The sequence below is a fragment of the Micromonospora sp. CPCC 205561 genome, assembly GCF_036906775.1.
Classification (GTDB): Bacteria; Actinomycetota; Actinomycetes; order Mycobacteriales; family Micromonosporaceae; genus Micromonospora.
The window spans coordinates 54362-108830 of sequence record NZ_JBAKHV010000002.1; the positions used below are offsets into that span (position 1 = coordinate 54362).

At 74.1% G+C, this 54469-nt stretch carries 57 protein-coding genes, 1 tRNA gene, 1 pseudogene and 1 riboswitch (2 of these 60 cut by a window edge); of the genes and pseudogenes, 14 read left to right on the forward strand and 45 right to left on the reverse strand.

All coding sequences use genetic code 11. From position 1 onward, the window contains the following. From V6V16_RS02455 to V6V16_RS02495, 9 genes and pseudogenes are all read right to left on the reverse strand, one after another. Nucleotides 1–326, reverse strand: the 5' portion of a protein-coding gene (locus V6V16_RS02455) for an NUDIX hydrolase (RefSeq protein WP_334559092.1). The gene continues 274 nt to the left of window position 1, outside the view; only the first 326 of its 600 coding nucleotides appear in the window; its start codon is at nucleotides 324–326; its stop codon lies off the left edge, out of view. Between the two features lie 440 nt (nucleotides 327–766). Continuing rightward, entirely contained in the window at nucleotides 767–1075 is a 309-nt protein-coding gene (locus V6V16_RS02460; RefSeq protein ID WP_334559094.1) for a hypothetical protein, read from the reverse strand. Between the two features lie 240 nt (nucleotides 1076–1315). Further along, nucleotides 1316–1501: pseudogene (locus V6V16_RS02465) on the reverse strand (IS256 family transposase); the annotation flags it as partial. Nucleotides 1502–2326: 825 nt separating this feature from the next. Next, nucleotides 2327–2402 (reverse strand) — tRNA-Arg (locus V6V16_RS02470). Between the two features lie 326 nt (nucleotides 2403–2728). Continuing rightward, nucleotides 2729–3208 carry an SRPBCC family protein gene (locus V6V16_RS02475; RefSeq protein ID WP_334559095.1) on the reverse strand — a complete coding sequence of 160 codons (480 nt, stop codon included), beginning with the start codon at nucleotides 3206–3208 and terminating at the stop codon, nucleotides 2729–2731. Continuing rightward, the gene (locus tag V6V16_RS02480) at nucleotides 3205–3567 is read right to left on the reverse strand and encodes a metalloregulator ArsR/SmtB family transcription factor (protein WP_334559097.1); all 363 of its coding nucleotides are present in this window, start codon (nucleotides 3565–3567) and stop codon (nucleotides 3205–3207) included. Before V6V16_RS02480 ends, V6V16_RS02475 begins: the two co-directional genes overlap by 4 nt. A 104-nt stretch (nucleotides 3568–3671) precedes the next feature. After that, nucleotides 3672–4775, reverse strand: coding sequence for an SGNH/GDSL hydrolase family protein (locus V6V16_RS02485; protein ID WP_334559099.1), 1104 nt, complete (start codon nucleotides 4773–4775; stop codon nucleotides 3672–3674). A gap of 865 nt (nucleotides 4776–5640) precedes the next feature. After that, entirely contained in the window at nucleotides 5641–5778 is a 138-nt protein-coding gene (locus V6V16_RS02490) for a hypothetical protein (protein ID WP_334559101.1), read from the reverse strand. A gap of 73 nt (nucleotides 5779–5851) precedes the next feature. Further along, nucleotides 5852–6814 (reverse strand): AraC family transcriptional regulator, encoded by a 963-nt coding sequence (locus tag V6V16_RS02495; protein ID WP_334559103.1) that lies wholly within the window; start codon nucleotides 6812–6814, stop codon nucleotides 5852–5854. Nucleotides 6815–7139: 325 nt separating this feature from the next. On the opposite strand from V6V16_RS02495, the gene V6V16_RS02500 reads away from it, so the two are divergent. Next, nucleotides 7140–8669, forward strand: coding sequence for a flavin-containing monooxygenase (locus tag V6V16_RS02500; protein WP_334559105.1), 1530 nt, complete (start codon nucleotides 7140–7142; stop codon nucleotides 8667–8669). A gap of 64 nt (nucleotides 8670–8733) precedes the next feature. On the opposite strand, the gene mnhG is transcribed toward V6V16_RS02500, so the two are convergent. The 9 genes from mnhG to V6V16_RS02545 all read right to left on the reverse strand — a co-directional run bounded on the left by mnhG (nucleotide 8734) and on the right by V6V16_RS02545 (nucleotide 18243). Further along, nucleotides 8734–9099 (reverse strand): monovalent cation/H(+) antiporter subunit G, encoded by a 366-nt coding sequence (gene mnhG / locus V6V16_RS02505; RefSeq protein ID WP_334559107.1) that lies wholly within the window; start codon nucleotides 9097–9099, stop codon nucleotides 8734–8736. Further along, nucleotides 9096–9359, reverse strand: coding sequence for a monovalent cation/H+ antiporter complex subunit F (locus tag V6V16_RS02510; protein WP_334559109.1), 264 nt, complete (start codon nucleotides 9357–9359; stop codon nucleotides 9096–9098). The genes mnhG and V6V16_RS02510 overlap by 4 nt, the downstream gene beginning before the upstream one ends. Continuing rightward, on the reverse strand, nucleotides 9356–9937 hold the full coding sequence (locus tag V6V16_RS02515) for a Na+/H+ antiporter subunit E (RefSeq protein WP_334559398.1): 582 nt from the start codon (nucleotides 9935–9937) through the stop codon (nucleotides 9356–9358). The genes V6V16_RS02510 and V6V16_RS02515 overlap by 4 nt, the downstream gene beginning before the upstream one ends. 62 nt (nucleotides 9938–9999) lie before the next feature. After that, the gene (locus V6V16_RS02520) at nucleotides 10000–11724 is read right to left on the reverse strand and encodes a Na+/H+ antiporter subunit D (protein ID WP_334559110.1); all 1725 of its coding nucleotides are present in this window, start codon (nucleotides 11722–11724) and stop codon (nucleotides 10000–10002) included. Further along, nucleotides 11721–12188: a Na(+)/H(+) antiporter subunit C gene (locus V6V16_RS02525; protein ID WP_334559111.1), complete on the reverse strand. Its 468-nt coding sequence runs from the start codon at nucleotides 12186–12188 to the stop codon at nucleotides 11721–11723. Before V6V16_RS02525 ends, V6V16_RS02520 begins: the two co-directional genes overlap by 4 nt. Beyond that, on the reverse strand, nucleotides 12185–15022 hold the full coding sequence (locus V6V16_RS02530) for a Na+/H+ antiporter subunit A (protein ID WP_334559112.1): 2838 nt from the start codon (nucleotides 15020–15022) through the stop codon (nucleotides 12185–12187). Before V6V16_RS02530 ends, V6V16_RS02525 begins: the two co-directional genes overlap by 4 nt. A gap of 152 nt (nucleotides 15023–15174) precedes the next feature. Further along, the gene (locus V6V16_RS02535) at nucleotides 15175–16782 is read right to left on the reverse strand and encodes an amidohydrolase (protein WP_334559114.1); all 1608 of its coding nucleotides are present in this window, start codon (nucleotides 16780–16782) and stop codon (nucleotides 15175–15177) included. A 131-nt stretch (nucleotides 16783–16913) separates the two neighbouring features. Further along, entirely contained in the window at nucleotides 16914–17717 is an 804-nt protein-coding gene (locus V6V16_RS02540; RefSeq protein WP_334559116.1) for a MerR family transcriptional regulator, read from the reverse strand. Next, the gene (locus V6V16_RS02545; protein WP_334559117.1) at nucleotides 17710–18243 is read right to left on the reverse strand and encodes a hypothetical protein; all 534 of its coding nucleotides are present in this window, start codon (nucleotides 18241–18243) and stop codon (nucleotides 17710–17712) included. Before V6V16_RS02545 ends, V6V16_RS02540 begins: the two co-directional genes overlap by 8 nt. A gap of 275 nt (nucleotides 18244–18518) precedes the next feature. Between V6V16_RS02545 and V6V16_RS02550 the strand changes: the two genes are divergently transcribed. Together V6V16_RS02550 and V6V16_RS02555 are read left to right on the forward strand one after the other, a co-directional pair. Beyond that, nucleotides 18519–19088 carry a sigma-70 family RNA polymerase sigma factor gene (locus tag V6V16_RS02550; RefSeq protein WP_334559118.1) on the forward strand — a complete coding sequence of 190 codons (570 nt, stop codon included), beginning with the start codon at nucleotides 18519–18521 and terminating at the stop codon, nucleotides 19086–19088. Between the two features lie 84 nt (nucleotides 19089–19172). Continuing rightward, complete coding sequence (locus tag V6V16_RS02555) at nucleotides 19173–19928, forward strand: zf-HC2 domain-containing protein (RefSeq protein WP_334559119.1); 756 nt, start codon at nucleotides 19173–19175, stop codon at nucleotides 19926–19928. A gap of 184 nt (nucleotides 19929–20112) precedes the next feature. On the opposite strand, the gene V6V16_RS02560 is transcribed toward V6V16_RS02555, so the two are convergent. From V6V16_RS02560 to V6V16_RS02585, 6 genes are all read right to left on the reverse strand, one after another. Further along, entirely contained in the window at nucleotides 20113–20784 is a 672-nt protein-coding gene (locus V6V16_RS02560) for an ABC transporter ATP-binding protein (RefSeq protein ID WP_334559120.1), read from the reverse strand. Beyond that, nucleotides 20781–21848 (reverse strand): ABC transporter ATP-binding protein, encoded by a 1068-nt coding sequence (locus V6V16_RS02565; RefSeq protein WP_334559122.1) that lies wholly within the window; start codon nucleotides 21846–21848, stop codon nucleotides 20781–20783. The genes V6V16_RS02560 and V6V16_RS02565 overlap by 4 nt, the downstream gene beginning before the upstream one ends. Continuing rightward, nucleotides 21845–22714, reverse strand: coding sequence for an ABC transporter permease (locus V6V16_RS02570; protein ID WP_334559123.1), 870 nt, complete (start codon nucleotides 22712–22714; stop codon nucleotides 21845–21847). The genes V6V16_RS02565 and V6V16_RS02570 overlap by 4 nt, the downstream gene beginning before the upstream one ends. Then, on the reverse strand, nucleotides 22707–23747 hold the full coding sequence (locus V6V16_RS02575) for an ABC transporter permease (protein ID WP_334559124.1): 1041 nt from the start codon (nucleotides 23745–23747) through the stop codon (nucleotides 22707–22709). The genes V6V16_RS02570 and V6V16_RS02575 overlap by 8 nt, the downstream gene beginning before the upstream one ends. Next, complete coding sequence (locus tag V6V16_RS02580; RefSeq protein ID WP_334559125.1) at nucleotides 23744–25330, reverse strand: ABC transporter substrate-binding protein; 1587 nt, start codon at nucleotides 25328–25330, stop codon at nucleotides 23744–23746. The genes V6V16_RS02575 and V6V16_RS02580 overlap by 4 nt, the downstream gene beginning before the upstream one ends. A 257-nt stretch (nucleotides 25331–25587) precedes the next feature. After that, complete coding sequence (locus V6V16_RS02585; protein ID WP_334559126.1) at nucleotides 25588–25992, reverse strand: winged helix-turn-helix transcriptional regulator; 405 nt, start codon at nucleotides 25990–25992, stop codon at nucleotides 25588–25590. Nucleotides 25993–26068: 76 nt separating this feature from the next. On the opposite strand from V6V16_RS02585, the gene V6V16_RS02590 reads away from it, so the two are divergent. Beyond that, nucleotides 26069–27001 carry an NADP-dependent oxidoreductase gene (locus V6V16_RS02590; RefSeq protein WP_334559128.1) on the forward strand — a complete coding sequence of 311 codons (933 nt, stop codon included), beginning with the start codon at nucleotides 26069–26071 and terminating at the stop codon, nucleotides 26999–27001. Nucleotides 27002–27052: 51 nt separating this feature from the next. Here the strand turns inward: V6V16_RS02590 and V6V16_RS02595 are convergent, their stop codons facing one another. The 4 genes from V6V16_RS02595 to V6V16_RS02610 form a co-directional block, all read right to left on the reverse strand. Beyond that, entirely contained in the window at nucleotides 27053–27811 is a 759-nt protein-coding gene (locus V6V16_RS02595) for an SRPBCC family protein (RefSeq protein ID WP_334559129.1), read from the reverse strand. A gap of 1 nt (nucleotide 27812) precedes the next feature. After that, nucleotides 27813–28421 (reverse strand): ArsR/SmtB family transcription factor, encoded by a 609-nt coding sequence (locus tag V6V16_RS02600; RefSeq protein WP_334559130.1) that lies wholly within the window; start codon nucleotides 28419–28421, stop codon nucleotides 27813–27815. A gap of 112 nt (nucleotides 28422–28533) precedes the next feature. After that, a complete protein-coding gene (locus V6V16_RS02605; protein WP_334559132.1) occupies nucleotides 28534–30705 on the reverse strand; it encodes a heavy metal translocating P-type ATPase in 2172 nt (723 codons plus the stop codon). Nucleotides 30706–30904: 199 nt separating this feature from the next. After that, nucleotides 30905–31312: a four-helix bundle copper-binding protein gene (locus V6V16_RS02610; RefSeq protein ID WP_334559134.1), complete on the reverse strand. Its 408-nt coding sequence runs from the start codon at nucleotides 31310–31312 to the stop codon at nucleotides 30905–30907. 159 nt (nucleotides 31313–31471) lie between these two features. Here V6V16_RS02610 and yidD point away from each other — a divergent pair, with 159 nt between their 5' ends. The 4 genes from yidD to V6V16_RS02630 all read left to right on the forward strand — a co-directional run bounded on the left by yidD (nucleotide 31472) and on the right by V6V16_RS02630 (nucleotide 34164). After that, nucleotides 31472–31690, forward strand: coding sequence for a membrane protein insertion efficiency factor YidD (gene yidD, locus V6V16_RS27840; RefSeq protein ID WP_442934017.1), 219 nt, complete (start codon nucleotides 31472–31474; stop codon nucleotides 31688–31690). A gap of 29 nt (nucleotides 31691–31719) precedes the next feature. After that, nucleotides 31720–32175, forward strand: a complete 456-nt coding sequence (locus V6V16_RS02620) for an ATP-binding protein (RefSeq protein ID WP_334559136.1) — start codon at nucleotides 31720–31722, stop codon at nucleotides 32173–32175. Nucleotides 32176–32374: 199 nt separating this feature from the next. Then, complete coding sequence (locus V6V16_RS02625) at nucleotides 32375–33208, forward strand: MEDS domain-containing protein (RefSeq protein ID WP_334559138.1); 834 nt, start codon at nucleotides 32375–32377, stop codon at nucleotides 33206–33208. After that, complete coding sequence (locus V6V16_RS02630; RefSeq protein ID WP_334559139.1) at nucleotides 33205–34164, forward strand: sensor histidine kinase; 960 nt, start codon at nucleotides 33205–33207, stop codon at nucleotides 34162–34164. Before V6V16_RS02625 ends, V6V16_RS02630 begins: the two co-directional genes overlap by 4 nt. Here V6V16_RS02630 and V6V16_RS02635 read toward each other — a convergent pair. Beyond that, nucleotides 34124–34981: a cytochrome c oxidase assembly protein gene (locus V6V16_RS02635; RefSeq protein ID WP_334559140.1), complete on the reverse strand. Its 858-nt coding sequence runs from the start codon at nucleotides 34979–34981 to the stop codon at nucleotides 34124–34126. The two genes, V6V16_RS02630 and V6V16_RS02635, sit on opposite strands and share 41 nt — an antisense overlap. Further along, nucleotides 34978–35460, reverse strand: coding sequence for a DUF2243 domain-containing protein (locus tag V6V16_RS02640; protein ID WP_334559142.1), 483 nt, complete (start codon nucleotides 35458–35460; stop codon nucleotides 34978–34980). The genes V6V16_RS02635 and V6V16_RS02640 overlap by 4 nt, the downstream gene beginning before the upstream one ends. Before the next feature lie 189 nt (nucleotides 35461–35649). Here V6V16_RS02640 and V6V16_RS02645 point away from each other — a divergent pair, with 189 nt between their 5' ends. After that, nucleotides 35650–36888: a DUF2786 domain-containing protein gene (locus V6V16_RS02645; RefSeq protein WP_334559144.1), complete on the forward strand. Its 1239-nt coding sequence runs from the start codon at nucleotides 35650–35652 to the stop codon at nucleotides 36886–36888. Nucleotides 36889–36895: 7 nt separating this feature from the next. Here V6V16_RS02645 and V6V16_RS02650 read toward each other — a convergent pair whose 3' ends face one another. The 5 genes from V6V16_RS02650 to V6V16_RS02670 form a co-directional block, all read right to left on the reverse strand. After that, nucleotides 36896–37393, reverse strand: a complete 498-nt coding sequence (locus V6V16_RS02650; RefSeq protein ID WP_334559145.1) for a hypothetical protein — start codon at nucleotides 37391–37393, stop codon at nucleotides 36896–36898. A gap of 159 nt (nucleotides 37394–37552) precedes the next feature. Then, entirely contained in the window at nucleotides 37553–37726 is a 174-nt protein-coding gene (locus tag V6V16_RS02655; RefSeq protein WP_101413916.1) for a CsbD family protein, read from the reverse strand. 162 nt (nucleotides 37727–37888) lie between these two features. Beyond that, nucleotides 37889–40147: a heavy metal translocating P-type ATPase gene (locus tag V6V16_RS02660; RefSeq protein ID WP_334559148.1), complete on the reverse strand. Its 2259-nt coding sequence runs from the start codon at nucleotides 40145–40147 to the stop codon at nucleotides 37889–37891. An 11-nt stretch (nucleotides 40148–40158) separates the two neighbouring features. Further along, nucleotides 40159–41139 carry a hypothetical protein gene (locus V6V16_RS02665; RefSeq protein ID WP_334559149.1) on the reverse strand — a complete coding sequence of 327 codons (981 nt, stop codon included), beginning with the start codon at nucleotides 41137–41139 and terminating at the stop codon, nucleotides 40159–40161. Between the two features lie 26 nt (nucleotides 41140–41165). Continuing rightward, complete coding sequence (locus V6V16_RS02670) at nucleotides 41166–41375, reverse strand: heavy-metal-associated domain-containing protein (protein ID WP_334559151.1); 210 nt, start codon at nucleotides 41373–41375, stop codon at nucleotides 41166–41168. A 150-nt stretch (nucleotides 41376–41525) separates the two neighbouring features. Here V6V16_RS02670 and V6V16_RS02675 point away from each other — a divergent pair, with 150 nt between their 5' ends. The 3 genes from V6V16_RS02675 to V6V16_RS02685 all read left to right on the forward strand — a co-directional run bounded on the left by V6V16_RS02675 (nucleotide 41526) and on the right by V6V16_RS02685 (nucleotide 44850). After that, nucleotides 41526–41828, forward strand: coding sequence for a metal-sensitive transcriptional regulator (locus V6V16_RS02675; RefSeq protein WP_334559152.1), 303 nt, complete (start codon nucleotides 41526–41528; stop codon nucleotides 41826–41828). A gap of 342 nt (nucleotides 41829–42170) precedes the next feature. Next, on the forward strand, nucleotides 42171–43529 hold the full coding sequence (locus V6V16_RS02680) for a YibE/F family protein (protein ID WP_334559153.1): 1359 nt from the start codon (nucleotides 42171–42173) through the stop codon (nucleotides 43527–43529). A 166-nt stretch (nucleotides 43530–43695) separates the two neighbouring features. Next, nucleotides 43696–43826: riboswitch (cyclic di-AMP (ydaO/yuaA leader) on the forward strand. A 4-nt stretch (nucleotides 43827–43830) separates the two neighbouring features. Further along, the gene (locus tag V6V16_RS02685) at nucleotides 43831–44850 is read left to right on the forward strand and encodes a coiled-coil domain-containing protein (RefSeq protein WP_334559154.1); all 1020 of its coding nucleotides are present in this window, start codon (nucleotides 43831–43833) and stop codon (nucleotides 44848–44850) included. A 146-nt stretch (nucleotides 44851–44996) separates the two neighbouring features. Here the strand turns inward: V6V16_RS02685 and V6V16_RS02690 are convergent, their stop codons facing one another. Continuing rightward, a complete protein-coding gene (locus V6V16_RS02690; protein WP_334559156.1) occupies nucleotides 44997–45728 on the reverse strand; it encodes a carbonic anhydrase in 732 nt (243 codons plus the stop codon). A gap of 219 nt (nucleotides 45729–45947) precedes the next feature. Between V6V16_RS02690 and V6V16_RS02695 the strand changes: the two genes are divergently transcribed. Together V6V16_RS02695 and mycP are read left to right on the forward strand one after the other, a co-directional pair. Next, nucleotides 45948–46274, forward strand: a complete 327-nt coding sequence (locus V6V16_RS02695; RefSeq protein WP_334559158.1) for a helix-turn-helix transcriptional regulator — start codon at nucleotides 45948–45950, stop codon at nucleotides 46272–46274. Nucleotides 46275–46487: 213 nt separating this feature from the next. Further along, nucleotides 46488–47657 carry a type VII secretion-associated serine protease mycosin gene (gene mycP, locus V6V16_RS02700; RefSeq protein ID WP_334559159.1) on the forward strand — a complete coding sequence of 390 codons (1170 nt, stop codon included), beginning with the start codon at nucleotides 46488–46490 and terminating at the stop codon, nucleotides 47655–47657. Between the two features lie 25 nt (nucleotides 47658–47682). On the opposite strand, the gene V6V16_RS02705 is transcribed toward mycP, so the two are convergent. The 9 genes from V6V16_RS02705 to V6V16_RS02745 form a co-directional block, all read right to left on the reverse strand. Then, nucleotides 47683–48672: a BtrH N-terminal domain-containing protein gene (locus V6V16_RS02705; RefSeq protein ID WP_334559160.1), complete on the reverse strand. Its 990-nt coding sequence runs from the start codon at nucleotides 48670–48672 to the stop codon at nucleotides 47683–47685. A gap of 90 nt (nucleotides 48673–48762) precedes the next feature. Then, a complete protein-coding gene (locus tag V6V16_RS02710; protein ID WP_334559161.1) occupies nucleotides 48763–50112 on the reverse strand; it encodes a WXG100 family type VII secretion target in 1350 nt (449 codons plus the stop codon). A 16-nt stretch (nucleotides 50113–50128) separates the two neighbouring features. After that, the gene (locus tag V6V16_RS02715; RefSeq protein ID WP_334559162.1) at nucleotides 50129–50704 is read right to left on the reverse strand and encodes a hypothetical protein; all 576 of its coding nucleotides are present in this window, start codon (nucleotides 50702–50704) and stop codon (nucleotides 50129–50131) included. A gap of 33 nt (nucleotides 50705–50737) precedes the next feature. Continuing rightward, nucleotides 50738–52312 carry a S8 family serine peptidase gene (locus V6V16_RS02720; protein WP_334559163.1) on the reverse strand — a complete coding sequence of 525 codons (1575 nt, stop codon included), beginning with the start codon at nucleotides 52310–52312 and terminating at the stop codon, nucleotides 50738–50740. 82 nt (nucleotides 52313–52394) lie between these two features. Then, entirely contained in the window at nucleotides 52395–52673 is a 279-nt protein-coding gene (locus V6V16_RS02725; RefSeq protein WP_334559164.1) for a WXG100 family type VII secretion target, read from the reverse strand. A 28-nt stretch (nucleotides 52674–52701) separates the two neighbouring features. After that, nucleotides 52702–53010 carry a WXG100 family type VII secretion target gene (locus V6V16_RS02730; RefSeq protein ID WP_121396950.1) on the reverse strand — a complete coding sequence of 103 codons (309 nt, stop codon included), beginning with the start codon at nucleotides 53008–53010 and terminating at the stop codon, nucleotides 52702–52704. A 169-nt stretch (nucleotides 53011–53179) separates the two neighbouring features. Beyond that, the gene (locus tag V6V16_RS02735) at nucleotides 53180–53452 is read right to left on the reverse strand and encodes a hypothetical protein (RefSeq protein ID WP_334559165.1); all 273 of its coding nucleotides are present in this window, start codon (nucleotides 53450–53452) and stop codon (nucleotides 53180–53182) included. Nucleotides 53453–53468: 16 nt separating this feature from the next. Next, nucleotides 53469–54197, reverse strand: coding sequence for a hypothetical protein (locus tag V6V16_RS02740; protein ID WP_334559167.1), 729 nt, complete (start codon nucleotides 54195–54197; stop codon nucleotides 53469–53471). 31 nt (nucleotides 54198–54228) lie between these two features. Continuing rightward, nucleotides 54229–54469 carry the 3' portion of a hypothetical protein gene (locus tag V6V16_RS02745; RefSeq protein WP_334559168.1) on the reverse strand. Its footprint extends 53 nt past the window's final position, so the window shows 241 of its 294 coding nt (coding positions 54–294); its start codon lies off the right edge, out of view; its stop codon occupies nucleotides 54229–54231.

Below are 54469 nucleotides of genomic sequence, written 5' to 3' on the forward strand. Positions count from 1 at the left end.
GCCGCCGAGGCTGCGGCCACCTGCAACTTCTCGCCGGTCTGCGTCAATTCATGGTACTCCTGCAGGGTATCGAAGACCTTTCCGCCGGGAAGCCGTAGATCCGCCCGACCCAGTTCGTGGCGCCATTCCCGAGTAAGAAGGACCTGACCGGCCGGATCGCGAACAATGATCCGGGTGCCCGGGGCGCGGCGGACCCTTTCAAAGGTCTTCGGCACGCCCTTTTCCTGCACGTCCAATTCGGTGACTTCGAAAACTCGTCCTTGATAGGCAACCCGCTCCTCGTGAACCACTTGGAATTCGTGCGGTGCCTTCTCCTTAAACTCCACGCTGGGAGGTTGCGGTTGGGGGACTATCATTGACTTCTCTCCCGTCGCAGTGCCGAATGGATCACGCAGATTCCATCGGTCCTCGTCAGCGACAGCCAGTTTACACGTCGGTGCCCGGCCTGCCGAGGTCCAAGATGCTCCTTATAGATGTCAACCCGCGAGTTGAAGATCGTTTGCTGTGATGAGCTGGTAGAGCTCGCGGGCGACGTTGCGCTTTAGGAAGCGGACGATCTCCTTCTTGGACATGCCTTCCTTGGTGCGTCGCTGCATGTAGTCACGGGTGCGTGGGTCCCATCGCAGCCGGACGAGTACGACGCGGTAGAGCGCGGCGTTGGCCTGTCTGCCGCCGCCGCGGTTGAGCCGGTGCCGGGTGGTCTTGCCCGGAGCTGGCCGAGGTCGGAGCGGCTCCAGAGCATGGCGAACGCGGCTTCGAAAGCGAGTCAGTCGTGGTTCTCGCCAGCGCTGACCAACAGCTGCCCGGCGACGTCGGGTCCGACGCCGTTCGCGGCCAGTAGGGCCGGGTTGATGGCGGCGACCAGTGGTTCGAGTAGTTCGTCAAGGTTGGCGATCTCGGTAGACAGGTGCTGGTGGCGGTGGGCCAGCGAGCGAAGCGCGACGGCGACGGCTGGGATGGCCGCGTCGGCTTGCTCGGGTTGCAGATTCGCGCAGGTGGCGATCAGTTGCGTGATGTTCAGGCCGCGCAACTGGGCGCGCAGTTTGTCGAGGGCGGCGACGATCAGGGCCTTCATCTGCCGTTGAGTCTCGGCGCGCTGGTCGACGGCGCTGCGTCGGGCCACCCGCAGGTTGCGTAGGGCCTCGGCCCGCTCGTCGCGCTGCTGGGGGGTACCGGTGCGTTCGCCTACCAGCGCGGCCCGGGGCGGCCTGGATCGCGTCGATCGGATCGGACTTGCCTAGAATCGGCGGGTCTTACGGTCCGGCTGATCGACCTCGATCACCTGCATCTGCTCGTCACGCAGCAGGCCACCAGTCCCGCGCCGAAGGCGCCGGTGCCCTCGACTGCGCCGCCCATACCCGGCGCCGCAGAGCGCGTCGGCCTCGGCGGACATCGCCGCCTGCGCGAACGTCTTAATTATCGCCTGCAACACGTCCGGCGACGCGCCCTCGATCTGCTGGCGCAGCAGGTCAATAGGGTTCACACTTCCCGAGGCGGCCATCCCGTCCTCTCTTCCTTCTCTGGCTTGGTCGTCTTGGAGGATCGACGCGATGGCCGTCTCTCGTCTACGTAACACGTCCATCAGGGGCAAGTCATACACCACTCTCGTGGACGCAACTCCCGGCTCAGCCGGCCGGCGCTTAACTGGGCACCTGGTCATTTCAAGATCCGGATCCCGAGCGGCTCACCCCAGACCGCTGCGCCGTGCCCGGCTCACCACACACAGCTCTTACGGCGGGAAGACGGTGCCAGCCGGCCCCTCACGCTCGACCACTGCGCAACGATGATAAGAGTTGACGACACACGGTTACCGTACGTCACAACCCAGGGCTTGTCATTGACCACCAAAAGTTGTCGTTTACCTGCGCAAACATGGGCCACGGCTTGTCGACGCCTGTCACCGGCGGTCGCCACTTTGCAGGGGCTTTCGGGGGGTAAACGAGGGGTCTATCCGGCACACTGACGCGACGCACATCGGCGTCGTCACGATGGAGGAGGTAGGCGCGTACGCGGTGGACAGCCCGTGCCGGGCGAAGGCCGCATCCGCCGGCCGGCCGGCGGCAACCGCGCTCAAGGAGGCGGTCGGCGCCCTGCCGCTGCGGCCCACAGTTTGGGGCTAACCAAGCGGCAATCGAGCCGAGCTCCGCCACCACGACCCGCGCCGATCCGGATAGACACGCAGGGACAGCTGCCGACACCCCAGCAGGGAGGCTGCCCTAACCTGGTCGCCCACGCGCGTTACCGGGGGGTTTTCGGGGGACGACTCAAATCCACATAGATGGACGTCTACACCATGGCCGGCTTGTTGCTGGTCAGGACCTCGCGCTGGTGCCCCCGGCAGGATTCGAACCTGCGACACACGGTTTAGGAAACCGATGCTCTATCCCCTGAGCTACGAGGGCGCGAGGGCCTAGTCTAACGACCTGCGGGTTCACCTGGAGCGGCAGGGAGCGACCGACGTTCACCCGCGTCTCCCGGCACCCGTTCGCCCAGCCTACGACCACCCCCGGAGCACACCAACCCCGGTTTGCGACCGGCGGTCGGCCGCAGTGACCCGCGCTGGCACCGGTTCACCCGGGCCGGCATCCGCTCGAGTGCATGCTGAGCATCCCAGCGGTGAACGACTGTCTCTAAGCGACGGCGCCGACGTGTCTCCAGGCACCGGCGCCGATCGCCAGAAGCGGCCGGTGCGTAGGGGGGATAGGCCCCGGCCTGGGTTGAAGCGGCTCTACCGCTGTGCTTCGAAGTGCTCCTTCATCGCGGGGTAGTAGTCGTCGAAGTCCGGCGCCGGCTGGCCGTCGCGGGAGGCTGTCAACGCGTCCAGGTAGTACTCCCAGCCCGGTCCGACCTCGCCGATGCCCTCCGTACCGGTCAGGTGCTGGGTGAACCGAAGCTCGGTCACGTCCGCCCTCTCGACCAGCACCATGTCCAGGTGCCAGCCGCCGTGCTCGTCCACCGCGGAAACCGCTAGCCGACGCGGCGGTTCGCACGCGTCAATGGTCATGTCCAGCCAGGGCTTGCCCTCCTCGTACGCCATCTGGACCTTGATCGTGCGTCCCGGCGCTGCGTCGCCCTGCCACGGGCCGAACCAGCGCGCCGTGCGCGCCGGATCGGTGAGGCTGGCCCAGACGTCAGCCATGGGAGCGCGGAATGTGCGGGTCAGCACAAGGTCGTCGCCGATCAGTCGGCCGGTGGGCGTCGGGCTCATGCGGTCTCCTTCTGGGATGGGTGCCGCCCGGCGGCCGTCTGCCGCTCGCGGCGGGCGCGGTAGACCTCGGTCTCCAGCGCGTCGAGGCGGTGCTGCCAGCCGGACGGGCGCATCAGCCGTCCCAGCCACCCGGCGAGCTCGTCGAGCGGCGCGGCGACCAGTGTGTAGACGCGCCTGCGACCGTCGGCCGTGTCGCGCACCAGGCCGGCCTCGCGTAACACGCGCAGGTGACGGCTGACGGCCGGCCGGCTGATCACGAACCGGTCGGCGATCTGGCCGGCCGAGAGCGGTTCGTCGCGCAGCATCAGCAGGATCTCCCGCCGAACCGGATCGGCGATCGCGGCCGCCACCTTGTCCACGGCTGAAGCGTAACCAATGAGTTACGCTTTAGGCAACATCGCGTCCCTGGATGAGTCGATCTGCCGCGAAGCGATCGGTGCAGAGCAGCCGGCGCGGCTCCCCGTCAACGGAGGACCCGGGCGACCGCCCTCGCCATCGCCCGACCGCCGGCCGCGTTGGGATGCAGGTGGTCGCCGCTGTCGTAGCGGGGATCGAGTTGGTCGGGATCGCCCGGTGCGGCCAGCACGCGATCGAGGTCGACCACCGCGTCGAACTCGCCTGAGGTGCGGATCCAGGTGTTGACCTCGTCCCGCATGACCTCACCCGACGGGGTGAAGTATCCGGCCCCCTTGAACGGCAGCAGGGTCGCGCCGACCATGGTGATCCCCCGGGCCCGTCCCTGCCGGATGAGGCTGCGGTAGCCCGCGATCAACCGCGTGGTGCTCAGCTCGGGATTCGGTGCCCAGCAGGAGTACTCCGACTCACGCAACCCGATGTCGTTGATCCCCAGCAGCACCAGGACCGTGCTCACGCCGGGTTCGTCCAACGCGTCACGTCGCAACCGTGACACGCCCCTGTCCCCGGCGCACAGGGAGTCGTCCAGCAGCCTGTTCCCGCCGATGCCCGCGTTGAGCACCCCGCGCGGCCTCCCCCTCGTCAGGAACGCCTCGGCGAGTTCGTCGGGGAACCGGTCGTTGTCGTCGACCGCGCCGCCGCCCTCGACGATCGAGTCACCGAAAGCCACCACCGAACCCCGCCACGTGCCGACGACATCCACCCCGGCCAGGTAGTACCAAGATTGGGTCGACTCGGTGAACGCGTCGGGCCGGACGTCGCGCCGGTGGTCGCCGGAGGCCCGGTAGGTCGTCGCCGTGGCTCCCAGATGGAACGTTGCCGGCCCGGTCGGCGACGCCACGTACAGCGTCACCGTCAGCGAGTCCAGCGGCGCCGTCCACAGCGGCACGGGATCACTGGCCACCTCACCCCCGACCGGCACGGTGACCGACCGCGCATGCCGGAAAGTGAGGTGCCGCAGCGAACCGCTCCGCACCGCTGCGCCTCCGGCCGACCTGCCTACGGTGACCCCGACGATCGACAGCGGGGTGGCGCCGAACAGGTTCGACAGCCGCACCCGCGCCGCCGCGCCGCCGGTGCTCACCCGCACCACCTGCCGTACGGTGTGGTTGGAGAAGCCCTCCGTCGACCAGTTCGGCTCTTCACTCTCCACGGCACGGACCATCGAAGCCGCCCACGCGCCCCGCCAACCGCCCGCCGCGGCGGCACTGGCTTCGGCGGGTGCGGCCGTCAACAGCAGGCCGAGGGCTGTCAGTCCAGCGACGACTTTCATGAGAACTCCTTCTCGTTCCTGGTCGCGGCCGTCGGTGGGAGCCCGCGGAGGCGTCCGGCACGGGACTGCGAAGGCGTCGTGGTGGGGTCCGGCGGGTGGGGCCGTCCGTCGGTGCCGAGGCGGGCGCTCGGAGCCCGAAGACGATGTGGGAGCCACCGTCGAACCACGCCTGGACCACGATCGGGTGGCCGGCCGACGCGCTGGTGAGCAGGTGCGGGCCGGCAGTGGAGTCCCGCACCGACGCGACGGTGACGACCACCGCCAGCAGCAGACCGAGGGTGTCGGTTCCGACCGGTGTCCACGCCGCAATCAACGAACCAACCCCACCACCGCTACGGCCGGACATGATCAGCCACTACCCGGGCAGATGCCCTCTGAGCTGGGGCGGAAGCGGGTGGAGGCGCGGCACGCGACTGGTTCGAGCATCGGCGAGCCGCAGCGGGCCAGGCGCCGGGTGACACGCCGGTCGTTGTCCCGGCCGTGGTCCGTCGTCGGAAGGACGACGTCGGCGGCGCGTACCGACAGTGGGTCGAGACCGCCGCCGTACCGCTCGCTTCGGGCGAGGCCGCGAAGGGCGCCACACCGATCCGGCCGTCCGGTGGCGCTCGGAGCGGTGCCCCGCTGACCGCTGGCGGGGTCGACTGCCGTGCCGATCCGAAGCCGCTTCAGGTCGCGGCTGCGGCCGGTCGACGGTGCGGCGCCCGGCGAGGCAGGGCCACGTGCCGTGCCCCGACCGCCAAGGGTCTCAGCCGATACCGCCGAGGATCAGCGCCGATACGCCGACGCCGACACCTACCAGCGTCATCCTGCACCCGCCGCACAGCCGCGCCACCGCTCGTCCGCGGTGCCTGCGGGTCTCGTGGTACACGCTGACGTCGTCCATCGGCTCGACGCTCCCCGGGCCCGCGTCGCTGACCGTGGGCGCGGTCCCCGAGCGGTGGGGCCGCGTGCGGCGCTCAGCGACGCAGGGTCTCCGAGGGCGACTCGCCGAAGCGGGACCGGTACTCGCCCGCGAAGCGGCCCAGGTGGGCGAAGCCGTGGTCGACGGCGAGGGTGGTCACGGACGTCCCCGGTGGCGCCGCGCGCAGCGCGCGGTGGACGGCGTCGAGCCGGCGGGCGCGCAGGTACGCCGTCGGGGTCGTCCCCAACTCCCGGCGGAAGGAGTCCTGCAACGTCCGTACGCCCACCCCGAGCGCCTCCGCGACGTCCCCGACCGTCAGCGCCTCCCGGTGGTGGTCGTTGATGAGTTCGCAGGCGCGCCGGACGAGGCGCCCGGGGGCCGGGTGGCCCGCCGGCTCGGCGAGCAGCTCCGTGTAGGTGTGCCGGTGGGTCAGCAGCAGCTTGCCGATGAGCCCCTGCTCGAACCGGCCGGCGATCTGCGGGTGGTCGAGGAGGGAGGCGTCCCTCGGTTGGGACAGTTCGTCGGCGAGGAAGTCCACCCCTCTGGCCCAGGCGGCCGCCGACGGGGTGCGCATGGTCATGCCGACGTCGAAGTGGACCGGGCCGTCCACGGCGCGGCCCAGCAGCCGGGCGAGTTCGCGGTGGACCGTCGGCCGGTCGGCGTAGAAGATCCGGTGCGGGGATCCCTCGGCCCAGTGCATGTCCGAGTCGTCGTACGGGCTGAGGACGGACGCGGTCCCGGGCGTCGAGGTGACGGTGCGGCCGGCGTGCCGGACCTCCGCCTTGCCGGCGCGGGGCATCTGCACGAGGTAGAACGTCTCCAGCGCGCCGGGCTGTATCCGCACCGCCCGGTCGTAGTCGAGGTCGACGACGCCCACGCCGCCCGTGCGGCGGGCCGTCATCCGCAGGTGGACGTGGTGGACGCCCGGCTGCGGCGTCAGGCGGTGCGGGCAGAAGACGCGACCGACCTCGGTGCGGGCGCGCTCGATGTCGTCCGTCCTCACCGTCACGGCAGCCATCGGGCACCTCCTGACCGGCCGGGCGGCTGCGTACCGCTGGTGGCGTCGGACCATCCGCCCGTCGCGGGGACGCCCTGCTGGGCCGAGGGTAGGACGCCGGCCGGGCGGGCGGCAGGCATCTGCCTCGAATCCGACACGCCCGCCACCGGCCCGCCGCCCGATCGGGACGTCACCTCCCCGGTCGCCGGGGCGGATTCCGTCTCCCCGCGCGATGCGGACACCGCCCGCGCCCGGCGGATAGCCGCCGCCCCGCCGCCCTCGTTAGCGTGCGGACGCCGCCGGCACCCGTCGCCGCGGCTTCCACCCGCGGTCACAGGAGGTTGCCATGAGGATCGCCGTCGTCGGTGCCGGTTTCGCCGGTCTGAGCTCAGCGAAGGTGCTGCGGCAGAGTGGCTTCGAGGTCACCGTCTTCGAGAAGGCGCCCGACGTCGGGGGCGTCTGGAGCAGCACCCGGCGGTACCCCGGGCTGCACACCCAGAACGACAAGGGCACCTACCACCTCTCCGACCTTCCCATGCCCGCCGACTATCCGCAGTGGCCGACGGGCGAGCAGGTCCAGCGGTACCTGGAGAGCTACGTGGAGCGGTTCGGCCTCGCCCCCGCCCTGCGCCTCTCCACGGAGGTCGTCTCCGCGCGGCTCGTGGACGACGAGACCGGCTGGCTGGTCGCGTCCCGACCGGCGGGCGGCGACGACCCCGTGTCCTGGGAGCGGTACGACCACCTCGTCGTCGCCAACGGGATCTTCTCCGACCCGCTCGTCCCGTCCTTCGCCGGCCGGGCGGACTTCGAGGCCGCCGGGGGACGCGTCCTGGCCTGCGGCGAGCTCCACGATCTCGAGGCGGCACGGGGCAGGAACGTGCTCGTCGTCGGCTACGGCAAGTCCTCCTGCGACGTGGCGGTCCCGCTGAGCGACGTCGCCGCGTCGACCCATGTGGTCGCCCGACAGCTGCTCTGGAAGATGCCCAGAAAGCTCGGCGGGGCGGTCAACTACAAGTATCTCCTGCTCACCCGGATGGGCGAGGCGCTCTTCCGGTACATCAACCTGAAGGGATTCGAGCGTTTCCTGCACGGTCCGGGCGACGGGTTGCGCCGCCGCATGCTCGACAGCGTCGGGTCGGTCGCGACCCGGCAGCTCAGGCTGCGCGAGCTGGGCCTCGTTCCGCACGGGACCTTCGAGGACATCGCCCGCAGCACCGTCAGCCTCACGACCGACGGCTTCTTCGAGCGGGTCGCCGACAGCCGGATCGACGTCCACCGCGACTGCCAGATCAGCGAACTCCTGGTCGACGACGGCCGGCCGGCCGCCCGCCTCGCCGACGGCACGGTGCTCCCCGCCGACCTGGTCGTCTGCGGCACCGGCTTCCGGCAGCACGTGCCGTTCCTCGACGACGACCTGCGCGCCCGGCTCGAGGACGGCGCCGGCAACTTCATGCTCTACCGCCAGATCCTGCCGGTCGACGTGCCGCGGCTGACCTTCGCCGGCTACAACTCCTCGTTCTTCAGCCCGCTCAGCGCCGAGATGGCGGCGGTCTGGACGGCCGCGTACCTGCGCGGCGGCATCCCGCTGCCGTCCCGGGACCGGATGCGGGAGCACGTGCGGACGCGGCTGGCCTGGATGGCGGAGCGGACCGACGGGCGGCACGCCCGTGGCACGAACGTCATCCCGTTCTCCATGCACAACATCGACGAGGTGCTCGACGACCTCGGGCTCAACCTCGGCCTGCTGGCCCGCGTACGTCAGTGGCTGCTCCCCGTCGACCCGCGCGCCTACCGGAGCGTCACGCCCCGCATGATCACGCAGACCACGGCGACGGCGACCCGCCGTCCGGCCGTCCGCTCCCCCGGCGCGTCGTGACCGGCCCCCGCCGGGGCGCACCGCAGCGGCCCCCGCCGGGCGCGACGCAGCGGCCCGCAACCGGTCAGGACGGGCGGTCGGCGCTGATCCGGTCCAGGTGGGGCGCGAGCTCGTCGGTGATCAGCAGGTCGCGACGGATCTCGTCGTGCGGGTATCCGGCCCGGCCCACCATGTGCGCGGCGACCGGCGCGGTGGCGAGCTGGAAGGCGCCGACGAGCACGAGGGTGGTGATGTCCACCCCCGTACGCAGGCGCAGCGCGCAGCCGAGCAGGACGAGCAGCAGGCCGAGCACCTGGGGCTTGGCCGCCGCGTGCATGCGGGCGAGCAGGTCGGGGAAGCGCACCAGCGCCACCCCGGCGGCGACGCAGAGCAGCGCGCCGGCGATCAGGCAGACCGCGGCGGTGACGTCGAGGACGGCGTCGAGCGTCACTTGTCGTTCTTCCGGGCGGCGAAGCGGGCGACGCTGACCGAGCCGACGAACCCGAGGATCGCGAGGACGACCAGCACGGGCAGGGCGGTGGCGTCGCGGCTGTAGGCGGCCTCGGTGGCGATGGCGGCGACGACGACGGCGAGCAGGACGTCGGTGGCGACGGCACGGTCGAGGATCGACGGCCCGCGGATGATGCGGACGAGGGTGAGCCCGACGGCCACGGCGAGCAGCACGCCGACGGCCACGGCGACGACGGTCATCTGGTTGCCCCTTCCGGGTTGGCCGGCTCCGGTGGGCCGGCGGGGTGGGGTCCGGTCACGCGGCGCAGCTCGTCGGGCGAGCCGATGGCGGCGACGATCCGCGCTTCGAGGTCGAGCACGCCCTGCCGGAAGCGCTCCACCTCGTCCCAGCTGCGTACGCCGATGACGTGCACGTAGAGGGTGCCGGTCGTCCGGTCGGCCTCCAGGATGAGGCTGCCGGGCACCAGGGAGAGCGCCTCGGCGGTCAGCGTGAGGTTGAGGTCGGTGTTGACCCGCAGCGGCACGGCGATGATCGCGCTGAGCGGGGGGTGCCCGAACCGCACCGCCAGCCAGGCGATCTGGGCGGAGGCAACCACGAGGTCCCGCAGGAACCGCACCCAGAACCGGGCGAGCGGCACGGGGCGGATCCGCCCGGCGAAGGTCACCGGCGGCAACGGGAACACCGCCAGCAGCACGACGGAGAGCAGCAGCCCGCTGATCAGGTTGGCCCAGGAGAGGGTGCCCCACAGCAGCACCCAGACGGCGGTCAACCCCGTCACGGCGACGAGCCGGTTGCGCCGGAGCGCGGCGCGGGTCAGCGGCGGGTTCGCCGGCCCGGCCTGCCGCGCCGGGCCGGCCGGGTTGGTCGTCTGGTCGGCCGTCACGGGGCACCGTCCGGAAACACGGCCTCGACGTACGGGGTCCGGCGCAGGAGGTCCTCGGCGACGTCGGTGCTGACGTCGAAGAGCGGCCCGGCCACCACCGTCAGCGCCAGGCCGAGCGCCACCAGGGCGGCGGTCGACCCGATCATCAGCCGGGGCAGCACGACGCCCGACGCCTCGGGGTCCGGCCCCCGGTCCGGCTGCTCGGCGCCGTCGACGCGGGCGGCCACGGCGGTGCCGCCGCCGTGGGCGGCCGGGACGGTGCTCCCCGGGCCCGCGTCGGCGGCCGGGGCGGTGCCGCCGGCGGCGCGGGCGACCTGGGCGGTGCCGCCCGGGCCCGGGCGGGCGGCCCGCGCGGTGTCGCCGGTGGCGGTGCGGGCGGTGTCGCCGACGCCGGGCATGTCCGGGTGCGGGGCGCGCCAGAACGCCAGGTTCCACACGCGGGCGATGGCGTAGAGGGTGAGCAGGCTGGTGAGCAGCCCGCCGACGACGAGCGTCCAGGCCAGCGGGCTCCCGTCGGCCACGCCGGCCTGGACGAGGCCGAGCTTGCCGAGGAAGCCGGAGAAGGGTGGGATGCCAGCGAGGTTGAGCGCCGGCAGGAAGAAGAGCACGGCCAGCAGCGGCGAGAGCCGGGCCAGGCCGCCGAGCCGGTCCAGGGCGGTGCTCCCGCCGCGCCGTTCGACCAGGCCGGCGGCGAGGAAGAGGGTCGTCTGGATGGTGATGTGGTGCACCACGTAGAAGATCGCGGCGGAGAGCCCGAGGGCGGTACTCAGGCCGACGCCGAAGAGCATGTAGCCGATGTGGCTGATGAGCGTGAACGACAGCAGCCGCTTGACGTCGGACTGGGCGACCGCGCCGAGGATGCCCACCACCATGGTCAGCGCGGCCACGACCAGCAGCAGGTCGGCGGTGCGGCCGCCGGGGAAGAGCAGCGTCTCGGTGCGGATGATCGCGTACACGCCGACTTTGGTGAGCAGCCCGGCGAAGACCGCGGTGACCGGGGCCGGCGCGGTCGGGTAGCTGTCCGGCAGCCAGGCCGAGAGCGGGAAGACGGCCGCCTTGATGCCGAAGGCGAGCAGCAGCATCCCCTGCAGCACCAGCCGCAGGTCGTCCGGGAGCGCGTCGAGCCGGTCGACGAGCTGAGCCAGGTTGAGCGTGCCGGTCGCCGCGTAGACCAGGCCGATCGCGACCAGGAAGATCAGCGACGACAGCAGGCTCACCACGACGTACGTGGTGCCGGCCCGGATCCGGGTCTCCGTGCTGCCCAGGGTCAGCAGCACGTAGCTGGCCACCAGCAGGATCTCGAAGCCGACGTAGAGGTTGAACAGGTCGCCGGAGAGGAACGCGTTGCACACGCCGGCGGTCAGCACGAGGTAGGTCGGGTGGTAGACCGACAGCGGGGTCTCCTCGTTGCCGTCCGCCGTGCCCTGCCCGATCGAGTAGACCAGCACGCAGAGCGTGACGGCGGCCGAGACGACGAGCATCAGCGCGGCGAGCTGGTCGGCGACCAGGACGATGCCCAGCGGCGCCACCCAGCCGCCGACCTCGACGACCAGCGGTCCGTCGACGGAGGAGCGGAACAGCAGCGTCGCCGCCACGGCGACGGTGGCGGTGAGCACGGTGAGGCTGACCCAGCGCTGGGCGCGGGGCCGGCCCACGAGCAGCAGCGTCAGGGCCGCGCCGAGCAGCGGCATCACCACCGGCAGGGGTACGAGCCAGGTCATCCGGCCCTCCCCGCGTCCCCGGCCACGCTGGCCGTCCGGTCGCGCGCGGGCGCCCCGGTCGAATCGCCGTCCCCGGTGTCGGTGTCGGCGGTGCCCGGCCCCTCGTCCCGGTCGGCCAGCTCCATGATGCGGCGGTCCTCGACGTCGTCCTGCACCTCGTCGTGCCCGTTGAGGTGCCAGCTGCGGTACGCCAGGGCGAGCAGGAAGGCGGTCATGCCGAGGGTGATGACGATCGCGGTCAGCACCATCGCCTGGGGCAGCGGGTCGCTCATCTCCTCCTCGGCGGTGGTGCCGACGATCGGCGGGCCGCCGGCCCGGCCGCCGGTGAGCAGGAGCAGGTTGGCGCCGTTGCCGAGCAGGATGACGCCCATCAGCACCCGGGTGAGGCTGCGTTCCAGCAGCAGCGTCACGCCGGCGGCGAAGAGCACGCCGACCACGAGGACGTAGGTCAGGTTGGGGTTCACACCAGCTCCTTCACCCGGTCGTCGGTCTCTTCGGTCTCCTGCTGGTCGGTCTCCTGCTGGCGGTCCATCTCCGCGCCCAGGCTGCGCAGGATGTCCAGGATCAGGCCGACCACGATGAGGTACACGCCGACGTCGAAGAAGACCGACGTGACGAAGTGGACGTGCCCCAGGACCGGCACGTGGAGGTCGAGCAGGGCGCTCTGGAGGAACTCCCCGCCGAGCAGCATGGCGGCCACGCCCGTGCCGACGGCGACGAAGAGCCCGGCGCCGAGCACCGCGCCGGCGTCGACCGGGGCGGCCCCGTTGAGCTCGGTACGCCCACCCGCCAGGTAGCGCACGGCCAGCGCGAGCCCGGCGACCAGTCCGGCGGCGAAGCCGCCACCGGGGGCGTTGTGCCCGGAGAAGAGCAGGTAGATCGAGAAGAGCACGATGGCGTGGAACAGCAGCCGGGTGACGACCTGGAGGATGACCGACTGCTGGCGGGTGGTGGCTCCGGTGGTGAGCCAGCGTGGCCGGGCCGACCCGGAGCGGCCGACGCCGGGGATGCCCCGGCGCAGGCCGAGGTCCCGGGAGTGGCGGAAGATGAGGCTGGCGACGCCGGTGGCGGCCACCACCAGAACGGCGATCTCGCCCATGGTGTCCCAGGCGCGGATGTCGACCAGGGTCACGTTGACGATGTTCTTGCCGCCGCCGTAGGAGACGGCCTCGTCGGGGAAGTCGACGGAGATGGGCGTCGCGACGCGCGCTCCCGCCGCGACGTACGCCATGCCGGCGGTGACCACGCCCACGACGACGCCGAGCGCCACCCGGCCGCGCCGGCTGGACCGGATGGGCCGCTCGGAGAACCTGGCCGGCAGGTGGCGCAGGACCAGCACGAACATGACGATCGTGACGGTCTCCACCAGGAACTGGGTCAGGGCCAGGTCCGGGGCGCCGTGCAGGATGAACAGCAGTGCCGTGCCGTAGCCGGCGACGCCGACGAGGATCATCGCGGTCAGCCGACGCAGCGCACGGGCGGCGGCCACGGCGGCGACGATGACCACGGCGGCCGCGACGGCCTGCAACGGGGTGTCCCACAGCTCGAACCGCCGTGGCCAGGGCATCCCGGCCAGCAGCGCCCCGCCCGGCAGGGCGATCATCACCAGCAGGATGACCCCGAGGTAGAACGGGAGCGAGCCGCGCTGGGTCGCGCCCGTCAGCTCCACCGCCAGCCGGTCCACCCCGCCGATGAGCCGGTCGTAGACGGCGGCGCCGTCGAAGGGAAGTCGGACCGACGGGCCCAGCCGGCCCCGGTGCCGCAGGAGGAACAGCCCCACACCGGCGGCGACCGCCAGCGCCGACAGGCCCAGCGCCAGGGTCGGCCCGTGCCACAGCGCGAGGTGGTAGCCGGGCTCGGCGCTCGGATACAGGTCGGCGTACGGGGCGAGGACCTCGTCGACGGCGGGCGCGAGGAGCCCCAACGCCAGGCCGGCGGCCGCGAGCACGGCGGCCGGCGCGAGGATGGGCCACCGGACCGGCCGGGCCTCGGAGTCGGGCAGGCCGGGCTTGCCGGCGAAGGCGCCCCAGACGAAGCGCAGCGTGTACGCCACGGTCAGCGCCGAGCCGAGCACCACGCCGGCGAGCACCGCCAGGTCGGCGGCGCCACCGTGCAGGAACGCCTCGACGGCGGCCTCCTTGGCGACGAAGCCGACCAGCGGCGGAAGGCCGGCCATGGAGGCCGCCGCGAGGCCGGCCACCACGGCGAGCGCCGGCACCCGCCGCCCGAGGCCGCTGAGTTCGCGCAGGTCGCGGGTGCCGGTGCAGTGGTCGATCACGCCGACCACGAGGAAGAGGGTGGACTTGAACAGCGCGTGGGCCAGCACCATCGCCACGCCGGCGAGCGCGGTGTCGCGGGTGCCGGCGCCGAGCACCACCACCAGCAGGCCGAGCTGGCTCACCGTGCCGTAGGCGAGCAGCAGCTTCAGGTCGGTCTGCCGCAGCGCCGCCCAGCCGCCGAGGAACATGGTGAGCAGCCCGCCGGCGAGCAGCACGGGCCGCCACGGCGCGACCCCGGCCACGGCCGGTCCCATCAGCGCGACGAGGAACACCCCGGCCTTGACCATCGCCGCGGCGTGCAGGTAGGCGCTGACGGGGGTGGGCGCGACCATCGCGCCGGGCAGCCAGAAGCTGAAGGGGAAGATCGCCGACTTGCTCAGCGCGCCGAGCAGGATCAGCACCAGGGCCACGGCGAGGTAGCCGCCGCCGGGCAGGTCGGTGGCGATCTCCGACCAGCGGTAGGTGCCGGAGTGCTGCCCGAGCATGACGAACCCGGCGAGCATGGCCAGGCCGCCGAGGGTGGTGACCAGCAGGGCCTGCATGGCGGCCCGCCGGCTGGCCCGCCTGGTGGGGTCGCTGCCGATCAGCAGGTAGGAGAGGACGGTGGTCAGCTCCCAGAACACGTACAGCAGCAGCAGGTCGTCCGAGACCACCAGGCCGAGCATCGCCCCGGCGAAGGCGACGAAGACGGCCGCGAAGCGACCCAGGCCCGGGTCGTCGGAGCGGAAGTAGCGGGCGCTGTAGGCGAGCACCAGCGCCCCGACCCCACCGACGAGCACCACCATCAGCCAGGCCAGGGTGCCCATCCGCAGGGCGAGTTCCAGGTGGAGCCGGGGAACCCAGTCGACCGTCTCGACGACGGGGGTGCCCGAGCGGACCGTCCCGGTCCGGCTCAGGGCCCAGGCGAGGGTCGCGGCGGGGGCCAGGGCCACCAGGTAGAGGGCGCGTCGCCCCCAGAGGCGTATCAGTCCCGGGGCGATCAGGGCTGCGAGCGCATGGATCGCCACCAGAACCAGCACATACCCTCCCCGGAGCTCGACCGTCGGTTAGCCAACCCTAACCGGTAAGGAGCGGAATCGCACCTCGGCCGATACGCGCCCACGGCAGGCCGCCGGATCCGGCCCCGCGCTGGCGCTCGTCCTCGCGCCCGGGTGGCCGCCTCCCCCGCCGGTCAGCGCTGCCAGCGCACCACCCCGCCGACCACGGTGAGCGCCACGGTGAGGTCGCGCAGCTGCGCCGCCTCGACCTCGTACGGGTCCGTGGGCAGCGCGATGAAGTCCGCGAGCATCCCCGGGGTCAGCCGCCCCTTGAGGTGCTCCTCGTAGGAGGCGTACGCGCCGGCCTCGGTGAAGCAGCGCAGCGCCGTGTCGAGATCGAGCCGCTCGTGCGGGTCCACGCCGCCGGGCGGGGTGCCGTCGGGCTGCTGCCGGGTCACCGCGGCGTGGACGCCGAAGAACGGATCCGGGTCCTCGACCGGGGCGTCCGAGCCGAACGCCACCGTCGCGCCGGCGTCCAGCAGGCTGCGCCAGGCGTACGAGGCGAGGTCCCGGCCGGCGAGCATCCTGCTGGTCAGGGGGATGTCGCTGGTGCAGTGGGTGGGCTGCATGGAGGCGGTCACGCCCAGCCGGGCGAGCAGCGGCACGTCCGCCGGGCGCAGGTGCTGGGTGTGCTCGATCCGGTGCCGCAGCCGCCGTACCGCCCCGGCGACGGTCGGGTCGGTGCGCGCCGACTCCTGCCAGCGGGCGTACGATCGCAGCACCATCTGGTTCGCCGCGTCGCCGATGGCGTGCGCCGCGACGGCGATCCCGGCTCCGGCCGCCTTCGCCACCAGCCGCTCGAACTCCTCCGCCGGGGTGACCGCGATGCCGTGGTTGTGCGGCTCCCCGTCGTACGGCTCGGTCATCAGGCAGGTGTGCGAGCCGAGCGCCCCGTCGGTGAAGATCTTGACCGGACCGGTGCTCAGCCAGCGGTCCCCGTCGCCGGTCGCCCAACCCAGGTCGATCACCTCGTCCAGGGCGGTCGACGGGATCGTCTTGTGCACCCGCAGCGGCAGCTCGCCCCGGGCGTACAGGGTCTCGTAGGCGGCCCGGCAGTCCTGCCCGTCGAGGTCGTGGATGCTGGTGAGGCCGACCGAGAGCAGCCGGGGCAGGTGGGTACGCAGCTGCGAGACCAGGTCGCCGGCGAGCGAGGAACGCAGGACGTCGTACGCCGCGTCCCCGGCCGCCTCCCGCAGGATGCCGGTCGGCTCGCCGTCCTCGTCCCGGGCGATCTGCCCGCCGATCGGGTCCGGGGTCGCCGCGTCGATGCCGAGCCGGCGCAGGGCGGCGGAGTTGACCCAGGTGGTGTGCCCGTCGATGCTGGGCAGCACCGCGGGCCGGTCGGGGCAGACGCGGTCCAGGTCGGCCCGGGTGGGCTGCACCGGCCGTTCCCACCTGTGGCAGTCCCAGCGGCCGCCGAAGAGCCAGGCGCCGGCGGGCAGGGCGGCGGCGTGCCGCCCGATCCGCCCCAGCGCCTCGTCGAGGCTGGTGGTGCCGCGCAGGTCCACCTGTTCCAGGCCCCGTACGTAGAGCGCCGAGTGGATGTGGCTGTCGACCAACCCGGGCAGCACGGCCATCCCGTCGAGGTCGACCCGGCGCGCTCCGCCGCCGGCGCGGTCGCGGCACTCGTCCATGCTCCCGACGGCGACGATCCGTTCACCGCGCACCAGCATCGCCTCCGCGCGCGGACGGGCGGGGTCGAGCGTGTGGATCCTGGCGTTCTCGAAAACCGTAGCGGTCATGGGGTGGCCTGTTCCGACGGCGGGGCGGGGGCCAACCATGCTAGTTGGACCGGGTCGTCAGGTTGCTCGCAGCCGGCCGGCGGCTGGCCCCTCCCAGGGCTCACGCGGCGGCGCGGCACCCCACCCGCGCGCTACTGCCAGGTGGCGGTGTCGGGGTCGATGTCGTGGGCGCGCGCGCTGGCGTCGACGCTCCGCCGGAACCACGTGGCGAGGCCGGCGCGGATGCCGTCGTAGTGGGCGGCGAATGCCGGATCGGCCTCGTACATCCGGCCGAGACAGACCTGCATCCGCCTGGTGAGGGGGAAGTACGACGTGAACACCTCGCGATGCCGCTCGACGAGCTCATTCGCCTCGGGGCTGCCGGGGGTGACACCGGCGTCCATGGCGTCGCCGAGGGCACGGTCGAGGTCAGCGACGGCGTCGGCGACGGCCTGCCATTCCTCCGGGCCGCGGGAGGCGGAGCGTTCGGCGTACTGCCGCCATTGCGTCGTGTCCCCGTAGCGCTGACGGGCCTGGGCGGGCCAGTCCGGGTCCCACCGGGGACCGAGGATCGCGGCCTGCTGCTCGACGGTCAGCAGCAGGCCGCGCTCGTGGGCGGCGATCATCCGGTCCAGGCCGACGCTGAGCTGCTGGAGGCGCTCGATCCGTTGGGCGACCTGGGCGCGCTGTGCGCGCAACGCGCCGGGCACGTCCGCGGTCGGGTCGCCCAGGACGGTCCGGATCCCGTCCAGGCCGAGGCCGAGCTCCCGGTAGACCACGATGCGGTGCAGGCGTTCCACGGCGCCGGCGGTGTAGAGCCGGTAGCCGGCGGCCGTGCGCAGCGACGGCCGCAGCAGACCGATCTCGTCCCAGTGGTGCAGCGCCCGGACGGTCACGCCCAGCCGCGACGAGACCTGACCGACGGTCAGGCCCTCGGCGTCAGTGGCATCAGGCATGCTCCGCATTGTCGCCGCCGACGCCGGGTGGGGTGATCCCGATGGCCGCAAGGTCGCGCGCCTCCTGACTGTCCGGATCGAAGGGCTTCGCCGCGGTGAAGACGATCCGTGCCCTCTCCGGGGTGATCACCTCCACGTCGCGGGTGTTCCAGGGAGTGTCCCGTGGGCCGTCGACCGAGTCCGGGCTCACCGCGCGACAGGCCTCGACGGTGGCATCGATCTCGCTGAGCACGCACGCGAAACTGAAGCTCACCGCCGGTGCCTCCGCCGGAACGCCCGCCGCCGAGCGGAGGAGCACGTCCTGGAACGCCCACCTGCGCAGGTGCACGAGGGTGCCGGGGATGGTGAACAGCTCGAAGAACCCGAGCCCGCGGACCCAGAAGTCCACCGACCCCGCCAGGTCGTTCGTGGGGATCGTCACGAAGGCGGGCATCCCGTAGATGCCACGGAACGGTTCCGGCGCGACCGCGTCCAGGCCGGGAGCGGGGACGGGACTGATCTCGAAGGCGTCGTAGTAGTCACTCACGTACCCACCCTCCGGCCTCCCGCGGCGTGAGGGTCAAGCCGGTTGCGTGCAGCCGGTCCTGTCGCCGCGATACGACCGGCGTCGGCGGCCGGGTACGGCCGGCCGCCTCCGGCGGCGGGCGGGGTGCCGACGCCCCCGGCGGCCGCCGCCGCACGGCACGCCCGAAGGTCAGCCCGCGCCGCCTTCCCTGCGGTACGCTGCCGCCCAGTCACTAATACGACCTGTCGTGACTGTCGGCGGGCACCCTCTCCGGCGGCCCGACACGGAGGTGCCGGATGGCCGACGACGACGCGGAGTTGACCGCGTGGGCGCTTGCCGCCGGCCGGGGTGACCGGGCCGCCGCCGCTTCGTTCGTGCGGGCGACCCAGCAGCAGGTCCGTCGCTTCCTCGGCGCGCTGGTCTCGCCCGGCGAGGCCGACGACCTGGCGCAGGAGACCTTCCTGCGGGCGATGCGGTCGCTCCCGTCGTACGCCGGGCGGGCCTCGACGCGCACGTGGCTGCTCGCCATCGCCCGCCGGGTCGCCGCCGACCACGTCCGGACGATGACGTCGCGGCCCCGGACGGTGACGATGCCGGACCGGTACGACGCCCCCGACCCCGCGCGCAGCGGCTTCGACCGGCAGGTGGTGCTGGAACACCTGATCGCGGCGCTGCCGGTGGAACGGCGGGAGGCGTTCGTGGCGACCCAGGTCCTGGGCCTCTCCTACGCCGAGGCGGCGCAGGTGTGCGGCTGCCCGGTGGGCACCATCCGTTCCCGCGTGGCCCGCGCCCGGGAGGAGCTGGTCGCCGCGGTGCGCAGCCGCTCCGAGCCCGGCCCGCGCCGGGACGGCCACGCCATCTGCTGACCCGCTGACGCCGCCGACCTGCGCCAGGGCGCACCCCACCAAAGTGCGCGGAACCAACGACGCCCGCCGGGCGACTACCGGTGCATGGGGTGTGAGCAGTGGCATGAGGTGCTGTCCGCGCAGTTGGACGGGGAGGAGACCGCTGCCGAGCGGACGGCGGTGGCGGCCCACCTGGCTGGCTGCGGCGGCTGCCGGACGTGGTACGAGCGGGCCACCACGGTGACCCGCCGGGCCCGGTTGTCGGTCGCCGTCGGGGGCGCCGATCTCACCGGGGCCGTACTCGGCGCGCTGCCCACGTCGACGCCCGCGCCGCGTCGCCGGTTCCGGCGGACGGCGCTCACCCTGCGGGCGGCGTTGCGGGTGATCGGGGCGCTGCAACTCGCGCTGGGCCTGGCGCAGATCGGCCGCGGCGCGGCGAGCGCACACGCGCACACGGCCGGCGCGCTCGGGTCGGGGCACCTGTGGCACGAGTCGGCGGCGTGGAACGTCGCCGTGGGCGCCGGCTTCCTCTTCGTCGCGGCCCGGCGTACTCCCCCGACCGGGCTGGTGCCGATGCTGAGCGCCTTCGTCGGCGTGCTGGCCCTGCTCTCCGTCAACGACCTGCTGACCGGGCGGGTGGAGACCGCCCGGCTGGTCAGCCACGGCTTCCTGCTCGCGGGCTACCTCGTCGTCGTGGCCCTGTCCCGCCCGCGGCTGCACCCCGGCGACCCGGCGCGGCGTCGCCCGGAGGAGCCCCGGTGGTACCTGCCCGCGGACGAGCCGGCGGAGGCGCCGCGCCTGCGGCTGCTGCGCACGCCGTACCCCGGGTCGGCGAGCGCCTCCGACCGCCGCGCGGCCTGACCGGCACCCGCCGGGGAGACGTCCGGCCCGACCGGCACCCGCCCGCGACGTGGCGGCCGGTCGGCACCCGACCCGGGACCGTGGCGGCCCGACCGGCACCCGCCCGCAGAGGACGGCTGCCCGGCCACCGGATCCCGGCCGCCAGCCGGCTCGCGCCGGCGGTGGCGGTGGCGGTGGCGTCCGATCAGGACGGCGGCGGGGCGGGCAGGTCGACCACGCGGGTGGCCCAGCGGGCCATCAGCGCCGTGTCATGGGTGATGAGCAGGACCCCGGCCGCGTGCTGTCGCTGGTAGTCGGTGATGACGGCCGCGAGGTGCGCCTGGGTCGACGCGTCGAGCATGGCGGTGGCCTCGTCGCAGAGCAGGTAGTCCGGCCGGTGCACGAGGGCCCGGGCGAGGCAGGCGCGTTGCAGCTGCCCGTCGCTGACCGCGTGCGGCCGCCGGGCGAGCAGGTCCGGCGTGAGGCCGACGAGGTCGGCCAGCTCCGCCGCCCGGGCCCGGGCGGCCTCGTCGGCCGTGCCGGTGGCACGCAGCGGCTCGGCGATGATGTCGGCGAGGCCGAGCCGCGGGTCGGTGGCGGCACGGGGGCTCTGGAAGAGGATCGCGACCCGGGTACGCACGGCGGCGGGTAGCCGGTGCCGGGCGCCCGCCAGCCGCTGGCCGTCGAGGGTGACGTGCCCGGCGTCGGGGGTGTGCAGCAGGGCGAGGACCCGGGCGAGGGTGGACTTGCCGCTGCCGGAGGGCCCGCGCAGCCCGACGGTCTCGCCGGGGGCGAGGCGCAGGTCGACGCCGTCGAGGACGCGCCGGTCGCCGTAGCGGACCGCGACCTGGTGGGCGGCGAGCGCGGTGCTGGTCATGCCGGCGCTCCGAGGGTCAGCGGGTGGTGGCAGGCGGCCCGGCCCGGGGCGCGGGGCGGAGGCGGGGGCGGGGTGCGGCAGACGTCGGTGGCGCGGTCGCAGCGCGGGGCGAAGGCGCAGCCGGCGGGGAGGTCGGTGAGCATCGGCGGGTGGCCGGGGATCGGCCGGAAGGCCCGCTCGGGCAGGGCGTCGAGCAGGCCGGCGGTGTAGGGGTGCGCGGGCGTGCCGAACAGCTCGTCGGTGGGCCGGTGTTCGACGATCCGGCTGGCGTACATGACGGCGACGGTGTCGGCGACCCGGCGGGCGGCGGCCAGGTCGTGCGTGATGAGCAGGACGGCCCCACCGGCGTCGCAGCGGCGGCGCAGCAGGTCGAGGGTGTGGTCGACGAGCGGCCGGTCGAGGCCGGTGGTGGGTTCGTCGGCGAGCAGCAGCGGCGGGTCGGGGGCCAGGGCGAGGGCGGTGGCCAGGCGCTGCGCCATGCCGCCGGAGAGCTCGTGGGGGTAGCGGTCGAGGTCAGCGGGGTCGAGACCGACCTCGGCGGCGGTCCGGTCGGCGGCCCCGGGCGCCTCGCGCCGGGACCGGCCGTGGGCACGCAGGGTCTCCTCCAGCAGCCGGCGGCCCGTCCGCACGGGGGTCAACGCGGTGGCGGGGCTCTGCGGCACCAGCCCGACGGCGCGCCCCCGGACCGCGCGGGCGAGGTGCCGCTCGGACGAGCCGATCAGGTCGACCGGCTCCCCGGCGGGCGGGCGCAGGCGGGCGTGGCCGGTGACGGCGGCGTTGCGGGGCAGCAGGCCGAGCAGGGCGTGGGCGAGCACCGACTTGCCGCAGCCGGACTCTCCGACCACGGCCAGCAGCTCGCCCGGGTGCACGGTCAGGCGCAGGTCGGTGACGGCCTGCACCACGGCGTCGCGGAGCTGGAAGCGGACGGTCAGCCCGTCGACCTCCAGCAGGCCGGGCCGCCCGTCGGCGCCGGTGCCGGCCGTCCCGGCGTCGGCGGGCGTGGCGGCGGAGTCGGCCTCGGCGGGCGTGGTGGCGGTGGCGCCGGGTGCGCGGGTCGTGGTCACAGGTTCAGCTCCGCTCGTACGCGCGGGTCGAGGCGGTCGCGCCACCGGCCGGTGAGGGCGGCCAGCGCCAGCGTGACGACGACGAGGAGCAGGCCGGGCACGATGCTGGCCCACCACGCGCCGGTCAGCAGCGACCGCTGCCCATCGTTGATCATGTTGCCGATCGAGGCCAGGTGCGGAGGAAGACCGAGGCCGAGGAAGGAGAGCGCGGTCTCGTGCCAGACGGCGTGCGGCACCATCAGCGTGGTCGCCAGCGCCAGCCGGGGCAGCACGTGCGGCAGCAGGTGCCGGGTGAGCACCCGGGCGCGGCTGGCGCCGCCGGAGACCGCGGCGTCGACGAACGGTCGGGTCCGCAGGCTGAGCAGCTCCGAGCGGACGATGCGGGCGGTGGAGAGCCAGTGCGTCAGCCCGATCGAGACGATCACCGCGCCGAGGCTCGGGCGCAGCATCGCGACGATGAAGATGCCCAGCAGCAGGTGCGGCAGCGCCGCGATGGTGTCGACCACCCGCATCAGCGCGCGGTCGACCCAGCCGCCGACGGTGCCGGCGACCGCCCCGACGAACCCGCCGATCACCGTGGCGACGAGGGCGGCGACCGCGCCGACCAGCAGGGACACCCGCAGGCCGTAGAGGCTGCGGTGGGCCACGTCCCGGCCGAGGTCGTCGGTGCCGGCCGGGTGCGCCCAGGAGGGGCCCAGGCGGGTACGCGCCAGGTCGACCGCGCTCTCGTCGAGCGGCCAGAGCACGGGCGCGAAAAGGCAGGCCAGCACCGCGCCGGCGAGCACGGCCCAGGCGACGGCGGCGCCGGCGCGACCCGTACGCGGCCTCGACCGCCGGACCCGCGCGGGCAGGGTGAGGTCAGCCATCGAGGCGTACCCGGGGATCGGCGGCGGCGTAGGCGAGGTCGGTGGCCAGGTTCGCGGTCAGCACCACGACGGTGGTGGCCAGGGTGGTGGCGGCCAGGAGCGGGAAGTCGCTGCCCAGCGCGGCCTGGACGGTGACCGCCCCGAGGCCCGGCAGCGAGAACACGGTCTCCACCAGGACGGCACCCCCGATGAGTTCGGGCAGGTGGGTGCCGACCAGGGTGAGGAAGGGCAGCAGCGCGGTGCGCAGCGCGTGACCGAAGAGCACGGTGCGGCCGGGCAGCCCCCGCGCCCTGGCGGCGAGGACGTGGTCGTCGCGGAGGCTGTCGGCCACGGCGTCGCGGACGAAGAGCACGAACCACGGCGTCTGGGCGACCGCCAGCACGCCGACCGGCAGGATCAGGTGCCGGGCCACGTCGACGGGATCGGTGCCGGTGGCGGTGATGTCGGTGAGCCCGCCCGCCGGCAGCCAGCCGAGGGTGAGGGCGAAGAGGGCGATCGCGGCCAGCCCGATCCAGAACACCGGCATCGACTGCACCGCGTACGCGGTGGCGCGCAGCCCCCGGTCGAACCAGCCTCCGCGCCGGTACGCGGCCAGCGTGCCCAGCAGCAGGCTGGCCACGAGGACGAGGGCGAGGGCAGCGCCGACCAGCAGCAGGGTCCAGCCGGCGCGGGCGGCGAGCACGGAGGTGACCGGCTCGTGGCGGCTGGTGGACCAACCCAGGTCGCCCTGGAGCAGGTTGCCCACCCAGCGGAGGTACTGCACCGGCAGCGGGTCGTCGACGCCCCAGTTGGCGCGGATCTGCGCCAGGTTCTCCTCGCTGGCGGTGAACGCCGCCGCGCCCGCGTACTGCTGGGCGGGATCGATCGGGGAGGCCGCGCCGAGGGCGAACATGCCGACGCTGGTGGCGGCGAGGATCGGCACGGCCACCAGCAGCCGGCGGCGCACCACGGCGCCGGCCCCCGCGAGCCGGCGGGACCGCCGGGCGGGGGCCTTCACCGGGGGCGGGTCGGCCACCGGGACGGGTGTGGTCACGACTTCCTCGTCCAGGTGTGGATGTTCCACCAGAGGCTGTTGGCCACGTCGTGCTCGTGTGGCTCCACCCGCGGGGTGACCCCGGCGACCGCGTCCTTCACCACGTAGGTGTGCTGGAGATAGGTGAGGAACACCCAGGGCACGTCCGTGACGAGCTGCTTCTGGAGGGTGGCGTACGCGGCCTTGCGGACGGCCGGATCGGCATTGGCGCGGCCGTCCTGCAACGCCTTGTCCACCACCGGGGAGCGGTAGGAGCCGGGGTTGAAGAAGCCCTGGCCGGCGAAGGCGGAGCCGAACAGCTTGTAGGAGACGAAGTCCGGGTCGTACGGGGTGCCGTAGCCCATCACCAGCGCGTCGCTCTTCATCCGGGGGGTGATGGCGTCCCAGGTCAGCCCCTCGGGCGTGATCTTGATGCCGACCTTCTTCGCGTCGGCGGTCACCGCGAGGGCGAGCTCCTTGCGCAGGCTGTCGGTGGCCGGGTACATCAGCGCGAACGCCGCGGGCCGGCCGTCCTTGACGCGGATCCCGTCCGGGCCCGGCCGCCAGCCGGCGGCGTCGAGCGCGGCGGTCGCGGCGGCCGGGTCGGCGCCGGGCCTGCCGACGATCGACGGCTCGGCGAACTCCGAGGTCGGCGGGATCGGCCCGTACGCCGGCTCGCCCGCCCCGCCGAGCAGGCCGGTGACCATCGCCGCGCGGTCCACCGACGCGTTCAGGGCCCGGCGCACCGCGACGTCGGCGGTGACCGGGTTGCCCGCCGGCAGCATCACGCCCCGGTAGTCGGCCGTGGGCACCCGCTCCACCCGGTAGCCGGCCTGCCCGTCGAAACCGGTCGCCAGCTTGGGCGCCAGCTCCGCCGCGTCGAACTCCCCCGCCCGCATCCGCTGGGCGCGCACGTTGTCGTCGGCGACGAACGCGACCACCACGCCGCTGTTGGCGGGCCGGCCGCCCCAGTACTTCTCGTTCGCCGCGAGCACGAGCCGGTCGCCCGGGGTCCACGACGTCACCCGGTACGGGCCGGTGCCCACCGGCTTGCGGTTGAACTCGGCCTTGTTGACGTCCTGCCCGGCGAGGGCCTTCGCCGGCACGATGCCCAACGCCAGCCGCTGCGGGAACGGCGCGTACGCGTACTTCAGGGTGAAGACCACGGTCGACGGGTCGGGCGCGGTGACCGAGGCGAGCATGTCCAGGTCGGAGCGGAGCGTGGAGTCGACCTTCGGATCCAGCACCGCCTGGTAGGTGAAGACCACGTCCTGCGCGGTGAACGGGGTGCCGTCGTGGAACAGCACGCCCTCGCGCAGCCGGGCGGTGACGGTCCTGCCGTCCGGCGACACCGTCGGCAGCTCGCGCGCCAGCGCCGGCACCAGCTGGTTGTGGGCGTCGCGGGCGACGAGCCCGTCGAAGATCAGGGACCCGCCGTCGACCCCGTAGTTGAGCACCGGGTTGAGGGCGGTCGGCTCGCCCGCCGTCGCCACCACGAGGGTGGTGCCGGCGCCGCCCCCGCCCGTCGACGTGGCCGTCGGCGACGAGCAGCCCGCCACGGCGAGGGCGCCGGCGACGGCGAGCGCCGTCACGCGCTTTGACACAGGCGTACCCATCTCATGCTCCCGGGTCTGTTCTGCGCACGACCGCCCGGCGTCACGCCGGGCCGGCGTCCTGATCTGGACCGACCGTGGCCGCGGCGGCCCACGGTCACGAGCGGGCGGACGCCCCGTCGATGGTCTGGAACATCGCCGGGGCGTCCGCCACTAACGCCAGCATTCCGCAATTGCCAGTCTTATGCAATAAGAGCCCACCGACCATGTCGCCCATGCCACACCCCGTCCGCGCGGAGCGGGCCCGGTCAGCCGGCGTCGCCCCGGTCGTACGCGGCCCGGGCGCGGTGGACCTGCTCGATGTGCGTCTCGGCCCAGCTCTTGATCGCCTGCTGGATCGGAAGCAGGGTACGGCCCAGCGCGCTGATCTCGTAATCGACGCGCACCGGCACCGTCGCCGTCACCGTGCGGGTGAGCAGGCCGTCGCGCTCCAGCTTCCGCAGCGTCTGGGTCAGCATCTTCTGGCTGGCGCCGGGGATGGTCCGGCTCAGGTCGCTGTAGCGCAGCGGCCCGTCGGCGAGGGCGGCGAGGACCAGCGTGACCCACTTGTCGCTGAGGGTGGCCAACAGCTGGTGACCCGGGCACTGCGCGAGGAAGGCGTTGTACTCGTCGCGCCGACGCTCCCGCGACTGCGCGGCGCGCAGGGTCGGCATCACGAACCTCCGGGAGGGTTACGCACCTTCGGGTACCTACTTACCGGTGGAGAGTAACAGCCCTAGCGTGATCGGCATGAAGGCTGTTGCCGTCCGCCGGTTCGGCGGAACCGAGGTCCTTGAAATCGTCGACGCCGCCGTGCCGGAGGCCGGGCCGGGCCAGGTACGCATCCGCGTGGCCGCGGCAGCGGTCAACCGCATCGACCTCTCCACCCGCAACGGTGCGCTCAGCGAGGCCGGCCTGCTCGCCCCCGCCCCGGTGGTCTGGCTCGGCTGGGACGTGGCCGGGCGGGTCGACCAGATCGGCGCCGGCGTCAGCCGATTCGCCGTCGGTGACCAGGTCATCGGCCTGCGGGACGTGCTGTCGGCCGGCGGCACCCAGGCGGAGTACGTCGTCCTGGACGAGGGCGCGGTGGCCCCGGCGCCCTCCGGCGTACCCGCCGCCTGGGCCGCCACCCTGCCGCTCATCGGGCTCACGGCCGACCGGTCGCTCACCCTGACGGGCCTGCGTGCCGGACAGACGCTGCTCGTCACCGGGGCCGCGGGCGGCGTGGGCGCCATGCTGCTCGAACTCGCCGCCGCGCGGGGCGTCCGCACCGTGGCCGTCGCGGGCGAGGACGACGAGCCGCTCGTACGCGGCCTGGGCGCGACCTGGTTCGTGCCGCGTACGTCACGCCTCGCCGAAGCCGTACGCCGCGAGGTTCCCGGTGGCGTCGACGCGGTGGTCGACGCCGCGGTGGTCGGCGTCGCGGCACACGAGGCCCTCCGGCCAGAGGGCACCTTCGTGGCCCTGGTGGCACCGTTCGCGCCGCCACCCCTGCGGGCCACCCGCGTCGTCGTGCAGGAGGTGTTCGCCGACGGCGCGCGGCTGACCCGGCTGGCCGCCCTGGTGGACGCGGGACGGCTCAACCTGCGGGTCGCGGACACGCTGCCGCTGGACCAGGTGGGCGTCGCCCACGACCGCCTCGCCGCGGGTGGCCTGCGCGGGCGCCTCGTCCTCGTCCCCTGACCGGGGCCGGGCGTCTGGGCCGGCCCCGGTCAGGGGCACCTCGTCGGCGGGTCAGCCGACGGGAAGGGCGGTCAGCCAGCCCTGCCAGGCCCGCTCGGCCCGGGCCGGGTCCTGGTCCGCGGCGAAGACGTGGTGGCCGAGGACCAGGGCGTCGCCGCGCTCGGCGCCGGAGTAGAGGAACCGGTACAGCGCGTCGGCGGTGCGGACGCCGACGTACGTCGGGAGGCCGGCGAGGTCGACGACCCCCTCGATCGGCGGCAGGCCGTCGACGGTGAACCGGACCCGCGCCCCCTCGGTGATCGCGCCGCCGACGCCGAGGGCGTCGGCCAGCGCCGCCCACGCCCGGTCCGGGCCGCCGACGCCGGGCCGGAACGCCGAGAGCGGCGCCGCCGTCCGGCCGGGGAAGTGGGCGAGGTAGGCGGCCAGCGTGCCGAGGTACATGTCCCAGCCGACGGCCATCGCCGCGTACTCGCTCTCCCAGTCGTCACCGAGGACGCCGCTCTGGACGAGCCGCAGGGTCGTGCTGCCCCGCTCGCGGCCCTCGATGAGGTATTCCATGGCCGTGAAGGTGCCGTCCGGGGCCGGCTCGGTGCGGTCGGCGAGCCGCTTACCGGGCTCCCACGCGGTGATGGTCGACTCCTCGACGTTGCCGGCCATCGTCAGCCGGGTCCGGCCGCCCTCGCCCGGCTCCACCTCGCTGCGGCCCATGAACCACGAGTCGATGCCCGGGCCGGTGGCGATCGCCTCCCAGACCTGCTCCGGCGTGGCGGCCAGCTCAACGTCCTTGCGCAGCTCGAAACGGTGACCCATGTCAGTGCTCCTCGTTCGTTGTTCTGTCGTCTTGGTCGGCGCTGGGGTGCAGTGCGACCACCAGCCGGTGCTCGCGGCCGTCGGGGGCGTTCTCGTCGTGGTACCGGCCGACCAGTGCGGTGACCGTCGCGGCCAACTCCTCGGCGAAGGCCGCCCGGTCGCGCGCCGAGGCGAACCGGACGGTGCCGTCGACGGCGAACGTCGACACCCGCTGCCGCGCCCGCTCCGCGCCGGTGATGAGCGCGCCGACGTCCTGCACGAGCCGGGCGGCGAGCGCCAGCAGCCACCGCGCCGACAGCCGGTCCGGCGACCGCGACGGATCGGGCCGCACCGCGGCGAGAGCCGCCGGCGAGATGACGTACGACCCGGCGGTGGCCCGCAGGACGCGCTCGGTGACGTTGCCCTTGCGGCGCTCCTCCACCAGCTCGACCAGGCCGTGCTGCTCCAGCGCCCGGAGGTGGTAGTTGACCTTCTGCCGGGGCAGGCCGACGCGGGCGGCCAGCATCGTCGCCGATGCCGGCTCGGCGAGCGCGGCCAGCAGCCGGGCCCGCATCGGGTCCAGCGACGCCTCGGCCGCCGCCGGGTCCTCGATCACTGCGATGTCGAACATGGCACCACCCTCCCACCGACAATTTTTCTTGTCAAGACAGAATGAGTTGTCGGTGGAGGGGTGGGCGGTGGCTGGGGCTCGGAATCGCGTCGGGACAGGGGTGCGCCGCTCCTCAGCCCTCGCGCGGGCGCAGGCGCACCCGGCGCAGCAGCTGGGCGTTGAGCGCCACCACGATCGTCGAGGCCGACATGAGGATCGCGCCGACCGCCGGGCTGAGCGTCACGCCCGCCCAGGCCAGCACGCCCGCGGCCAGGGGAAGGGCCACCACGTTGTAGCCGGCGGCCCAGGCGAGGTTCTGGATCATCTTGCGGTACGAGGCGCGGGACAGCCGGATCACGCCGGTGACGCCGCGCGGGTCGGACGAGGCGAGCACCACCCCGGCGGACTCGATCGCCACGTCGGTGCCGGCCCCGATGGCGATGCCCACGTCGGCCCTGGCCAGGGCGGGGGCGTCGTTCACCCCGTCGCCGACCATCGCCACCCGCAGCCCCCGCCGCTGGAGGCCGGCCACCGCGTCGTCCTTGTCGGCGGGCAGCACCTCGGCGAAGACCTCGTCAACGCCGGGGCGGAAGCCCAGGTCGGCCGCGACCGCCTCGGCGACCGGCCGGGCGTCCCCGGTGATCATCGCGATCTTGCCGATGCCCTGCTCCCGCAGCTCGGCGATCGCCGCCCGGGCCTCGGGGCGCACCTGGTCCTCCAGCGCCAGGGCGCCGAGCACGGTGGCCTCGTCGCCGTCGAGGCGCAGCACGTGCAGCACCGCCGCGCCCCGGCCCGACCAGTCGGCCTGCCGGTCGGCGAGATCGCCCGGCGCCTCGACGCCCAGCTCGCGCAGCAGGGCGGGACCGCCGACGGCGTACGCCCTGCCGTCGACCTCGGCGCGGACGCCGCGCCCGGTCAGCGAGCGGAACCCGGTCGCCCGCCGGGTCACGCCGCGCTCGGCCCCCGCGGCCACGATGGCCCGGGCCAGCGGGTGCTCGCTGTCCGCCTCCACCGCCGAGGCCAGGGCGAGCACCTCGTCCTCGCTGCCGCCCCCGGTGGCCGCCACCCCCGACACGACGTGCTCGCCCCGGGTCAGCGTGCCCGTCTTGTCGAACAGCACCGCGTCGACCGTGCGCATCCGCTCAAGCGCCAGCCGGTCCTTGACCAGGATGCCGCCCCGGGCCGCCACGGCCGTCGACAGCGCGATCACCAGCGGGATGGCCAGGCCCAGCGCGTGCGGGCAGGCGATCACCAGGACGGTGACGGTACGCACCACGGCCGCGCCGAGGTCGCCGAGCGCGGCCCAGGTCACCAGGGTCGCCAGGGCCACCGCCGTCGCGACGTAGAACAGCCAGGCGGCGAACCGGTCGGCGAGGACCTGCGCGCGGCCGCTGGACTGCTGGGCCTGGGCGACCAGGCGCTGGATGCCGGCCAGCGCGGTGTCCTCGCCGACCGCCTCCACCCGCACCCGGATCGACGCGTCGGTCGCCACGGTGCCGGCCACCACCCGGTCCCCGACGTCGCGGGAGACCGGCCGCGACTCTCCGGTGACCATCGACTCGTCCAGCTCGGCGGCACCTTCGGTGATCCGCCCGTCCGCCGGCACCCGCGCGCCCGGGCGGACCAGCACCAGGTCGTCGACGCGCAGCTCCGGCACGGGCACCCGCGCGACGGTGCCGTCGGCGGAGACCCGTTCGGCGTCGTCGGGCAGCAGCGCCGCCAGCGCCGAGAGGGCGCCCTGCGCCTGGCCGATGGCCTTCATCTCCTGCCAGTGCCCGAGCAGCATGATCGTGACCAGGGCGGCCAGCTCCCACCAGAAGTCCAGCTCGAACACGCCGAGCGCGGTCGCGGCGGAGGCGACGTACGCGACCGTGATGGCCATCGCGATCAGCAGCATCATGCCGGGGGCCCGGTCCCGCACCTCCCGCACCGCGCCGACCAGGAACGGCCAGCCGCCGTAGCAGAAGACGACCGTGCCGAGCAGCGGACCGATCCACGAGACGCCCGGGAAGTCCAGCCGGTAGCCGAACCACTCCATCACCATGTCGCTGGTCAGCACGATCGGGACGGTCAGCGCCAGACTCAGCCAGAACTTCCGGCGGAACGCCTCCGGGTCGTGCCCGGCGTGCTTGCCGTGGTCGCCGTGCCCGCCCCGACCGTGGGCCGGGCCGCCGTGCCCGCCGGGGGCGTGCGGGTCGTGGCCGCTGCCGCCGGGGGCGCGCGCCCCGGTGCGCGGCCGGACCCGATCGGGTGCCGGGTCGCGGGGCCGGTGGTCGTGGTGCGGGTGCTGCGGGTCGTGGGACATCGTCGCCTCCTCCGACCACCATATACCCCCTCGGGGTATCCGGTGGCCGATCGCCCCGGCCGGCGGCGGGGGCGATCCGCCGTCCCCGGTGGCGGCCGGAACGTCCGACGGTGGGGGCGGAGACCGTGGTGCACGACCCGGGGTCGGGGTGGCCCGACACGACGACGCGCGGACGGTGCGCCGGCCGTCTCCGTACCGGTCAGCTCATGGTGGCGAGCAGGTCACGGCAGGCCCGTTCGCACGCGCGGCAGGCCTCGGCGCAGACCCGGCAGTGCTCGTGCATCTCCGCGTGGCCGGTGCACTCGTCACCGCAGGCCCGGCAGGCCACGGCGCACGCCTCCAGCAGGCTGCGGCTGATGTTGGCGTCGTAGCCGGTGTGCCGGGACAGCACCCGGGAGGTCGTGGTGCAGATGTCCGCGCAGTCCAGGTTCGTCCGTACGCACTTCGTCAACTCGGCGACCATGTCCTCGCTCAGGCAGGCGTCGGCGCAGGCGGTGCAGGCCTGGGCGCAGGCGTTCAGAGCCTCGATGACGGCGGCCAGTGCGTCCCGGTCCAGATTGATCGACTCGGGATAGGTGTCGAGCATCGACTTCGTGGTGCTGGGCACGGTGGTCTCCTCTCGGTCATTGCCTCCGCACTACCCGCGACGGACGCCCCGCATGCGACACGGGGACGGCGCCCGCGGTGGGGACACCGGTGCGGACCGTTCGACCCGCTCCCGCTCCCGCGCCACCGCCCCCGGGCGCCCTGCCGCCACCGCGTCGCGGTGCCACCCGTCGGTCGGTTCCCCGCGGCGGCGGCGCGTCGGTCGCCGCACCGGCCGGGGCGGTGCCGGTTCACCCCGACGTGCGGGGCGTACGGGCTGACGGCGGTCGAGCGACACGGCCTGACGGTCGGGGACCGGATGGCCGCCGAGCGGGTACGCCCCCCGGGTTACCGCGCGGCACCCACGACCCGGTGCGCTGACCGCCGCCGGCCGGCATGAGCCGGCCGGAGATCGGGTAGAACGGGACCATGGCCGAGCTGAGCAGTTCCCCGCCACCGCCGCAGGCCGCCGAGCTGCGGCGGTGGACGCTGTCGAAGGCGGCGGACCTGCGGGCCCTGCGGGCCTCCCTGCACGAGGAGCTGACCGGCGACGTGCTCGGCGAGGGCGAGGCGCTGGAGGAGATTCCCGAACTCGTCGTGCTGATCGCCACGGAACTCGCCACGAACGCCCTGCGGCACGGCATCCCGCCCACCATCGTCCGGCTGCTCGCCACGGACGAGTACCTCATCCTCGACGTCGCCGACCACGACCTGGGCTCCCGCCCGGAACTCACCGACGACCAGCCCGTCGCGACCGGCGGGCGCGGGCTGCAACTCGCCCGTGCCCTCTCCCTCGACGTCGCCTGGTACGCCACGGGCACCACCAAGAACATCTGGGCGTCCTTCCCCCGCACGGCGCGCCTGAGCGGAACGCGGAGCGGTTGACCGGGCCGTCGCCCGCACCGGGCGGCCCGGACGGCCGGAGGCGGACGCGGCGGAGAGGGAGCCGGCGGAGACGACGCTGACGACAGCGACGACGGAGGCGGCGGCGTGACGGGCGGGCGGCCTCCCGCCGGGGGCGGGATGGTCGCCGGCTCGGCACCCTTCGCCGGGCGGCCTACACTCGTGTCGTGAGGCAGCCATCGTGATCGCCCCGGAGCGGCACAGCGGGGAAGGCAATCACGTCTGCTGGACGTACGACGACCCGGAGTCCCTGGCGGACCAGGCGGAGCGCCACCTGGCCGCGAGCCTCGCCGCGGGCGAGCGCTTCTGGTACATCACCCCGCGGCCCGGCGACGCGGTGGCCGAGCGGCTGCGCGCCCTGCCCGGCTTCGCCGCCGCCACCCGGCGGGGCGCCGCCACGGTGGTCCCTCTGGTCTCGACCTACTCGTCCGACCACGTCATCGACCCGGCGGCGCAGGTCGCCGCCTACGCGTCGGCCACCGCCGAGGCGCTGGCCGACGGCCACACCGGCCTGCGCGTGGTCGCCGAGGCCACCGAGCTCGTCAGCACCCCGGCCAAGCTGGACGTCTTCACCCGGTACGAGCACCTCATCGACCGCTACATGCGCACCAGCCCGTTCTCGGCGGTGTGCGCCTACCACCGGCCGACCCTGGGTGAGCGGGCCGTCGCCGAGCTGGCCTGCATGCACCCGTCGACCAACGTCGAGGACCTGCTGTTCCGGGTGCACGCCGTCCCGCCGCAGGACGGGCACGCCGCGATCGCCGGCGAACTGGACATGTCGAACCACGAGCAGTTCCGCACCGCGTTGGACCGCGCCGACCTGCGGCCGACCGACGACGAGCTGGTGCTCTCCGCGTCCGACCTGCGCTTCCTGGACCACCGGGCCCTGACCCTCCTCGCCGACTACGCGCACCGGCGCGGGGCGACCGCCGTGCTACGCACCCCACGCTCCGCCCCGGCGCGCCTGGTCGACCTGCTGAGCCTGCCCGGGATCCGCGTGGAGGTCGTCCCGTGAGGACCGGCGCCCCCGCCCAGCACGACGGCTACTTCCACGAGGCCGTCCGCTACGACTCCGACGACGAGCTGCTCGCCGTGGTGGTGCCGTTCCTGCTCGGCGGGGTCGAGGCGGGCGAGCCCACCTTCGTGGCGCTGGGCGAGCGCACCGCCCGGCTGGTCCGCTCGGCGCTGCCGACGGGGTGCGCGGTCGGTTTCCTGCCCGGCGGCGACGTCTACGCCCGCCCCGCCGTCGCCATCCGCTCCTACCGTCAGCTCCTCGCCGAGCAGGTCGCCGCCGGCGCCGGGCAGATCCGCATCATCGGTGAGGTGCCGTCGGTCTCGTTCGGCGCGACCTGGGACTGGTGGGCCCGGTACGAGTCTGCCATCAACCACGCGTACGACGACTTCCCGCTCTGGAGCATGTGCGCCTACGACACCCGGATGACGCCGGCACGGGTGCTGGCGGACGTGGCCCGGACGCACCCCCGGTTCGCCACCCCCGACGGCCGGCACGTGCCCAGCGCGACCTGGACGCCGCCGGCGCGTTACCTGCGGCAGCACCCCCCGGTCGTGCCCGACCCCCTCCAGTCGCGCCCGCCGGTCGTCGAGCTGGCCGAGCCGACCGCGGCCGAGGCGCGCGCCGCCGTCCACAAGGCCGACCAGGGTCAGGTGCCGGCCGACGACGTCGAGGATCTCGTCGTCGCGGTCAGCGAGATCGTCACCAACGCGCTGCGCCACGGCAGGCCACCGGTCCGGCTGCGCGTCTGGGCCGGCGACGACCGCATCGTCGCGACGGTCAGCGACGGCGGCCACGGGCCGGTCGACCCGTTCTGCGGGCTGCTCCCCGTCTCCGACGGCGCCCCGGGCGGGCTCGGTCTGTGGATCACCTACCAGTCCTGCAACCACGTCACCTGGCAGCGCGACGAGGACGGCTTCACCCTGCGGATGACGGCCGGAAACGCGTACGTCGGCTGACCGGGGTGACCGGGGTGGCCCCGCGCCGGTCGCCGTCCGGGAGCGCCGGCCGGCGTGGCCGGCCCCGCCGGTACCAGGCGACGAACAGGGCGACGGCGAGCAGCAGCTCGCCGACGTCGCCGCCGTAGTACATCAACCGGGCCGCGGCGCGCAGCGCCGCGACGTCCCGGTCGGGCAGCCCCGGCGGCAGGGTGGCGGCGTGCGCGTAGAGGTACTTGGCCAGCACGGCGTGCCCGGCCCCCGCGCCGAGCAGCGCGCCGACCCGCACCGCCGGCCCGGGTCGGCGCGGGGCCGGGTCCGGGCCGGCCACCGACCAGGCGAAGAGGTAGCCGGCGGCGACGTAGTGCAGGTGCAGGGCCTGGTGCAGCACCGGGTCCCGCTCGGCCGCCGCGTAGAGCGGGGTGAGCAGCACCAGCGCGAGACCGCCCGTGGTGAGCAGCGCCGCCGTCACCGGATGGGCGAGCACGTGCACCGGCCGGGCCCGCAGGAACCGGCCGATCCGGCGGCCGACCGGCGGCGGGACGACCCGCAGCAGCAGGGTGACCGGCGCGCCGAGGGCCAGCGCGAGCGGGGCCACCATGCCGAGCAGCAGGTGCTGGGCCATGTGGGCGCGCGGGTCGCCGGCCCCGCCCCCGACCGGGCCGAGGGCGACCGCCAGCACCGCGCAGCCGGTCAGCCAGGCGACCGTACGCCGGCGCCGCCAGCCGCGCCCGTCGCGCGACACGGCCAGCAGGTAGCCGAGGGCGAGCACCGCGACCGCCGCCAGGGGCAGCGTCGCCGACTCTCCGCCGGTTCCGGGGTGCGCCAGCGACGTCACCGGGCGGCACGCGCCGCGCGGGAGCGTACCCGCCAGGTCACCCACGCGCCGAGCAGCAGCAGCGCCACGGCCGCCGCGTTCCACACCACGTCGTACGGCAGCAGGTGCACGCCGTAACGGATCTGGTGCAGCCGCAGCACCTTGTGGTCGACGATCCCGTCGAAGAGCTGGAACGCCCCGGCGCCGAGGAGGAACCCGCCCCAGGCGGCCCCGGGCACCAGGGCGCGCCGACGGCGCAGGTCGGCGAACCAGAAGAAGCCGCCGACCAGGGCGATCAGCTCGGCGGAGTGCAGCAGGCCGTCGGAGAGCAGCCCCACGGCGAGGGTGGACCGGTCGTAGAAGTGGTGCCAGCCGAGGAGCTGGTGGAAGACGATCTCGTCGACGGCCGCCATCACCGCCACGCCGATCACCGCGGCGGCCAGGACCGACCGGCGGAAGTCCGGCGCGCCGGAGCCGCCCGGGGACCACGAACCCGCCATCCGCTACCTCGCCTCACGTGCCGTCGGAGCACGATCTACCCCCGCGAGGGCCGAATCATGCGCCGGTCCAGGCGGGCGCTGGTGGCAACGGTCACGACCGGCGGACGGCGGGCCCGCCCGGAGGTACCTTCTGCGGGCAGGCGACGATCGCTCCCGGGCGCGCCGAAGCAGACCCCAGGAGGACACGCCGTGCCGGACGCCGAGGAACTGATCAGCGACGCGCTCGCGGCGGTGCGGGGCACCGACGTACGCCTCGCGGAGCGGCAGCTGGACCGGCTGATGATCGGGACCGGCGCCGCGGACGGCGCGGCGGTGGTGGACGCCGCCCTGCTGCGTCGCCTGGCCCGGAGCGTCGGGCGGCAGGCGCAGCGCGGCTGGCAGCCGGTGGACCTGGCGCGGCTCGCGGCCCGCCGGCTCGGCCCCCGCCCCGCCGGGCTGGTCACCGACGCCCTCGCCGCCGAGCGCCGCGACCCGGCCGGGCCGGTGCCGCCGTGGTGGGACGAGCAGCTGCGCGACCTCGGCGCGGAGGTCTGGTGGGACGCCGACGCGGGCCACCTGGTCGCCTGGGCCGCCCGCACCGGGTGCGACCGGTTCACCGCGCTGCGGGCGGCGGTCGACGCGTTGGCGCTGGTCGAGGGGCTCCCGCCGATCGCCGTGCTGCGCCCGCCGCCGGGCGCGCCCGGGCCGGCCGCCGCGCGCGGCGGGTCGGGCGGCGGCTCCCGGATGCTCGACCGGGTGCGGGCGCTGCTGGCCAAGGCGGAGTCGACCACCTACCCGGCCGAGGCGGAGGCGCTGACCGGCAAGGCCCAGGAGCTGATCGCCCGGCACAGCATCGACCAGGCGCTGCTGGCCGGCGTCGCCGAGCCCACCGACCGGCCCGGCGGGGTGCGCCTCGGCACCGAGGCCCCGTACGGGGGCGCGAAGGCACTGCTGGCGCAGGAGGTGGCGGCGGCGAACCGCTGCGAGGCCGTCTGGTCCGACGACCTCGGCTTCACCACCGTGCTGGGTTGGCCCGCCGACCTGGAGGCGGTCGAGCTGCTCTACACCTCGCTGCTGGTCCAGGCCACAGCCGCGATGCTGCGGGGCAGGGGGGAACGGCGGGCGAAGGGCGGCGGGCGCCGGACCCGGGACTACGACGAGTCCTTCCTGAACGCCTTCGCGCTGCGGATCGGCGAGCGGCTGCGGGCCGCCACCGAGGAGGCGGACCGGGAGGCGGCGGCGCGGAACGGGCCGGAGCGGCTGCTGCCGGTGCTCGCGACCCGCGCCGAGGCGGTACGTGAGCGGCTCGACACCCTCTTCCCCGGCGTCGTCCGGGGCCGGCTCACCGTGCGCGACGCCGAGGGCTGGTCGTCAGGCACCTCCGCCGCCGACCGCGCCTCGCTCGGCCCCGGCCCCGCCCCGACCCGCCAGGTACGCGGCCGGCGCTGAGCCGCCGTCAGGCGCGGCACTCGCGGGTCAGCCTCGGCGGGATGCCGGTGAAGGTGGAGTCCATCCACGCGGCCGGGCGGGCGGCCCGGGAGCCGGCGTCGATCCGGTCGGCGGTCTCCTCGATCAGGGCGCGGATCTCCGGGTCGGCGGCGCGGCGGGCCTGGGCGCGTACGTCGTCGGCCAGCCCGGCAAGGTTGCGTCGGAGCTGGTCGGCGACCTGTTCGCCGGTCAGGTCCCGGGTGACGGTGGCCGCCGAGTCGGTGGCGATCTTCCGGCTGCCCGCGAGGATGACCCGGTCGACCTCGCGGCAGACCTCCGCGGTGTTGGCCGCCGTCGTGGCGACCGGGGACGGGCTGCTGGTGGCGCTCACCGGTGCCGTCGGGCCCGGCGGGGCGGCGGCGGTCGGGGTGGCCTCCTGCCGCGCGGCGTCCTGACATCCCATGGCCAGCACCCCGAGCGCCACCGCGGCGGCGGCGCGCCGGGCGTACACGACGGATCGGGACACGGGACCCTCCGTTCGGGATCTCGACCGTCCCGCGGGACGGCACGGGCTCGGGCGGCACCGGGGACGTCGTCCTGCCAACGAGTGGGCGACCCGGGGGACACGTACGCGCCTACCGCCGGGTCGGCTCTCGGCCGACCCGGCGGTGCCCCGCGTACGCGGTCAGCTCTTGAAGGCGTCCTTGATCTTCTCGCCGGCCTGCTTCAGCTTGGCCCCGGCCTGCTCGTTGCGCCCCTCGGCTTCGAGCCGCTCGTTGTCGGTGGCGCGGCCGGCGCCCTCCTTCAGCTTTCCGGCGGCGTCCTCGGTCGTGTTGTTGATCTTGTCATCGAAACCCATGTCAACCTCCGATTTTGCGGTGCCGGTACGTCACTGGTGTACCCCCCGACGCCACCGCCCAACCGTCCGCCGCCCAACCGCCCGCCGCCCCGCCCGTGGCGACCGGTGCCGGCCACGGCGCCGCCGGCCCCTCCCGAGGGCCGGCGGCGCGGTGGGCGCGGCTCAGGCGACCGGGCGGAAGCCCCGCAGCCGGAGGCTGTTGGCGACCACGAAGACCGAGGAGAACGCCATGGCGGCGCCGGCGATCATCGGGTTCAGCAGGCCGGCGGCGGCCAGCGGCAGGGCCGCCACGTTGTAGGCGAAGGCCCAGAAGAGGTTGCCCTTGATGATGCCGAGGGTGCGCCGGGCGAGCCGGATCGCGTCCACGGCGGCCATCAGGTCGCCCCGGACCAGGGTCAGGTCGGAGGCCTCGATCGCCACGTCCGTGCCGGTGCCCATGGCGAGGCCGAGGTCGGCCTGGGCCAGCGCGGCGGCGTCGTTGACGCCGTCGCCGACCATCGCCACCGTCCGCCCCTCGGCCTGGAGCCGCCGCACCACGTCGACCTTCTCGGCGGGCAGCACGTCGGAGATCACCTCGTCGATGCCCAGCTCGGCGGCGACCGCCTCGGCGACGGTGGAGTTGTCGCCGGTCAGCAGCACCGGAGTCAGGCCCAGCTCGCGCAGCCGCGCGATCGCCGCCCGGCTGGTCGGCCTGACCACGTCGGCCACCGCCAGGACGCCCCGGGCCCGGCCGCCCCAGGCGGCGAGCACCGCCGTGCGCCCCTCGGCCTCCGCCGTGCTCGCCGCCCGCGCGACCTCCTCCGGTACGTCGAGACCGTGCTCGCGCAGCAGCCGGGGCCGGCCCACCAGCACCTCCCGGCCCTCGACCGTCCCGGTCACGCCGAGCCCCTCGGAGTTGACGAACCCGGTGACCGGCGGCAGGGCGCCCGCCTCGGCCGCACCCGTGGCGACCGCCCGGGCGATCGGGTGCTCCGACGCGGACTCCAGCGCCCCGGCGAGCCGGAGCAGCTCGGCGCGGTCCTCGCCGGCCGCCGGGAGCACGTCCACCAGCGTCATCTGGCCGGTGGTGACGGTGCCGGTCTTGTCCAGCACCACGGTGTGCACCTGCCGGGTGGACTCCAGCACCTCCGGTCCCTTGATCAGGATGCCGAGTTGCGCGCCCCGGCCGGTGCCGACGAGCAGGGCCGTCGGCGTGGCGAGCCCGAGGGCGCACGGGCAGGCGATGATCAGCACCGCCACGGCGGCGGTGAACGCGGTGGCGGGACCGGCCCCGGTGCCGAGCCACCAGCCGAGGGTGCCCACCGCCAGGGCGATCACGATCGGCACGAAGACGCCGGAGACCCGGTCGGCGAGCCGCTGCACCGCCGCCTTGCCGCTCTGCGCCTGCTCGACCAGCCGGGCCATCTGGGCCAGCTGGGTGTCGCCGCCGATCCGCGTCGCGGTGACCACCAGCCGGCCGCCGGCGTTGACGGTCGCGCCGACCACGAAGTCACCGGGGCCGACCTCCACGGGGACGGACTCCCCGGTGAGCATGCTGGCGTCGACCGCCGAGGTGCCCTCGTCGACCACCCCGTCCGTGGCGATCTTCTCGCCGGGTCGGACCACGAACCGGTCGCCCACGACGAGCTGGTCCACCGGGATCCGGGTCTCCGTGCCGCCGCGCAGCACCGCGACCTCCCTGGCGCCCAGCTCCAGCAGGGCGCGCATGGCCGCCCCGGCCGTCCGCTTCGCCCGCGCCTCGAAGTAGCGGCCGGCGAGGATGAACACCGTCACCCCGGCCGCCGCCTCCAGGTAGATGTTGCCGGCGCCGTCGCTGCGGCTGATGGCGAGGCTGAACGGGTGGGTCATCCCGGGCGTGCCGGCCGTGCCCAGGAAGAGCGCCCAGAGCGACCAGCCGAACGCGGCCAGGGTGCCGAGGGAGACCAGGGTGTCCATCGTCGCCGCGCCGTGCCGCAGGTTGATCCAGGCCGCCCGGTGGAAGGGCAGGCCGCCGTAGACCACCACCGGGGCGGCCAGGGTCAGCGACAGCCACTGCCAGAAGTCGAACTGCCAGGCGGGGACCATCGCCAGGACGACCACCGGCACGGTGAGCACGGCCGAGACCCAGAGGCGGGTACGCAGGCCGCGCAGCTCGTCCACCGGCTCGGCGGCGGGGCCGCCGCCACCGGCGGAGGCGGGCGGGGGCGGCAGCGCCGCGGTGTAGCCGGTCTTCTCCACCGTGGCGATCAGGTCGTCCGGGGTGACCTCGCCGGCGTACCGGACGGTGGCCTTCTCGGTGGCGTAGTTGACCGTGGCGGTCACCCCGTCCATCCGGTTCAGCTTCTTCTCGATCCGGGCGGCGCAGGAGGCGCAGGTCATCCCGCCGATCGCCAGCTCGATCTGGTTCGGCGCGTACGGCAGGGGCTTGCTGCTGGTCGTCATCACGGGTCCCGTCAGTCGTGCCCGTGGCCGGGGGCGCCGTGGTCGGCGCCGGCGGTCGGGGTGGTCGTGGCGGCGGGCGTGCTCGCCGCCGGTACGCCGGGGGTCGCCGGGGCGCCGGCGATCACCGTGAACTCGGCGGTACGCACGACGCCACGGTGGTTGAAGTCCAGGTAGAGCCGGTAGGCGCCGGCCGACGGCATTTCGGCGGCGAAGCGCACCTCGGGCCCGGGGCTGGTCCGCCCGTCGCCCGGTTCGCCGTTCGGGTGCACGTGCAGGTAGGCCAGGTCGCCCTGGCGCAGCGCCACCAGGTGGCCGTACGCGCCCAGGTAGGGCTCCAGGTCGGTGACCGGCGCGCCGTCGCGGCTCACCGTCAGGGTCAGCTCGGCGGTGCGGCCGGGCTGTGGCGCGCCGGCGAGGGTGACGGTGTAGCCGTCGACCGTGGTGCTGGTCGCCGGGGCGGGCAGCGGCCGCCCGGTCAGCGCGCCGGGGACGGTCACGTCGACGCCGAGCGTCAGCGCCTCGCCTCCGGTGGGCGTGAAGTCGGCGAACGCCCGCCACACGCCGGGCCCGCCGAGGGGCGAGTCGACCCGCCAGGTGCCGTCCGGCCCCATCTCGGGGTGCACGTGCCGGAAGCCCGAGAGGTCGCGCCGGGCGACGATCAGGTGCATGCGCTTGTCGTGCGCCACCTCGTACGCGGTGACCGCCCGGCCGTCGGGACCGGTGACCTGGAAGGCGAACTGCCCGGCCGGGGCGTCGACGGGGCGCAGGGTGTAGCCGCGCTCCGAGACGAGCAGCCCACCGGGCAGGTGGGCCGCACCCCCCTGCTCGCCCCCGTGGCCGGCCTCGCCGCCGGCCCCGTGGTCGCCGGTGGCGTCGTGACGGCTCTCGGCGGGCGCGGCTTCGGGACCGGCCACCCGGGCGGCCCCGTACGTCGCGCCGAACACCGTCGCGACGCCCAGGGCGAAGGCGCTCAGCTTCGTCGCCGTGTTCATGGAATGCCTCGTCTTCTCCGTGGCCGTCAGGCGCCGACGAGGTCGTAGCCGGCCTCGTCGACGGCGGCGCGCACGGTGTCGGTGTCCAGGGGACTCTCGCTGGTGACGGTGACGCGGCCGGCGGCCACGTCGACCTGGACGTCGCTGACGCCCGTGATCGCGCCGACCTCGGCGCTGACCGCGCTGGCGCAGTGCCCGCAGGTCATGCCCTGCACCTGGTACGTCGTGGTGACCATCGAACTCTCCTCTCGACGCCCCAGCCTATACCCCCCAGGGGTAAAGCGGAGGCGGAATGCCGCCCTTGCTCAAGTACCGGTACCGGGTGGGGGTATACCGGCCGGAGACGAACGTACCATACCCCCGAGGGGTACGGTATCCTCGACCGCATGACCACACCGACGCCCACCCCGATCCGGGGCTACACCGCCACCAAGGATCAGCTGCTCGCGCGGCTGCGCCGCGTCGAGGGGCAGGTCCGTGGCATCGAGAAGATGGTCGACGACGACCGCTACTGCATCGACGTGCTCACCCAGATCTCGGCGATCCAGGCCGCCCTGGACAAGGTCGCGCTCGGCCTGCTCGACGGGCACGCGCGGCACTGCATGCACGAGGGCGCGGCCGAGGGGCGGGCCGACGAGATGGCCACCGAGATGATGGCCGCCGTCGGTCGCCTCATGAAGCGCGGCTGACCCGGCCCGCGCCGGGCGGCCCGGCCGACCCCGACCGCGGGAGCCGGGCCGACGACCTGCCGCCGGGCCCACGCGCCGACGCGCGCACCGACACCACCCCGCGCGACCTGCGCCCGGATGCCGGGGTGGCTACCATTCGGCCGGTGACCCTCCGGATCGCGTACCGCCCGCCCCGCGCCCCCGACCGCGCGGCGGCCGGCCGTCCCCGACCGGGACGGGCCGGCGGCCGCGGTACGTGACCGACCCGCCGCCGGAGGCTCTCCTCCGGCCGCGCCGTGCCGCGGCGTTGAACCGACCGGCCCGTTGGCCCGTACCCCGCCCCGGATTCGTTGGGAGAACTCGATGGGCGCCGACCACACCCGTCCCGCTCCGTCCGCCCCGCCGGGGGTGCGGCGGATCCTCGTCGCGACGGTGGTGCCTCTCTTCGTGGCCACGCTGGTCGCGGCCCTGGCCCTCTGGCCGTGGGACGCACCCGATCCCGCGGCCGGCAGCGACGAACCGCCCCGTCAGCACGGCACGGTGACCCGGGTGGTGACGGAGCCGTGCCCGCCGGCCCCGGAGACCCCGGAGGGGAGCCCGGACGCGGCGCAGGGCCCCTGCGGCACGGTCACCGTGCGGGTGGACGACGGCCCCGACGCCGGCCAGCAGGTGGAGACGCCCGTGCCGGCCGGCCCCGGCGCTCCGACCGTGGCCGTCGGGGACGAGATCATCCTGGTCGAGCTCACCGACCCCGCCGACCCCACCGTCAGCGCCTACAGCATCTCGGAGCACCAGCGGGGCGCGCCGCTGATCTGGCTGGTGGCGCTCTTCGCGGCGGCGATCGTCGCGTTCGGGCGGTGGCGCGGGCTGGCGGCGCTGGCCGGCCTGGCGGCGAGCTTCGCCATCCTGCTGACCTTCGTGCTGCCCGGCATCAGCGCCGGGAGCCCACCGCTGCTGGTCGCGGTCGTCGGGGCGGCCCTGATCATGTTCGTGGTGCTCTACCTCACCCACGGCGTGACCGCGCAGACCTCGGTCGCCGTGCTCGGCACCCTGGGCAGCCTGGTGCTCACCGGCGTCCTCGGCACGATCGCCACCGCCGCGACCCATCTGACCGGCTTCGGCAGCGAGGACGCCACGACGCTGTCGATGTTCCAGGCCGACGTGGACCTGCACGGCCTGCTGCTGGCCGGGATCATCATCGGCTCCCTCGGCGTGCTCGACGACGTGACGGTGACCCAGGCCGCCACCGTCACCGAGCTGGCGCACGCCAACCCCGGGCTGTCCCGCGGGCAGCTCTACCGGGCGGCGACCCGGGTCGGGCGGGCACACATCGCCTCGACGGTGAACACCATCGTGCTGGCGTACGCCGGTGCCTCACTGCCGGTGCTGCTCCTGCTGACCGCCGATTCCCGGGCGGTGACCCAGATCCTGACCAGCGAGTTCCTGGCCCAGGAGATCGTCCGCAGCGCGGTCGCCACCCTGGGTCTGATCGCCGCCGTGCCCCTGACCACCGGGCTGGCCGCCGTGGTGACCACGGCCGGCCGGCGCGGCGGGGCCGCCGCCGGGCAGGGCGTCGCCGCGACCACGCCCGCCCCGGCCCCCCGGCCCGCGGCCGACCGCTCCGAGGCGCTGGAGGCGCTCAGCGGCCCGCGCGCCGGGGACCCGCCGCCCACCGCCGCCGGCCGCTGGCCCGACCGGGACAGTACGGACACCGCATGGTGAGACTCCGCAGCGTGACCAAAAGGGACGTCGGCGCTGATAGACGCGTCACTGCTCACCCTCCGCCGCTGGGAAACAACGCATTTGGTCGGCTTGGGGACGTAGATCCCCGGGAGCACTCTCGGGTAACCTCGCTGCCGGTCACCGCCGAAGGCGCGCAGCGGCGCCTGCGGTACCGCCGCCCAATCGCCGCCAGGCGAGCCGGGGACCCAGGTAACTGGGGTGAATCCGCGACAGCGGTAGGGGCCACTTCCGCCCCGAACCCGTCAGCTAACCCGGTCGGCGGTCGACGGAAGGGAAAACTGTGACGGCACCCCTACGCCGCTGGTCGACGCCCGTGGTGGCCGTGCTCGCCGCCCTGGCCGTCCTCGTCGGACCCCTTCCGGCGGCGGCGGCACCGACCACCCCACCCAAGCCCTCGGGGCACGGGGACAACGAGCCCAAGCTGCTCGACGACCTGATCGAGGCGCGGAACCGCAGCTACGTCCAGGCCAAGGCCAAGCTGGAGAAGTCCAAGAAGCGCCAGCTCGAACTGGCCCTGGAGGTCGACCGGTCGCAGGCCGAGCTGGAGGCGCTCGCCCCGCAGGTCAGCCAGATCGCCGCCCAGTCCTACCGCACCGGGCGGATCGGCGCGGTGTCGATGCTGCTGGACACCGCGAGCCCCGACTCGTTCGTCAAGCGCGCCGCCGCCCTCGACGAGCTGAACATGGTCAACGCCAAGAAGCTCGCCGCGGTGAACGAGGTCAAGACCCGCGCCGAGCAGGCCAAGCTGGCCCTCGACGCCGAGGTCCGCGAGCAGACGAAGCTGACGAACGAGATGGCCCGCGGCAAGCGCGAGGCGGAGAAGGCGCTCGCACTCGTCGGCGGGAGAGGGCTGACCAGCGGCAAGGTGGTCGCCACCTCGCCGGTCGCCCGGATGGCGCCGGGGCGTACCGCGGACGGCGACTGGAAGCCCCTGGGCTGCACCGAGAACGACCCGACCACCTCGGGCTGCATCACCGCGCGGACGCTGCACATGTACAAGGAGGTCAAGCGGGCCAAGTTCGACCGCTTCGTCGGCTGTTACCGCTCCGGCGGGCCGTACGAGCATCCGAAGGGTCGGGCCTGCGACTGGTCGCTGCAGCGCAGCGGGTTCTCCCCCTGGCACAACGACGACACCTACATGTACGGCAACAACCTCACCGCGTTCCTGGTCCGCAACGCCGATCGGCTCGGCATCTACTACGTGATCTGGAACCGGCAGATCTGGTTCCCGGCGACCGGTTGGAGTTCCTACAGCGGCCCGTCGAACCACACGGACCACGTCCACGTGTCACTGCTCTAGAGACGCCCCGACGACAGGGCCGCCCCGCGGACGCGGAGCGGCCCTGTCGCGTCGTCACGGGCCGCCGCCGCGTGCGCCACCCCGGGCCGCGCCGGCGGGCCGCAGAGCGGCTGTCAGGCGGGCACGGCGGCGGCGGTCGGCTGTCGTCAGGCGGGCACGGCGGCGGTCGGCGACGCCGTGCCGGCCGCCACCGAGGCCACCGTGCTCACCTCGCCGGCGCTCAGGCGGTACGACATCCCGACCACCCCGCACCGCCCGGCGGTCACCTCCGCGGCGAGCACCGCGGACCTCTCCAGCATGGCCTCGACGGTGTTGGCGATGTGGATGTCGACGATCCGTTCGAGGTCGTCCACGCCCTCGGCGGCGGCCCGGCGCAGGCTGGGCACCACCGCGTCCACCACGGCGCAGAGGTGCCCGGCCGGCCGGGTGCCGGTGGCGTCCGCCGCGCGCGCCGCCTGGACGGCGCCGCAGGAGTCGTGCCCGAGCACCACCACCAGCGGCGTACGCAGGACCGTCACGGCGTACTCCACGCTGCCCAGCACCTCGGGACCGATGGTGTGCCCGGCGGTGCGGACCACGAAGAGGTCACCGAGCCCGCGATCGAAGATGATCTCGGCGGCGAGGCGGGAGTCGGAACAGCCGACGATCACGGCGAAGGGGTGCTGCCCGTCGGCGACCGCCGCACGGTGGTCTGCGTCCTGGTTGGGATGGCGTGGGGAGCCGGTCACGAAGCGCCGGTTGCCGGCGTGCAGCTCGGCCAGGGCCTGCTCCGGGTCCGCGGGTACGGCGTGCGTGACGCCGGCCGGGGTGTCCGTGGCCGGCGCCGGAGGCGTCCGTTCCGGGCCCGGTTGAATGCCTGGCGATCCGGGACGGCTCATCCCGCCACCTCGCTCCCTGACGTGAACGACCTGGTCACCCGGGCCGACGCCGGACGCGGGCTGCACACACCGTCACACGCAGTGCAAGATACGTCAAGGGATACGTGATATGCGTTTCATACGTTGACGGGGCGCCGCCCGGGAGCCCCGTGGTCCGCGCGGGGCCGCCGCACGCGAGGGCGCGAGGCGAAGTGGCAGAGCGCGCCATACCATGGCGACATGGCGACGACAGGGGAGAGCGGGAGCGCCCGGAACTGGACGTTCCTCACCAACCACGGGCACGTGCTGCTCGCCATCGCCCGCAACCCCACGGCCCGGCTCCGCGACGTCGCCGACGAGGTGGGCGTCACGGAACGGGCCGCCCAGGCGATCGTCGCCGACCTGGAGGCCGGCGGCTACCTGCACCGCACCCGGGTGGGCCGGCGCAACGAGTACACGCTGAACCCGGCCGGGCGGTTCCGGCACCCCGCCGAGGCCGATCGACAGGTCGGTCACCTGCTCGCCCTCTTCACCGAGGAGCCGGCCGAGGCCACCGAACGCTCCTGACGGACGCCACCCGGCCGGCCCCGACGGCCCGCGCGCGCCGGGCCCGGCCTCCCGCCGCCCCTTCCCGAACCGGACGTCGTCGGTGGCGGACGACGCCGGCGCGGCCCGCGGCGGTAATCTCACCGCGTGCGCGAGAGTTACCGACCGGGCGGGACCGAGCGACCCCGCCGAACCGGGCGCGGCGCCCGTGCGGTCCCGCGTGGAGCCGCCACCGTGCTGCTCCTGCTCGGCACCGCCGTCGCGGCCCCGGCGCCCGCCTCGGCGGCCGTCCCCCGCTGCGGCCCCGCCGGCACGTCCGCCCCCGCCGAGACGCCGTGGCCGCTGCGGCGACTCGAACCGTCCGCCGCCTGGCGGATCTCCCGGGGGGCCGGCGTCACGGTGGCGGTCATCGACTCCGGCGTCTCCGCCAGCCATCCCGTGCTGCGGGGTCAGGTCGACCAGGGCCGGGACTTCAACGGCCTGCCGCAGCAGCAGGGCCGCTGCGACCTGGCCGGACACGGCACGATCGTCGGCGGCATCATCGCCGGCAAGGAGGGCAACGGCCCCTCGTTCAGTGGGATCGCCCCGCAGGCCCGGATCCTTCCGGTACGCGTCCTGCCCGACACCAGGACCACCGCCGACGAGGGGCTGCCCGGGCAGATCGCCGAGGCCATCCGGTGGTCGGTGCAGAACGGCGCCGACGTGATCAACCTGTCGCTGGTGACCCTGCCCACGCGGCAGCTCGCCGACGCGGTCCGTCACGCCCTGGACGAGGGCGTGGTCGTGGTGGCCGCCGCCGGCAACCGCCAGGAGAACCAGCAGGACCGCCCCGCCTACCCGGCCGCGTACGACGGGGTCATCGCGGTCGCCGGGGTCGACGAGGAGGGCGGCCACGTCGGCAGCTCGGTCGTCGGCGACTACGTCGACATCGCCGCACCCGGGCTGAACATCCTCGGCCCGGCCCCGGGGGGCAGCGGCTGGATCGCCGAGCCGCAGGGCGGTACCAGCTTCGCCGCCGCGTACGTCTCCGGGGTGGCCGCGCTGGTCCGGGCCGCGCACCCCGATCTCGATCCGGCGCAGGTCGCCGACCGGCTGATCCGCACGGCGGACAGCCCGCCGGAGGGGAAGAACGCCGAGATCGGGTACGGGGTGGTCAACCCGTACCGGGCCGTGGCGAGCCTGCTCGGCACCCGTACCGATCCACCGGCCGGCGCGATGCCGGCACCCCCCTCCACGGCGGACCCGCTGGCCTGGCAGCAGACGGTCGCGCTCTGGACCGCCGCCGTCGGCGCGCTCCTGGCCGGGCTGCTGTTGTCGGTGAAACCGATCCTGATCCTCGGCCGGCGCCGGGGCTGGCGCCCGGGCCGCCGACCATCCGGCACCGACGCCGCCACGACGGGCTGACGGCGCAAGGTCGGTCGCGACGTGGTCAGTCGGCGCGGATGTCGGCCAGGACCCGCATGGCGTGGCGTTCCCGCTCCGCGAGTTCGGTGAGGATCGCCGAGGCGCGGGCCAGCTGGTCCGGGTCGCCGGTCTCCCCGGCGACCTCGATGTGGCGGGCGACCTCGGTCCACAGCGGGGCGATCTCGGCGTAGAGCCGATGACCGAGGCGGAGGTTGTCGTCGTCGACGATCGTGGCGCACTCGGCGAGGAAGTCGCGGTACATGGCGCGGAACAGAGCGCCGCCCGTCCCGCCGCCCTCCATCAGCGCGGCGGCCTGCGGAAGGTCGCGGGACGGTTCGCGGGAGCGGTCGAGCCACCGCGTCACCTGTCGGGCCGCCTTGCCGATGCCCCGGTGACCGAGGTTGGCGATGGGGGGGTCGAGGAACGCCTGCGCGTTGTTGCGGATGGCCGCCCGGATGGCGTCGCCCGGATCGGGCCGGTCGGCGCGCTCGGCGATGGTGTACGAGCGGTTGCGGGCGGTCATCGGGCCGCGTTCGTTGCGGGCCCGTTCCAGGCTCGTCAGCGTGGTCGTCACGGTGCCGCCCTGCTGGGCGGTGTCGATCAGGTAGGCGTGGGTGTCGTCGTAGCCGTACATCGCGACGAAGTGGGCCCCGAAATGGACCTTCGTGGTGAAGTAGTCCAGGTGGTAGGAGTCCAGTTGCAGGCCCACCGGGCGGCCGGCCGCGAGGGCGGCGGCCACGTTCTGCCAGGCCCTACGGGGCGAGGCGGTCTCCTTGATGTGCAGCGTCAGGCCCAGCCGGTCGGCCACGGCCCGGGTGATCTCGGTCGGTCTGGTACGGCCGCCGAGGAACGGGAAGTCCATGTTCCTCGCGTCCCAGTAGACGAAGCCGAGACCTTCGCCGAGGCCGAACAGCATCGGCTCGGAGAGGTCGAGCCCCTCGTGGCGCAGCAGGGCGCCGAGCGTGGTGGTCTCGCAGTGCTGACCGGCGGGGAACGACACATCCTCGATGATCATCTGACCTCCTGGTCTGCTGGTCGGGGCGGTCGGACCGGACCGACACCGAGCGCCGCCCACCGGCGGGTGGACGGCGCTCGGTCGAGGCGTTCAGCGCAGGATGCCGGGCGCACCCCCGCCGTCGACGCCCCAGACGTCCTCGTCCTCCTCGAGCCAGGTGTTGCGGGCGTCCTCGTCCTCGCCGTAGCCGGCACCACCGCCCACGCCCGCCATGCCGCCGACGCCCCGTGCGCCCGCACCGGCGCCCTTGACGCCCGCGCCCGCCGCGCCCGCACGACCGCCGCCGCGACCGGCTCCGCCGGCCGCGCCGCCCATCATCGGCGCCATGCCGCCCGCACCCAGCTTGCCACCGGCGCCGAGCTTGCCGCCCGCGCCCCGGCCGCCGCCGCGGTTGGCGCCGGCCGCGCCACCGCCCATCATCGGCCCCATGTTGGGGCTCACCGGCCGGCCGAGCGAACCTCCGCCGGGGATCATGCCCCCGCCCAGCCCGCCGCCACCGCCGGCGCCCAGCCCGCCACCGGCGCCGAGCCCCGAGGTGCCCGGCACGCCGCCGCCACCGCCACCGCCGAGGGCGGGCACGCTCGGGGCGCCGGCCCCGGCCAGCCCGCTGCCGTAGTCGTCGGCGAGGCTGTCGGTGCTCGGCGTGTAACCGCCGCTCGGGTCGTAGCCGCCGCTCGGGTCGTAGCCGCCCCCGCCGGTGAGGTCGGGGTGGGCGCCGGAGCCGATCCCGGGGTTGCCCGAGCCGGGCATGTCGGCCCCGCTGAAGGACGGCGTGCCACCGCCACCGCCGATGCCGCCGGTGGAGGGCATCCCGCCCATGCCCGGCACGCCGCCGGTCTTGCCGGCACCGGGGCCACCGCCGAGATCGGGCGTCTCCACGTTGGGGCTCTGGGTGGTGCCCGGCGTGGTCTGGCCGGGCGTGCCGGAGTCGATCGCCGTGTAGTCGCCGCTGACCTGGTTGTAGACCTTGGCCGCCTCGTCGGACTTGTCGTTGAGCCAGTCCGCGAGCGAGGTGAGCGGGTCGAGCAGGCCCAGGAAGTCCGGCTTGACCTTCATCTCGAACAGGCCGGTGTCGATCACGAGCCGGCCGTTCCGCGCCTCCAGCACGTCGTTGACGCAGCTCGCGGGGATGGGGAAGTCGGCCTGCGCGGCGCTGAGCTTGTCCGCCGCGCTCTTCAACGACTGGACGATGCCGTTGTGGTTCTCGGCGTCCTCGACGACCCTGCCCGTGTCCGTGGCGATCTGCTTGACGTGGGTCTTGAAGGACTCGTACGCCGGGCCCTTCCACACCTCACCGAGGTCGGTGACGTTCTTGTCCAGGCTCTCCTTGACGGAGTTCAGGTTCTTCAGCAGCTGCTCCCAGCCCAACGCGGCGCTGGTGACGTCGCCCGGCCTGCCCGCGACGACGATCTGCTGGCACATCTCTTCCCAGCTCGGCATCCTGTCACCCTCCCGTTCAGCCGTTGGATCCGGTGGAGGCCGCGCTGAAGGCGCGCTCCATCTCGGCGGCCGACATGGCGTTGGCCCGCTCCGCCGTCTCGTAGTTCTCCTTCACCTCGCGCAGCGCGTTGGCGGCCTTGTAGAGGTCCTCGGCGAGCTTGCGGACGCTCTGCTGCGTGGTGGTGAAGAGGCTGTTGTGCTTCCGGGCCAGGTCACCCGCCCGGTCGAAGGCGCCCAACGGGCTCGACGCGCCACCACCCACGCCGGCCATCCCGCCCGCCGCCGCGCCGCCCATCCGGTCCTGGATCTCGACCATCGTGTACGACTGCTTGTTCAGGAAGGAGGCGTGCGACTCTAGCCACTCGATGGCCTTGTCCAGACTGGACGCGTCCCACTCCGTGTTGTCGCCGCTCTCGCCCGCCCCCGGCACCAGGCCGGAGGGGGTCTGCGCCCGGTTGACGTTGTCCATCGTGATGCCGCTGAGGCGCACCGTCGGCACCACCGGGCTGATGGGCATGTACGGAGTGTCCACCCGGATCTCCTCCGGCTGCTCCGTCCTGTCCACCCGTGGGCTCGTCTCTTCGTCCGACATCGGTTCCTCCCCGTCGCCGACTGACAATCTGGCTTACTGCTGGTGCCCGCCGGGAGTCGGCGGAGGTGGCGGTGCCGTCGGCCCGGCGCCGGGCGGCGGCCACGCACCGGCCCGGGGTGCCGGCGGCACACCGTACGGGTCGGGTCCGCCGGCGGGCGTCGGGCCGTACCCGGGCGGGGGTCCCGCCTGGGGCGGAGCGGGCGGGCCCGTCGGGGTTCCGCCGGGCGGCGGGTGACCGGGACCACCGAACTGCGGGTTGCCGGCCGGCCACCCCGGCGCGCCCCCGGGCGCCGGCGGCTGACCGGGGAGCGGCGGGTAGCCGGGCGCCCCGAACTGCGGGCTGCCGGGCGGCGGGTAGCCGGGCGGGCCGGTCTGCTGCGGGTAGCCGGCGGCCGGGAAGCCGGGCGGCCCGGCGGCCGGCCTCCGCCGGGACCGGCGTACCAGCACGACCACGAGGATCAGCACCGCGACGGGGGCGAGCAGGCAGAGCGCGCCCTGCAGGAGCGCGCCGGAGCCCTTCTTCATGCTGATCGACACGGCCGGTCCGTCGTCCGCCGACGGTTCGGCACCGCCCGCCGACGGGGTCGCACCGGCCGCGGCGCCGAGCAGCGGGTGAGCCCGCACCGCCGGCACGGAGCGGGTCAACGCCGCGAGCGGGTCGACCGCGCCGAAGCCGTACCGGTCGTCGCGCCCGCTCGGACCCTTGTCGCGGGCGGTGCGGACGAGGCGGTTCACCACGTTGGCCGCGTCGAGGTCCGGGTACCTGGCGCGGACCAGGGCAGCCACCCCGGAGATGATGGCGGCGGCGTCGCTCGTGCCGCTGCCGATGCCGTAGCCGTTGGACGACACCGACGCGGACCGGGGGGAGATGATTTTCTCCATCGGCGCGGCGAGCACGGCCTCCCGGCCGGTGGCGCTCTCCGCGAAGAACTCGCCGTTCTTCGCCAGCCCGGTCACCGCGATGACGCCGGGGATGTTCGCGGGGCTGGTGACGACGCGGGTGTTCTGCAGGCGGTTGCCGGCCGAGGCGACCAGCACGGCGTCCTTGTCCAGGGCGTACCGGACGGCCGCGATCTCCTCGGGCGTCGCCGCCGTGCCCGTGCCGACGGACATGCTGATCACGTCGGCGCCGGCGTCGGCCGCCCAGCGGATGCCCTCGGCGAGGTCGCCCGAGTTGAAGGAGCTGCCCATCGCGACGGGGAGGATCTTCGCCTCCGGGGCGATGCCCAGGTGTCGCATCGCGCCACCGCCGCGGGACGCGATGATCCCCGCCATCGCCGTGCCGTGGGCCGCCCTGGTGTCGTCGTCGCGGCGGCCGTCGGCCGCCGCGCCGGACGTCACGCCCTTGCCCGGCAGGACCTGGCCACGCAGGTCGGGCAGGGTCGCGTTGACCCCGGTGTCGATGACGGCGACGGTGACACCCCTACCCTTGGTGATCTGGTGGGCCTGCGGGATCTTGAGCGCGTCGAGGTACCACTGGAGTCCGCGCACCGTGTCGGCGCGGGCCGGAGATGGCGCGGCCAGTGGGCCGGAGCCGGCGCCGACGGCCAGCGCCAGCGCGGCGACGGCCAGCCTGAGCTTGGGCCACGAAGGCTTCCCCGCACGCATGATTCTCCCAGGACCTATCGGCGTACAACGCGATGCGGCTCCGACCCGGTCGAACCGGACCGGAGCCGCATCGGCGATTGTGTCAGTTCCACGCCTTGGCGTTGCTCATCTCGGTGCTGACGTAGTTCTCGCGGGCGATGCCCACCGCGCCACCGATGTCGTTCAGGATCTTGTTGATGTCCCGGACGGCGGCGTCCCACTGCGCCTGGTGCTGCTCGTAGGCGGCACGGTCCTCACCGTCCCACTGCAGCTTCGACAGCATCGAACGCAGCGTGTCCAGCTTCTCGTCGATGGTCCGCGAGATGGCCATCATCTGCTGGTTGCTGTTCTCGAGGACCGCGTAGTCGACCTTGATGCTCATGAGTTCCTCCCCTGCTCGTGTCGGCGGATCACGGGTTGAGTGCAGAGTGGAACTTGTCCAGCATCTGCTGCTGCTCTTCGTCGTTGACCTGGTGCGTCGTACCCGACTTGTCGAGCAGGTCGGCGATGTTGTCCATCGCCGTCAGCAGCTTGCCCGTGTCCTCGTTCCAGCGCTGCATCAGCGACTGGAAGCCGGTGGACGCCTGCCCCTTCCAGGCGATGGCCAGGTCGTCGACCACGTTCCAGAGCTTCTTGAGCTCGCCGTCGACCTCGCTGCGCGTGGAGCGCACGTCACCCGCGGCGGTATGCAGAGTCGCTGCTTCGACCTCGAACGCCATGCTTCACACCCTTCCGTCATCTTGTGGCGGCGCAGTCGCCGCGTCCTCCCCCGCCGCAAGGCAAAAACCCCACCGACGGACACTCAGTCAAGACCGTAGCGGACGTTGTCCATCAACCGCAGCCCTGCCCTGCACGCTGCGCGTAAACCCCCGCGAGGGGAGTCTCGACCTAGGAGGACCGGGAGTACGAGCGGACGTGCATCACCAATCCGACCACGAAGACGACGGTCAACATCGATACGATCACCCACTGCACCGCGTCGTCGGCGAGGGTGCCGAGGGCCAGGCCGAACGCCGCCACTCCACTGAGCAGGACGAGCTCCATCGCCCTGCGGGCCGCCCGCGACCGGGAGAGCTGCGCGACCACCCCCAGGACGATGAAGACCGGGACGGTCGCCAGCGCGTACCCGAACATCGCGCTCTGCCACACGGTGCCACCCACCTCTCGGCCCGGTCGCTCAGGCCCGGTAGAAGCCCGGATCCTTCACCCAGTCGATCCGGATGTCCTTGATGTCGGGGTCGGCGTTCCCGGTCGCCCAGCCCGGACGCGAGTCCGAGACGAAGTTGTACTGGCTGTTGCCGCGGAACGCCGACGCCACCGTGGAGAACAGCGCCCCGATGTCGGTGAAGATGAGCCCGAGGATCGCCGCGGTCGCGGTCAGGCCGGCCACCCCGATCGCCTGGGCCAGCGGGGCGGTCGCCGGGAACGCCTGCAGGGCCACGGCCGCGATGACCGCGATGAGGATCGGCACGAGTGCGCCGACGAGGGCGTCGATCGAGGCGTTGAAGTGGTCGCGGACGGCGGTCAACGCCTCCTTGTTGGCGTTGAGCGCCTCCGCGAGCGCGCCGATCTCGGCGTTCAGCTTCCGCACGAAGGCGTCGAACGCGTCCCGGTCGTCGAAGTCCCACTCCTCGCTCGAGGGGATCACGCTCTCCAGCGCCGCGCCGAACTGGTCGCCGCCCAGGAAGCGGGCCGCGTCGCCCCACTCCTTGATGGACTGGTTGACCTCGTCGTTGTCGAACGTCTCGAGGTGGACGATGGCGGCGGTCAGGAACGCGGCGCCGACCAGCCAAGCCCAGTTGGCCCGGGCCGCCCCGGCCAGCGAGCGGACGGGGGCGGTCTGGGCGGCGACGCTGTGCGTCCCCACCACCGAACCCGAGGAATTGGCGATCAGGATCTCCGGCATCGAGCCCTCCCTGCGTCCCGCACCCGCGAGGTCACTTGACCACCCAGGGCTGGTCCGACTTCTCCCAGTTCAGCGCGCTCTGTTCGAGATTGGCGGCGGCCCGCTCCAGGTGCTGGACGCCGCTGCGCAGGTTGTCGAGGTGGCCGTCGACGGCGTCGTTGTGCGCGCTGACGGCCGAGAGACCGAGCAGCGTCATCGACATCGTCGAGAGCTTGACGCCCTCCAACGCCCGCTGCGCGTTGCGCAGGTACGCCATCGGGCCGTCGGCGGCG

Excerpts from the sequence above, each read along its gene's own strand:
- V6V16_RS02595 (WP_334559129.1), bottom strand. The coding sequence starts at position 27,811 with ATGGGTCACCGTTTCGAGCTGCGCAAGGACGTTGAGCTGGCCGCCACG.
- V6V16_RS02475 (WP_334559095.1), bottom strand. The coding sequence starts at position 3,208 with ATGAGCCCGACGCCCACCGGCCGACTGATCGGCGACGACCTTGTGCTG.
- V6V16_RS02620 (WP_334559136.1), top strand. The coding sequence starts at position 31,720 with ATGGCCGAGCTGAGCAGTTCCCCGCCACCGCCGCAGGCCGCCGAGCTG.
- V6V16_RS02690 (WP_334559156.1), bottom strand. The coding sequence starts at position 45,728 with ATGAGCCGTCCCGGATCGCCAGGCATTCAACCGGGCCCGGAACGGACG.
- V6V16_RS02585 (WP_334559126.1), bottom strand. The coding sequence starts at position 25,992 with ATGCCGACCCTGCGCGCCGCGCAGTCGCGGGAGCGTCGGCGCGACGAG.
- V6V16_RS02550 (WP_334559118.1), top strand. The coding sequence starts at position 18,519 with ATGGCCGACGACGACGCGGAGTTGACCGCGTGGGCGCTTGCCGCCGGC.
- V6V16_RS02720 (WP_334559163.1), bottom strand. The coding sequence starts at position 52,312 with ATGCGTGCGGGGAAGCCTTCGTGGCCCAAGCTCAGGCTGGCCGTCGCC.
- V6V16_RS02710 (WP_334559161.1), bottom strand. The coding sequence starts at position 50,112 with ATGCCGAGCTGGGAAGAGATGTGCCAGCAGATCGTCGTCGCGGGCAGG.
- V6V16_RS02490 (WP_334559101.1), bottom strand. The coding sequence starts at position 5,778 with ATGGACGACGTCAGCGTGTACCACGAGACCCGCAGGCACCGCGGACGA.
- V6V16_RS02715 (WP_334559162.1), bottom strand. The coding sequence starts at position 50,704 with ATGTCGGACGAAGAGACGAGCCCACGGGTGGACAGGACGGAGCAGCCG.
- V6V16_RS02730 (WP_121396950.1), bottom strand. The coding sequence starts at position 53,010 with ATGGCGTTCGAGGTCGAAGCAGCGACTCTGCATACCGCCGCGGGTGAC.
- V6V16_RS02725 (WP_334559164.1), bottom strand. The coding sequence starts at position 52,673 with ATGAGCATCAAGGTCGACTACGCGGTCCTCGAGAACAGCAACCAGCAG.
- V6V16_RS02495 (WP_334559103.1), bottom strand. The coding sequence starts at position 6,814 with ATGGCTGCCGTGACGGTGAGGACGGACGACATCGAGCGCGCCCGCACC.
- V6V16_RS02665 (WP_334559149.1), bottom strand. The coding sequence starts at position 41,139 with ATGAACACGGCGACGAAGCTGAGCGCCTTCGCCCTGGGCGTCGCGACG.
- V6V16_RS02460 (WP_334559094.1), bottom strand. The coding sequence starts at position 1,075 with ATGAAGGCCCTGATCGTCGCCGCCCTCGACAAACTGCGCGCCCAGTTG.
- V6V16_RS02540 (WP_334559116.1), bottom strand. The coding sequence starts at position 17,717 with ATGCCTGATGCCACTGACGCCGAGGGCCTGACCGTCGGTCAGGTCTCG.
- V6V16_RS02555 (WP_334559119.1), top strand. The coding sequence starts at position 19,173 with ATGGGGTGTGAGCAGTGGCATGAGGTGCTGTCCGCGCAGTTGGACGGG.
- V6V16_RS02560 (WP_334559120.1), bottom strand. The coding sequence starts at position 20,784 with ATGACCAGCACCGCGCTCGCCGCCCACCAGGTCGCGGTCCGCTACGGC.
- V6V16_RS02695 (WP_334559158.1), top strand. The coding sequence starts at position 45,948 with ATGGCGACGACAGGGGAGAGCGGGAGCGCCCGGAACTGGACGTTCCTC.
- V6V16_RS02520 (WP_334559110.1), bottom strand. The coding sequence starts at position 11,724 with ATGACCTGGCTCGTACCCCTGCCGGTGGTGATGCCGCTGCTCGGCGCG.
- V6V16_RS02605 (WP_334559132.1), bottom strand. The coding sequence starts at position 30,705 with ATGTCCCACGACCCGCAGCACCCGCACCACGACCACCGGCCCCGCGAC.
- V6V16_RS02535 (WP_334559114.1), bottom strand. The coding sequence starts at position 16,782 with ATGACCGCTACGGTTTTCGAGAACGCCAGGATCCACACGCTCGACCCC.
- V6V16_RS02510 (WP_334559109.1), bottom strand. The coding sequence starts at position 9,359 with ATGACCGTCGTCGCCGTGGCCGTCGGCGTGCTGCTCGCCGTGGCCGTC.
- V6V16_RS02675 (WP_334559152.1), top strand. The coding sequence starts at position 41,526 with ATGACCACACCGACGCCCACCCCGATCCGGGGCTACACCGCCACCAAG.
- V6V16_RS02570 (WP_334559123.1), bottom strand. The coding sequence starts at position 22,714 with ATGGCTGACCTCACCCTGCCCGCGCGGGTCCGGCGGTCGAGGCCGCGT.
- V6V16_RS02670 (WP_334559151.1), bottom strand. The coding sequence starts at position 41,375 with ATGGTCACCACGACGTACCAGGTGCAGGGCATGACCTGCGGGCACTGC.
- V6V16_RS02655 (WP_101413916.1), bottom strand. The coding sequence starts at position 37,726 with ATGGGTTTCGATGACAAGATCAACAACACGACCGAGGACGCCGCCGGA.
- V6V16_RS02680 (WP_334559153.1), top strand. The coding sequence starts at position 42,171 with ATGGGCGCCGACCACACCCGTCCCGCTCCGTCCGCCCCGCCGGGGGTG.
- V6V16_RS02500 (WP_334559105.1), top strand. The coding sequence starts at position 7,140 with ATGAGGATCGCCGTCGTCGGTGCCGGTTTCGCCGGTCTGAGCTCAGCG.
- V6V16_RS02740 (WP_334559167.1), bottom strand. The coding sequence starts at position 54,197 with ATGCCGGAGATCCTGATCGCCAATTCCTCGGGTTCGGTGGTGGGGACG.
- V6V16_RS02660 (WP_334559148.1), bottom strand. The coding sequence starts at position 40,147 with ATGACGACCAGCAGCAAGCCCCTGCCGTACGCGCCGAACCAGATCGAG.
- V6V16_RS02590 (WP_334559128.1), top strand. The coding sequence starts at position 26,069 with ATGAAGGCTGTTGCCGTCCGCCGGTTCGGCGGAACCGAGGTCCTTGAA.
- V6V16_RS02640 (WP_334559142.1), bottom strand. The coding sequence starts at position 35,460 with ATGGCGGGTTCGTGGTCCCCGGGCGGCTCCGGCGCGCCGGACTTCCGC.
- V6V16_RS02600 (WP_334559130.1), bottom strand. The coding sequence starts at position 28,421 with ATGTTCGACATCGCAGTGATCGAGGACCCGGCGGCGGCCGAGGCGTCG.
- V6V16_RS02705 (WP_334559160.1), bottom strand. The coding sequence starts at position 48,672 with ATGATCATCGAGGATGTGTCGTTCCCCGCCGGTCAGCACTGCGAGACC.